Origin of the sequence: Iodidimonas gelatinilytica (assembly GCF_008579125.1) — a bacterium.
Taxonomy (GTDB): domain Bacteria; phylum Pseudomonadota; class Alphaproteobacteria; order Sphingomonadales; family Rhodothalassiaceae; genus Iodidimonas; species Iodidimonas muriae.
In genome coordinates, this window is sequence record NZ_BKCL01000008.1 from 1 (window position 1) to 57,671 (window position 57,671).

A 57,671-nucleotide genomic window follows, 5' to 3' on the forward strand; every position below is an offset into this window, starting at 1 on the left:
GCGTTTTCTTGCGCAGAATTTTGCAAAATCATTATTGCAATCGATTGCAAAATCTTTTACCGTCCTCGTGATCACTGGATGGGGTGCGCCATTTATGGCGGAAACACAGAGCATCCCGGTCCGAATTGGCAGCCATTAAAATCCACAGAGACGCTTTGGCCTGCCGCATCATTTTGGGGAGGAGAGTCCGATGAAACAAGCAACACGCTTTGGTTTAATGCTATCGGTGGCCACAGCAGCATTGGCCGCATCACCTGCTGTTTCGCAGGTTGAAAACGGGGATGCCGATGCAGCGTCCACCAATGTCGGCATGCTTGAGGAAATCGTCATCACCGCCGTGCCCATCAGCGGCACAAAAATGACCACCAGCGTTTCCACCAGTTCTCTAAGCGCAGACGAGATCCGTAATTTTGCACCGCGCTCCACCGCCGAAATTTTCCGCAATATTCCCGGCATCCGCTCTGAAAGCTCTGGCGGGGGCGGCAATGCCAATATCGCCGTGCGTGGCCTGCCCATTTCCACGGGTGGCGCGAAATTCCTTTCACTGCAAGAAGATGGCCTGCCGGTTTTGCAATTTGGCGACATCGCTTTTGGCAATGCGGATAATTTCCTGCGCGCCGATAGCACCATTTCGCAAATTCAAGCAGTGCGTGGCGGTTCGGCCTCCACATTCGCGCAAAATTCCCCCGGTGGCGTGATCAATATGATCAGCAAAACCGGCGCCCAGGAAGGTGGCAGCATCGGCATCACGCGGGGCATCGGTTTTGACCGCACCCAGCTTGATTTTGAATATGGCGGCCCCCTTGCCGACGATCTGAGCTTTCATGTGGGTGGATTTTATCGCACCGGCGAAGGCACCCGCGACACCGGCTTTAACGGCGATGATGGCGGGCAGATCAAAGCCAATATCACCAAGGATTTTGAAAATGGCTATGTGCGGCTTTATTTCAAACATCTGAATGATCGGGAAACCACCTTCCTGCCCATGCCGCTTTTGGCCACCGGCACCAATGAAAACCCGAAATTCCGCTCGGTGGAAGGGTTCGACGCCAAATCCGACACCCCCCATTCCCCCTTCTTGTTGTCGGGCGTTGGTCTGGACGGCGAAAACAACCGCCGTCGTTTCGATCTGGACGATGGGATCCGCGCCCTGAGCACCGCCATCGGCATCGAGTTCGAATTCGATCTGGCCGATGATTGGCGGATCAGCAATCGTGGTCGCTATTCCGAAAATTCCGGCGGTTTCGTTGCGCCCTTCCCGGCCAGCGTAGCCAGCGCATCGTCCTTGGCCGAGCAGATCGGCGGAGCGGGTGCCACCCTTGGCTATGCCAATGGCCCAAGCGGCGGTCAGGCCATCGCCGATCCCGCAGCGCTCAATGGCAATGGCTTGGCCATGTCCGTGGCGTTGTTCGATGTGGATGTGAATGATTTCGATAATTTCGCCAATGATCTGAAACTCGCCAAATCCTTTGAAATGGGCGATATGGGCGATGTGGATGTGACATTCGGCTATTACAAAGCTTCTCAAACCATCAATATGGACTGGGTGTGGAACTCGTTCCTGATGGAAGTGAAGGGCGAGGATGCCGCCCTTTTGGATGTGTTTGACGCCAATGGCCAAAAACAGACCCTGAACGGCCTGTTCCAGTTTGGTGATCCCTTTGGCGGCTGCTGTACCCGTAATTACAATGCCGATTATGATACCGATGCCCCTTATGCCTCTGTATCATGGATCACCGGCGATCTTAGCCTTGATGCCAGCCTGCGCTATACCTTCGGTGATGTTTCAGGCAGCTTTGCGGGCACCATTCAAGCCCCCTTTGATGTCACCGGCGATGGGGTGATCGAAGGACCGGAACAAAATGTCAATCTGGTGGATCTGGCCAATCCTTCGCCTGTTGATTACACCTATGATTATGCCTCTTACACCTTTGGGGCCAATTATCTGTTGACCGACGATCTGGCCGTTTTTGCCCGCTATAGCCGGGGTGGCAGCGCCAATGCAGACCGTTTGCTGTTTGGCCCAGCCATTGCCGCCGATGGTTCTTTGGTGGATGAAGACGCCGCTGTGGATATCGTCAAACAAACCGAAGCCGGTGTGAAACTGCGGACCGGCGAGCTTAATCTGTTCGGCACATTCTTCTATGCCAAAACCGAAGAGCAGAATTTCGAAATCACCAGCCTCACCTTTATCGACCGTAAGTACCGCGCCTATGGTTTCGAGCTTGAAGGGGCCTATTCCTATGGTCCGTTCGATATCACTGCCGGGCTGACATGGACCGATGCGGATATTGTGGAAGACAATCTGTCGCCGGATCTGGTGGGCAACACGCCACGCCGGCAAGCGGACCTGATTTATCAAGTGACGCCATCCTACACGGATTACGGCTTCACCATCGGGGCCAATATCATCGGCACCACCAGCTCCTTTGCCCAATTCAACAACGAGCTGAAACTGCCCGGCTATACGCAGGTGAATCTCTTTGCCAATTACGAGATTCTGCCCGATCTGGTGCTGTCGGCCAATGTGAACAATCTGTTCGATACGCTGGGCGTTACCGAAGCGGAAGAAGGCTCTATCCTGCCCAATTCCGATGCGGTGATCCGGGCGCGCGCCATCAATGGCCGGACGGCTTCTGTCACATTGCGCTATAGCTTCTGATCTTTAACGCAACCCCTTAACGCATCTGCTTGGGGCGGCTTTAAAAAGCCATCCCGGGCGGATGCGCCCAACGGTTCCGTGCGGCCATGTGGGCTGCCATTTGATGCAGGATCGGACTATGTCTCTTCAAAAAACGCCGGAGCGGGTGCAGGCGGCGGACCTTGATGACGCAGACAAAGCCCTCTTTTCCCTTAGAAAACAGATCTTTGGCCCCGATGCCGATACGGCCTTGAAAGCGCTTTACGGCCACCGGGCCGATTTTCAGGATTGGTTGGCGCGGTTTTACGACATTGCAGCCCAAGGCTTTGCCAATCGTTCGGCCGAGCTGCGGGAATTGGATGCCAAGCGGGTTTATACCCCTGACTGGTTTCAAAAGCCCCATATGCTGGGCTATTCCGCCTATGCGGACCGGTTTGGCGGCACCTTGGACGGGGTGCGCCAGCGCCTTTCCTATTTAAGCGACTTAGGCGTCACCTATCTTCATTTGATGCCTGTCACCTGCCCGCGGGAAGGGGAAAGCGACGGCGGCTATGCGGTGGCCGATTATGAACGCATTGATCCCCGCCTTGGCACCATGCAGGATCTTGAAGCGCTGGCCAGCGCCTGCCGCAAGCACGGCATCAGTCTTGTCAGCGATCTGGCGCTCAACCACACCGCCGATACCCATGAATGGGCACAGGCCGCCCGCGCGGGCGATCCGGTTTATCAAGGCTATTATCATTGCTTCTCCGACCGCCAGCACCCTGATCAGTATGAAGAAACGCTGGAGGAGGTGTTTCCCGCCAGTGCGCCGGGCAATTTCACCCATATCGCCGAGATGGATCAGTGGGTCTGGACCACATTCTATCCCTATCAATGGGATCTGAACTATGCCAATCCGGCGGTATTTGGCGAAATATTGCGCATCATGCTGGTTCTGGCCAATCGCGGGGTCGAGGTCTTGCGCCTTGATTCCGTGGCTTTCATGTGGAAGCGCCTGGGCACGGATTGCCGCAATCAGCCTCAGGTCCATCATTTATTGCGCGCCTTTCGCGCGCTGACCCGCATAGCCGCTCCGGCTTTGGCTTTAAAGGCGGAAGCCATTGTGGCGCCGGAACATCTCACCGCCTATCTGGGCGAAGGCAAATATGCGGGCGAAGAATGTCATTTGGGTTATCATAATACCTTGATGGTGCTGCTATGGTCGGCCTTGGCGGAAGGACGCGCCGAACGGCTGACAGAGATGCTGCGGCGGATGCCTGCCCCCCCCGCCAATACAAGCTGGATCACCTATATCCGGTGCCATGATGATATTGGCTGGCCGGTTCTGGATGTGGACCGCGAGGCCCAAGGCCCAAGCGACCATGTGCGGTTTTTATCGGATTTCTATGCGGGTCGGGTCGCAGGCGGCTTTGCGCGCGGGCAATCTTTTCAAACCGGCGAGGACCGTGCCGTTCATGGCAGTTCGGGGATGCTGGCCTCTTTGGCGGGGCTGGAAGCCGCCCTTCAAGAGGACGATGAAACCGCGATCGATCTGGCCTTGGCGCGTATTCGGCTTTTATACAGCATTATCTTCGCCTTTGGCGGCATCCCGCTTTTGTATATGGGCGACGAATTGGGGATGCTCAACGATTACAGCTATGAAACCGATCCTTTGAAGGCGACAGACAGCCGTTGGCTGCACCGCCCCGATATGGATTGGAAAACCGCCGAAATGCGCCATGACAGCGGCAGCATAGCGGGCCGGGTTTATGCCATGACACGCCATCTGATTGCCTGTCGGGCGGATTTTCCGGCCTTGCATGGGGATACACCATCGCGGCCTTTGTCTGGCGACAATCCCCATATATTCATGATGCGGCGATCCGGCGCGCGCGGGCGGCTTCTTTTGCTGGCCAATTTCGCGCCCAACCCACAATCTGCTACCATCAAGGCCATAAACGCCGCACGCTTTCGCTTTCCCTTGCAAGACCGCCTGACCGGGCAGACCTATGAGGGAAGCGGGGATCTTGTACTTGGCCCTTATAACACGGTCTGGCTTGAGGAGGTCTGACATGACACAGCCAGCGCTTTTGGGTGGCATAGAAGCAGGCGGCACAAAAACCATCTGCCTGATCGGTACAGGACCAGATGATATCCGCGCCCAAATACAAATGCCCACCCGCACAGCGGATGAAACCATCCCCGATATTGTGGCATTTTTCCGCGAACGCAGCGTAGAATTGGGGCCGGTCGCCCGCGTGGGGCTGGCCAGCTTTGGCCCCATTGACCGCGACCCCCTCTCTGCCACTTGGGGGCATGTGCTGACAACGCCCAAAACCGGATGGGCGGGCGCGGATTTTGCCGGTGCGGTGGCACGGGCGCTGGATGTGCCGGTAACATTCGATACCGATGTGAACGGGGCCGCGTTGGCGGAAGGGCTGTGGGGCGCAGCGCAAGATGTGGCCGATTATGCCTATCTGACCGTGGGCACCGGCATTGGCGGCGGCATTGTCGCCAATGGTCGGCTTGTGCATGGTGCCATGCATCCCGAACTTGGCCATATGGCGGTGCCCCGCGATCCAGAAACCGATCCTTTTGAAGGCCATTGCCCCTTTCACGGCGATTGTTTGGAAGGATTGGCATCCGGCCCGGCCATAGAGGCCCGCTGGGGCCATCCGGCCTATGACCTGTCGGCGGATCATCCGGCATGGGCGATGGAGCGCAGTATCTATCTGTGCTGGCGGCCAATTTGATCCTGATGCTTTCCACACGGCGCATCTTGTTTGGCGGTGGCGTGATGGCGCGCAACAGCCTGTTTGCCGCCTTGCGCGCCCAAACGAAAGAGCGGCTCAAGGGCTATCTGACGGTTTCGCCCTTTGATGGCGATTTGACGGATGTGATCATGCCGCCCGGCCTTGGCAAACGCGCCGGTCCTTTGGGCGCATTGGCGCTGGCGATGGAAGGAAACGCCTAACAACAAGCACGCCGGTTTTGGTGGGGGAGGCATGGACCATAAGCAGATATAGTCTGGCTTGGTTCCATCGTGAAAGGCACCCCCCATGGCCAACACGGCATCAGATGTGCAACATCCCTTGAACGCCGGCAGATTGGATCATATCCCCGGTGAAGATGGCTGGCCGGTCATCGGCAACAGCCTGGAAGACCTGCGCGATCCCCGGGCCTATACCCGCCGCATGCTGGATCGCTATGGCCCTGTTTATCGCCATAAACTTTTCTTCCATGAACAAGTGAGTCTGATCGGCCCCGAGGCCAACGAGTTCTTTTTGCTCGACCGTGAACAGGTCCTGTCTTCGGAGCAGGGCTGGATGCCGTTCTTGAAAGATCTGTTTCCGCGCGGCCTGATGTTGTTGGATTTCGACGAACATCGCGCCCATCGCAAGATCATGACCGTGGCCTTTAAAACACCGGCCATGAAGCATTATTGTGAACGGCTGAATCTGGGGGTGCCCACACGCATTGGCGCATGGGGACAGGCCGGGCGGTTCCGTTTTTATGATGCCATCAAGGCGCTGACACTGGATATGGCCACCGATGCCTTTCTTGGCATGAAGCCCGGCGGGCAATCGGCCAAGGTGAACACCGCCTTATCGGATATGGTGGCGGCATCGGTGGCCCTGTTCCGCTATCCTTTGCCCGGCACGCTTTATGGCCGGGGTGTTGCGGGGCGGCGGTTTATGATCGCCTTTCTGGGAGACTTGATCGCCAAGCGGCGGGGCGGTGCAGGCCGCGATACCTTTAGCCTGCTGTGCAATGCAAAAGATGAAGACGGCAATAGCTTCACCGATCAACAAATCATCGACCATATGAATTTCCTGTGGATGGCCGCCCATGACACCATCACCTCATCGGTGACCACCCTTGTTTATGAATTGGGCCGCAATCGGGATTGGCAGGAAAAACTGGCCGCTGAATGTGACACCATCGGGGGAGAGCATTTGGATTATGACGATCTCGGCCGGTTGGAGCTGGTGGATTATGCCTTCAAGGAAGCCATGCGGCTGAATGCTCCGGTGCCTGCCTTGCCGCGAATGACGGTGCGCGATACCAAATTTGGCGGCTATGCCTTACCCAAGGGAACATTGGTGGGAATTTCCCCCACCTTTGTCCATCGCATGCCTGAACTGTGGCCAGAGCCGGACCGCTTCGATCCCATGCGCTTTTCCCCGGAAGGCGGCGTGCGGGACCGTCATAAATATGCGTGGGTCCCCTTTGGCGGCGGGGCGCATATGTGTCTGGGGCTGCATTTTGCCACCATGCAGGCAAAAATCATTCTGTTTCATCTGCTGCGGCATTGGCGGATTGAATTGGACAGACCCGATTATGAAGCGCATTTCCAGATCATGCCATTGACCAAGCCAAAATGCGGCCTGCCCGTGCGGCTGGTGCGCCGATCATAGGGCTTGAGAACTTCAGAATAAACGGGGAAGGAGCGGAGATGGAGGCGTTTGATTTCATCATTGTGGGTGCGGGATCGGCGGGGTGCGTGCTGGCCAATCGGCTGAGCGAAAACCCGGACTACCGCGTTTTGCTGCTGGAGGCCGGGCCAAAAGACAGCAATCCCTTCATCCATATGCCTTTGGGCTATGCCATGACGCTAAAGTCCACCACCCTCAATTGGCAATTTCCCACGCTTCCAGATCCCCATACCCACAACCGCATCCATAAATGGCCACGTGGCAAGGCGCTGGGCGGTTCATCATCCATCAATGCCATGATCTATATTCGCGGCAATCCCGGTGATTATGATGGCTGGCAACAAATGGGCTGTACCGGCTGGGGGGCATCGGACGTGCTGCCCTATTTCATGCGGTCGGAAGATTATCAGCATGGCCAACAACCGGGACATGGCGTTGGCGGACCGTTACCGGTGCGGGAACCCGCCTATGTCCATCCCATGTCGAAGAAACTGATGGACGCCTGCGCCCAGTTCGGCCTGCCCAGGCGCCATGATCTCAATATCGGTGTGCAAGAAGGGGTGGGCCTGTGCCAGTTCACCATTGATCGCGGCGCGCGGATGTCTACAGCCCGGACATTTTTGCGCCAGGCAGCCCATCGCCCCAATCTGGACATTCGCACCGAAGCGCTGGCCCATAAAATACTGTTCGAAGGAAAACGCGCCTGCGGTATTCGCTATCAGAATGCCGGCAAAATCGTGGATGTTGCGGCCCGCCAAGAGGTGATTTTGTCCGGCGGCACGGTCAATTCCCCGCATCTGTTGGAACTTTCCGGCATTGGCGATGCGGCACGGTTGAACGCCATCGGCATCCGCCCCTTGGTGGATCTGCCGGCGTGGGCGAGAATTTGCAAGACCATTATAATGCGGCGCTAAGCTGGCAGTTTAAAGCGGGCACGCCTTCCATCAATGCCATGGCACGGGGCTTGCCGCTTTTGGGGTCGCTGATGCGCTATCTGTTGCGGCGTGACGGGATGATGTCGGTGGGGCCGGCCCATATCACCGCTTTTGCCCATACACGCCCCGGCCTGAAAAGCCCCGATATCCAGTTCCACGCCACCCCTGCCACCCTGGATGGGGACGCCTATGCGCAAAATAAGCTGGTTTTCCACAAGGAACCGGGGCTCACTTTGGGGGCCTGTGTGCTGCGTCCGGAAAGCCGCGGCTCCATCCATGCCAAAAGCGCCGATCCGCAGGCTTATCCCGATATCACCGCCAATTATCTGAAAACGCAAACGGACCAGGAAACCATGGTGGACGCCTTGAAACAAACGCGCGAAATCATGGCCCAACCCGCAATCGCACCCTTTGTGGAAAAAGAACGCGACCCCGGCGCAGCGGCACAAAATGATGCCGATTTGCTGGCCTTCGCCCGCGAAACGGGCACCACCATTTTTCATCCTGTGGGCACCTGTGCCATGGGCCCTGCCGATGACAAGCGCGCGGTTTTAACACCGGATCTGAAGGTCAAGGGCGTTCAGGGCCTGCGGGTGGCCGATGCCTCCATAATGCCGCGCCTTGTTTCGGGAAATACCAATGCACCGGCCATCATGATCGGCGAAAAAGCCGCAGATCTGATTTTGGGGAAAGCCCCACCGGCGGCAGTTGCATGGCCCTGCCATGGGGAGCAGCCCTCCGGTTGAGCAAGGCATCAACCGAAAAGGGGCTTTTTTTGCCACTTGCATTGACTTTTAAAGCCGAAACCCTGACGTTCAGGCGGTGAACTACGCAACTCTACACGCAAAAGAAGTCCTAGGAGAGAGATTTTGTCCACGGCAAGCACGGGTGACACCGTCAAGGTCCATTATACCGGTACGCTCGACAGCGGCCAACAATTCGACAGTTCGCGTGACCGCGAGCCCATTTCCTTTGAACTCGGCAAGCGGCAGGTGATTGTCGGTTTTGAAACCGCAATTGAGGGCATGGCTCCGGGCGAGACAAAACAGGTGAAAATTCCCGCCGACGAGGCCTATGGCCAGCGCCGTGATGATCTTGTTTTCGCCGTGCCGCCTGATCAGTTCCCTGCGGAAATGAAAGCCGAAGAAGGTATGCGCGTCACCGGCACAACACAGCAGGGCCAGCAAGTTGAAATGATGATCGTCAAAGTGACGGAAGAAACCATCACTTTGGATGCCAATCATCCGCTTGCCGGTCATGATCTGACATTCGATCTGGAACTCGTTGAAATTGTTGGATAAGTCCAAATTTTAACAACAAGAAAACCCGGCAGGTTCTGTTCCTGCCGGGTTTTTTATGGGCCAAGGGTCCGCCCCGTATCCAAAATGTTTTCACAAGATCCCGGCTTTGGTTTGAGGTCATAAGACATCAGAAAAGCTGGGGACGATGGATACCGGGGGAATCGGTTCCTTATCCCTGTTTTTTCAATTCTGCGTCCCCGCCTGTTCGGGCGCATCCGCTTGTGGGCGGAACTCCACATCCAGATTGGCGGTCAACCACGCAAACACCGCATAAGCAGCGATATTTTGCTGAATATCGGCAAGATCGATCTTGTCGAAGGTATCGTTTGCCGTGTGGTGCAGATCGAAATAATCGGTCCCATCCTGATAAAGCGCAGCCACCGGAACACCGGCCATACGCAACGGAATCACATCAGGGCCGCCCCCCGAATCATTGGCACCGCGCCCGATCCCCAAAGGCCGCAATTGGCGGTGAATGGCATTGGTGAAGGGCAGGTCTTCTTCACCCACACGGGTGCGGAAATCCCAAACCCGACCGGCCCCGAAATCGGATTCGGCGGCAATCACATGATCGGCCAATTCGTCCTTATGCGCTTCGGCATAGGCCCTTGCGCCCAAAAGGCCCACTTCTTCGGCCCCCCACAGCACAAGACGAATGGTGCGCTTGGGAGCAAAACCGCTGTCTTTGATAAGCTTTAAAGCGGCCATGGTGATGCCAACGCCGGCGCCATCATCCACAGCGCCGGTGCCCAGATCCCAGCTATCCAGATGGCCCCCGATCACAATGATTTTTTCCGGCTGCTCGGTGCCTTTGATCTCGGCAATCACATTGCCCGATTGCACCGGTCCAAGGGCTTTGGGGGTCAAGGTCATATGCACCTGTGCGGTGCCGCGCTCCAACAATCGGGCCAATTGATCCGCATCGGGATTGGACAAGGCGGCGGCAGGAATTTTCGCAATGCCGTCCTTATAGCGTGTGCCGCCGGTATGGGGAAAACGGTGGCTATCGGTGCCCACCGAACGGATCAGAACCCCCACGGCACCCTTTTGGGCCGCAACGGATGGTGAATTGCCGCGAATATAGTTGGTGTTGCCATAGCCCGAACCATCTTGCGAGCGATAAAGCTTCAGATCAACAAACGCGATCTTGCCATCAAGGCTACCCTCCGGGGCGGCTTCCAGTTCATAAAGATCGGTAAAGCGCACCACTTGCGCTGTGATGCCGTCTTCCGGTGTGGCCACAGACCCGCCCAGAGCGGTGATATGCAGGGGCTGGTCCGCCTCGCCCACAATCCTGGCCGTTTCCACGCCGCGCGCCCAGCCATCCATGGTGAACGGTTCAATGCGGGCCGTTTCAAAGCCCAGATCCTTCAGCGTCTTCAGCGCCCATTGGCGGGCTGCAGCTTCCCGGTCACTGCCCGCAAGGCGCGGTCCGATCTCTGTGGTCAGCCCCTCGATCAGCTTATATCCTTGCTGGTCTGAAAGCCCTTTGGCCCGCAGCTTTGCCGCTTGTTCAACGAGGGCCGGATCAAGCGTGGCAACGGATGACGTTTGCGCCCCCGTGGGGGTGGTCGCAATGGCGGTGGATAGCACAAGGCATGCGCCCAGGATCATGCGCTTCATCGCATGCGTCTCCTTTTTATTTCGATCAAAGGCCAGACGTTAACCGCCTTCCGGGTTATCTCCAAGCCTGCCGATTGCGTGAAACCGGCGAGTGCGGTATGGAGCGCGTGAAATTCTTGTCGTTTGAAAGGTTCGGTGTACGTCATGGTTCAGTATGTTTTCCACATGCAAGGCCTCAACAAGCAATATCCGGGGGGGCGCCATGTCCTGAAGGATATTCATCTCAATTTCCTTCCCGGTGTGAAAATTGCCGTGATCGGCGTCAATGGCTCGGGGAAATCCACCCTGATGCGGATCATGTCCGGTATCGACAAGGACTTCACCGGCGAGGCATGGGCCGCAGAGGGCATCCGTACCGGCTATCTAAGCCAGGAACCCTATCTTGACCCGGAAAAGGATGTTTTGGGCAATGTGCGGGACGGTGTGGCCGCGCAACAGGCCATCCTTGATCGCTATAACGAGATTTTGGCGGATTATTCCGACGAGGTGGCCGATGAAATGGCCCGCCTGCAAGACGAGATCGACGCCAATAATCTGTGGGAACTGGACAATCAGGTCGACATTGCCATGGACGCCCTGCGCTGTCCGGCCGGTGATGCCGATGTCACCACATTGTCCGGCGGAGAGCGTCGCCGGGTGGCTTTGTGCCGCCTGTTGCTGGAAAAACCCGATCTTTTGATGCTGGATGAACCGACCAACCATCTGGATGCCGAATCGGTGGCGTGGCTTGAGCGCTTCTTGCAAGAATATAAAGGCACCGTGGTTCTGGTGACCCATGATCGCTACTTCCTCGATAATGTGGTGGGCTGGGTTTTGGAACTGGATCGCGGCCACGGTATTCCCTTTGAGGGCAATTACTCGCAATGGCTGGAAGCCAAGCAAAAACGTCTTGCCCAGGAAGAGCGTAAGGAAGAGGCCAAGGAAAAGGCATTGGCGCGGGAACTGGAGTGGATCAGATCCAGCCCCAAGGCACGCCAGTCAAAATCCAAGGCGCGTATCCGGGCCTATGATGAAATGCTGCAAGAACAGCAGGAAAAGCTGTCAGGCACCGCGCAAATCAAAATGCAACCCCCCGGCCGTTTGGGCGGCAAGGTGATCGAGTTCGAAGGCGTCTCCAAAGCCTTTGGTGATCGCCTGCTTTATGAAAATCTCACATTTTCCCTGCCACCGGGCGGCATTGTCGGGGTCATCGGCCCCAATGGCGCCGGGAAAACCACCTTGTTCAAGCTGATCACCGGCGAAGAAACCCCCGATGCCGGCAGCATCACCATCGGGGAAACGGTGAAACTGGGCTATGTGGATCAAAGCCGCGACGCTTTGGACGACAACAAGACCGTCTGGGAAGAAGTGTCTGGCGGCGACGATGTGTTCTATTTCGGCAAGACCGAGATCGCCACACGCTCTTATGTGGGGGCCTTCAACTTCAAAGGCTCGGATCAGCAAAAGAAAGTGGGGCTGCTGTCAGGCGGTGAACGCAACCGCGTCCATCTGGCAAAGATGCTGCGCAAGGGCGGCAATGTGCTGCTTTTGGATGAACCCACCAACGATCTGGATGTGGAAACCCTGCGGGCTTTGGAAGAAGCCTTGGAAAACTTCGCCGGATGCGCCGTGGTGATCAGCCATGATCGCTTCTTCCTTGACCGATTGGCCACCCATATCCTCGCCTTTGAAGGCGACAGCCATGTGGAATGGTTCGAAGGCAATTTCCAGGCCTATGAAGCGGATCGCAAGCGCCGTCTTGGCGATGATGCCAACACACCGCACCGCTTGAAATTCAAGAAATTCAACCGCTCCTGAAGCGGCGCAAACACTGCGAAAACAAGAATGCCGGGTGCGTGTCGCCCGGCATTTTTACATGAAAAGAGAAAGCAGACGGGAGAGGGTGTCAAAAACACATCTATATTTTGTAAATATATAAAATGCGGCTATACTGCAACCGGGACAAAAAAATATCGGGCCACCATTTTTGAAGCTGCCGAAAAAGGGAAGACCGCAACACAAGCTGCATGCCTCGGAAACCCACGTCCATTAAGGCAGAACACATGGCCGCCACAGCGAGTCAGAAAACAGGAAACAAAGAGGCACAAGAGCCTCTTCCGCGCGGCAAACATGGCACGCGATCTGTCTTGAGCAATCTGCGCATCCTGATCTATTTGATGGCGCTTACCGGACTGACGGGCCTTTTTGGTGGATGGGAAATCCACAAAATCGGGACATTGCACAAGCTCAATTATCTTCATGTAAAATATAACCAGATGCTGGTGCATGATCTGGAGGTGTTCCGCAAAGGAGCGGAACCGATCGACCAGATGCGCCGTGACGTCCAATTGATCCGGGAACAACCTATAACCTGCCTCGAGATCATCGGCGTGGTTGAAAGGGTGGTGTTGTCGGCGTTCCAGATCTTGCGGGCCGTACAGGTTTGCCACGACGATTTAAGGCTGACGACAGAGGTTCTTTCCACCCTTGATGCTTATGAAGCCGGACGATTGTCGCGGCCTGCATTGATCAGTGTTTTAGATCAGGCGGTTGCTCAAATCACAAACCATTCCCTGCAATTCGAACCTCTTGTGGAAAATGCGGAAAATGCGGTTCTCAAAACAACAATAGCGCTGCTCATCCTGATGGCATTGGTCATTCCCATGGTGGGCATTTTTGTAAGCCGCGCCGTATCCAATGATTGTCAGGAACTGGTTAGAACCCAAAAACGGCTGATAAAAGCTCGCCAAGAAGCGGATGAAGCCAATCTCGCCAAGTCAAAATTCCTGGCACATATGAGCCATGAACTCAGAACGCCCCTAAATGCCATTATTGGCTTTTCCGATCTGATGGCCTTGGAAATTTACGGCAAGCTGGGCGATTCGCGCTATCGATCATACGCCACGCATATCCGCGAATCTGGCAAGCATTTATTGCATATTATCAATGATTTACTTGATCTAAGCAAGGTTGAGGCAGGCAAGATGGACCTGAGCCTGAAAAGGATAGAGATCAAGCCGCTCATAAAAGACGCGCTGGAGCTTGTGGCGCTGGAAACGAAACAGAACAGCCCCACCGTCCATATCGCTTTGCCAGCCCATCCGCCGCGCTTGCTGGTGGACGAACGGTTGGTGAAACAGGCTTTGGTCAATCTCATCAGCAATGCGGTGAAATTTACGCCAGATAGCGGTGAGATCCGCATCAAAGGCTCCCTGACCGAAGATGATCGCTTCCTTCTGGACATTTCAGATAATGGGGTGGGCATGACCGAAAGCGAATTGGCAATCTGCAAGCGGCCCTTTGGGCAAATTCACAATCTGGTCCGGGACGATCAGCACGGAACAGGCTTGGGATTGCCTTTGGTCAATCTGTTCATGCGGCTCCATGATGGGCAAATGGAAATTTCTTCACAAAAAGGCAAAGGCACCAAGGTGCGCCTGATTTTCCCTGCCTGTTGTGTGGTGCCTCCCCAAGCAAAAACGGCGCATACAATAACATCACCGACAATGAAGGCGCAAATTGACCGCCGCGCCATTTAAACCACCGTCCCCCGATGACTATCGTGCCTATACGTCCCCCACATCCTCTGGATGTTATCGGGGGTCTTGTCGTATAAACGGCGATCATCCTTGCCCCTCGCATAAAAAGAGCATGCCCGTGACCTTTGACCCGAATAGCTTTCTTGAAACCAATGACCACGAACAGGCCATTCCGGTGCTTGCCCTGTCTGTTGCGGCGCATGCGCAATGGCGCAAAACCGCGCCTGCCGATGTGCAGCATTGGGAAGATTTGCAAGGGTTCGAGGCCAAAAAGGGAGCGGTGATGTTTGTGCCGCCAACCGCCCAAAGCGGTGCGGCCATAGTGCTGGGATTAGGCGAGAATGGCGATGTCAATGCGCCGGACCCGTGGGGCTGGGCCGCTCTTGCCGACCGGCTGCCGCCCGGCATCTATCGTCTGCCCGAAGGCATGCCAGGGAAGGCACAGGAAATGGCCGCCTTGGGCTGGGCCTTGGCGCAATATCGTTTTCGCCGTTATCTGAAACACAGCGACCAAGAGGCACAAACACCGGATAAACCAAAACGCCTGCTCCTTTCCAATAAAGGGGCCAAGGAAAGGGCCGCACGGGAAGCCGCCGCGGTGGCACTGGTGCGCGATCTGGTGAACACCCCCGCCAATGACATGCTGCCCTCTGATCTGGAGCGGGAAAGCCGGACCTTGGCCGACCGTTTCTCCGCCACGGTGACAGTAACCACCGGCGATGCCCTGCTGGATGCCAATTTCCCCGCCATCCATGCGGTGGGGCGGGCATCTGCCGATGCGCCAAGGCTTATCGATCTGCGCTGGGGACGGGAAGACGCGCCAAAACTCACTTTGGTGGGCAAGGGAGTGTGTTTCGATTCAGGTGGACTGGACATCAAGCCCGCAAACGGCATGCGCCTGATGAAAAAGGACATGGGAGGAGCCGCCCATGTTTTGGGATTGGCGCACCGCATTATGAGCGACAAACTGGATGTGCGCCTGCGGGTGCTGATCCCGGCGGTAGAAAATGCCATTTCAGGCACGGCCTTTCGCCCCGGCGATATCATCAAAACCCGCAAGGGCCTGTCCGTAGAAATCGGCAATACCGATGCGGAAGGCCGCTTGGTCCTGGGCGATGCCCTGACACTCGCCTGCGAAGAAACACCGGATCTTTTACTAGACTTTGCCACGCTTACCGGCGCAGCGCGGGTGGCACTGGGGCCGGACCTTCCCGCCTTTTTCACCGCACATCACGATTTGGCCGACCACTTCGCCAAAGCCGCTGCAAACACCGGTGATCCTTTATGGCGGCTTCCTTTATGGGAAGCCTATCTGGACTATCTGGATAGCAGCGTGGCCGATATCGCCAATGCCGGAGACAGCCCGTTTGGCGGAGCCATCACGGCTGCGCTCTATTTATCGCGCTTTATCACCCCGGAGGTGACATGGGCGCATTTCGATGTTTATGCGTGGAATCAAAAGCCCCGCCCCGGTCGTCCGGCAGGCGGCGAGGCCATGGCCCTGCGAGCCGCTTTTTCTGTCATTCAGGATCGATTCGGTGCATCCTGACTTGTCTTTGACAAAAAAACCGATACGCTAGCGAAACGAGCCACGTATCGAAGGATACCGGATATGACGGATCGCACGCTGTCCGACCATTTGGGCCTATGGCACCGCGCACTTATTGGCAGTGTGCGCTCTGATGCACCAGATCTGACCACCAGGCAAATGGCTATTCTTCTTTCGATTTACACCACAAGCCCTCCGCATACCGTGCGGGGGCTGGCCGCCGAACTTGGGGTGGCCAAACCGGTGATCACCCGAGCTCTGGATACATTAAGCGTACTGGGATATGTGCGGCGCAAGCGCGATGAACAGGATCGGCGCAGCGTTTTTGTGCAGCGAACGGTGAAGGGCGCCGTTTTCTTGAGCGAATTTCGCGATATTCTGGCACAGGCGGACGACGCCTCGTCGCCCCGCTAACGCCATCTCATTAACCCCGTTCCATGAACTCATCCCCGAAAGCCTGATATGACATCCCCGAAAAGAGATCCTCGTATCACACCGGCTCGGCCGGATTTGGCCGCTCGCTTTCTGGAGGGCATGATCGAAGCAAGCCGATTCTCCGAAGGCCAACCCTATGTGGTGGTCTCAGGAACCACAGCCTTGCGGTCGCAAGCCAGTGGCACCGGAGCACAGGTCAGCGAACTTTTATTCGGTGAACGCTTCACCGTTTATGAAGATCGCGGAGGCTGGGTATGGGGGCAATCGGCGCGCGATGGGTATGTGGGCTATGCCGAACGCACAGCCGTTGCACCCGATCCGTCTTCGGGCCTGCCCACCCATATGGTCAGCGCCCTTTTTGCCCATTTGATCCCCACGCCAGACTTGAAAACCAGCGCCCTCGCCTTGCTGCCCATGTCGGCGCAACTGACCTTGGGCGAATTGAGCCCATGTGGCGGTTACCGGCGGGTACAGGAATATGATGGCTGGATCTGCGTGCGCCATATCCGGCAGATCGGCGAGCCCAATGGAGATTATGTGTCCATTGCCGAGCGCTTTTTTGGTGCGCCTTATTTATGGGGTGGGAAAACCGCAAGCGGCATTGATTGCAGTGGTTTGGTGCAAGTAGCCATGGCCGCGGCAGACATAAGCATGCCCCGCGACTCAGACCTTCAGCTGACAGCCTGTCGGCACCGGCAATGGACAGCCATAAAGCGCAATCAGGCCCGGCGGGGCGATCTGGCGTTTTTTCCCGGCCATGTGGGGATCATGATAGACCATGAAACGCTGCTGCACGCCAATGCCACTCATATGGCGGTAACGGTGGACCCATTGACCGATGTTATTGATTGGGTGGGCCGCAGCAAAGCGCATCCCTTTAGCGGGCTTTATCGCCAGCCCGAATAAGCACACACCAGCCCCTATATGACAAAAGAGCCGTGCCGGGAATTGTCAAGAATCCCCGGCCCCGCGATTTTGTTTTATTCCGACCCGGCTTCCTCTTCCACCGCAGGAAGGGGCAGCGGTTGATCGGATTGGGCACGCAAGAAGGCGATCATATTGGCACGATCGGTCGGTTTGCGCAGGCCAGCAAAGGCCATTTTGTTGCCCGGAATGGCTTCATTGGTGTTCAAAAGCCACGCATCAAGCTGTTCATAGGTCCATTCGCCACCATGGTTGGCCAAGGCATCGGAATAGCCAAATCCCGGTTTGGACGCGATAGCACTTCCCAAAACACCATAAAGATTAGGGCCGATCTTATTGGCCCCACCCTTTTCGTAGCTGTGACAGGCGGCACATTTGGCAAAGGCGCGCTGTCCCTTGTCGGCAGAGGCTTGCGACAAAAGCATGGCCAAAGACGGCCCTTCGGGCTCGGCCTCTTTTTCCGTGTCCGCACTCACATCCGGCAAGGCCACGGCATAGGCCGGCGTTTCAGGGGCTTCCACATGAAACCGTCCTTCGGTCAAAATAGCACTGCCTTTGACCAGCAAAAGCGCGATCAGAATGCCCGCAAGGGCTTTGTTCACCGTCATCGTATCCACGAACTATGCTCCTCCTGCCCTGGTCTTTTTGAACGACGCTTTGGGCGGCGCAGACCATAGACCGACAGCGGCCCCTATCGCAAGCCGCACCAACTTTGCGGTCTTCTTATCGTGCTGTCCGCTTTCATGCAATGCGACAGATGGTCATTTTATAAGAGAAAGGCCGGAAGGACACCCCTCCCGACCTGATTTCATTGAAATAAGCTATCAATCAGCGCGCGCTGAAATAGCTCGTCACTTGTTCAGCCTTGGCATCCACAAGAGCCGCGCAGAGCCGGATACGCTCCAATGTTTGCGCCAATTCCCGCGGGCCGCCTTCCAGATCGTCCACCTTATCGGCAAAGAAGGCGTTTACTTCCTCAGCCCGTTCTACGGAGCAAAAACCACCACCCATATTGGCAATAGCCCCTTTGCGCCATGTCGGGATACGGGGCAGCAAAACATCCAGATTGCCTTGCACCCATTCCCACATGGCTTCCCGCTGTTCCGAAACGCCCACCTGAGAAAAGGCAATCAGAATCGCTTCATTGTCACGCACCCGCTCGTCTCCGATCACCGAACGCATCAGGCTCGCCACATCATCGGCTGGCGACGAGGCCAAAGCGCCCAAGGCCCGTTGACGGAATGTTGCATCGCGTGAGGCAAGGGCACGATCCAGCAAGGTCTGGGCAAAGTTGAAATCTTCTTCCTCAACAGCCACAGCCAGCGCTGTTCCCACAATCCCCGCATCCAAGGCACTGTTATCGAGTTCTTCGCCATCGCCAAGATAGGCTTTGGCGCGCTTGACCAAGGTTGCACGCAAGGCTTCATCTTTCCCCAGATTCGCCATGGTGCTAACGAGAGAGCCACGCAACAAGTGGGTTTCACCGGTTTCGCCGGCCGCTGCCTCAAGGCCAAGGCTTTGCAAACGGTCGCCATAAAGATCCCGCACAAGGGCAGAAATACCGTCTTTGGCAGCCTCGCTTTGGGCCAAACGACCATACATCAAGCCCAGATCGGATACTGGCTGGGTTGCCACTTCGCGGTTATCCGCCTTTGCCAGAATACCGAAGGCATCCACCATCGTTGCGGTCGATGCATCATCCGAACGATATGCGGCGGACAAAGAACCCAAAAGCGCCTGTGCTTCCCGTTCGTTCAGCGCATCGAAATTGCTGAACAAAGCAGACCAGCCCTGCTCATCCAGCGCCATGCGGTAATAGCCCGAGCCATTGTCATTGGGCATCAACCAAGCCGGGCAGCTTTGTGACGGAAGCTCAATTGTGGCTTCTGCTTCGCTCAAGACCGTGCAAAAGCGATCGCGGCCTTCCGCTGTACCATAGGCCATGCACACCGGAATTTTCCATGTCTGGTCGCGGTCACCCTCTGATCCGACAGGGAAATAGCGCGATTGGTTTAACGTGACGCGAGGAATGGCATCGCCATCACAGGACAGTTCCGCCCGCACGATAGGCACACCGGGCTGGAACAGGAAGCTGCGGAAGGCATCCACAACATCAGGACGGTTTGCCCCATCAGCCAAGGATTGCATGAAGTCGTTCACATCCGCCACATCATTGGCAAAACGCTTCATGTGCAGCCGCACGCCTTCGCGGAAGGCGTCTTCACCCAAAAAGGCTTCAAACATGGCCAGAACGCCGCCACCTTTACGATAAGTAATCCCATCGAAGGCCGTGGCAATATCATGATTGGAGCGGATCGGTTCACGGATCTGGCGCGCAGTGGCAAGGCTATCGGACCCCATAACGCCCAGCGCTCCCCGGAAAGTAGCAGTGGCAAATCCTCGGCCCGGAAAGGCCATGTCTACGGACTTGTTCCCCATCCAGGTGGCAAAGGATTCATTCAGCCAGATATCGTCCCACCATTTGGGCGTCACCAGATTGCCGAACCACTGATGGGCCAGTTCATGGGAATGCACAGAGGCATAGGCCCGTTTTTGACCTTCCGACGCTTGCGATCCATCGCCCAACAGCAAAAGCTGTTCGCGGTAGGTAATGGCCCCGACATTTTCCATGGCCCCGGCCGCAAAATCGGGAACGGCGATGATGTCCAATTTGGGATAAGGGAAAGCCACATTGAAATAACGCTCTTGGGCTTCAATGATGGCTTGGGTGTTTTCCAACGCATAACCAAGCTGGTCGCCTTTGCCCATGGCGGCCACACCGCGCAATGGCAACGGACGATCGCGCACCTCATTGGGCGGCAAATCGCCAAAATCCACCACATCCAAAGGCCCGACTGCAAAAGCAATCAGATAGGTGGGCAAGGGAGGCGTGGTTTCATAATGACGGGTGACAAGACCATCGCCGGCCTCTGTTTGCGAGACTTCCGGCGTTGCAGTGATCACCGCATCGGTGGCTTTGGCGGTCACGGAAATATCGAATGGCGTTTTGAACGCCGGTTCATCAAAGCTGGGGAAGGCCAGCCGCGCCGACGTGGCTTCAAACTGGGTGAAGGCATAATCTTCCCCCCCTTCCGTTACTTTATAAAGCCCTTCCAGCGCGCCATTGAAGGGCGCGGTATATTGGAACGACAAAGTGGCCGGGCCTTTTGGCGGGGTGCTATCAAGGCTGATACGGGCAATCCCCGTCGGGTCCACTTGTTCATAACTGGCATCGATGCGCTGATCGCCTACTGTCAACCATACATCGCTCACATCCAGATCATTGCCATGCACCCAAAGAATGGACGACGGTTCATTGATGGCCACATCGATGGCCACCGCACCGGAGAAGCTGTCTTTGGTCGGCAGGATGGTCAGATCAAGCTGATAATGGGTAGGAACCACAGAATCTCCAAGCTGGCCATGGGGAATGGCATCCGCCGCCACCGTGGCCTGATCCTGTTCAGACGTGGATGTCTGCTGTGTTTGTGTGTCATCATCACATGCTGCAAGCGCAGAGAGTGCTGCAGCTCCTATCAGTAGTCGCCAAGCGCGCATCATATAGTCTCCCGATCCGATGATTGTTGTTTATATTGCAGCGAAGACTAACGGCATGGATCACCCCGCGTCCAGCCACCTTTTTATTAAATGATGGGCAAGGGCAAGACGCGGCGGCACCATAAGGGCTTCACTTTCCCCGTCCATGGCCCTTGCAACTTCCCGACGTGTGAACCAGCGCGCGTCTTCCAGCTCTGTCCGGTCCACCACGATCTCTTCGCTCAACGCCTGAGCGATAAAACCCAACATCAAATTTGATGGGAAGGGCCAGGGCTGACTGCTACATAAGAGACCCCGCCGATCACGATCCCGGCTTCTTCATGCACTTCACGGCGCACCGCAGCCTCCAGCGACTCGCCGGATTCCACAAAGCCCGCCAGCGCCGAATACATGCCCGGAGGAAAGGTCGGCTGACGGCCCAGAAGACAAAAATCACCGCGCACCGGCACCATGATCGCCACCGGATCGGTGCGCGGATAATGTTCGCTATTGCACGCCTCGCAATAGCGTTGATAGCCGCCGCGCCGGGCCACGGTAGTGCTTGAGCAACGGGCGCAAAAGCGATGCCGCGCGTGCCAGGATAAAATGGCCAGCGCTTGCGCCACGATGCCGGTAATGCCCTGATCATGGGCCGGAGAGCTGAACTGCATGGCCAGCGACCGCCCATCAAGAAACAAAAGCGGTCGGGATGCCTGTATTGCATCGGTTGGCAGCTCCCACTCTTTGGGGCAGCGCACGGCGAACAACGGCGTTTGGTCCTGTTGCACCCCCAAAAACACGCAATCGGCCTGCGCTTCGATCAGCGTGGCCATCTGCGCATATGTGCTATAGAACAATGTGGGCGGCATACCACCATGAACGGCGACCTTCCCGGAGCGCACCGCCAAAAAGCGCCCCTTTTGGCAGGCTTTAAGGAGCCAGTCTTCATCGCCGCGGCGGTTTTCCGCACGGTCGAGCGGATTGCCGCAATAGGCAATCATAAGATCAGAGTGAAACAGAGCTGCATCCATCATCGCCGTTTGATGCCATATATTCCGGTTAAAACCAATTCAGAACCAATCCCGCATGAATGACCCAAAGGTGCGCCATCCAGCGATTGGCAGAAAATGCTCACAAAAATGAACCCAAGAGTAACAATGACGCACCTTATTCCCGTAGCACGCAAAAACGCGCCAATTAAAAAAAGCGCCACGAACGGAAATAAAGAAAGGGCCTAGGGTGCAGAGCGACAAAGAGCGCTTGCTTGATGACTATCTGGTGACGGCGGCGCGCATTGGCGACCGACGGGCATTGGACCATCTGGTGACCCGCTGGTCACCCCGGTTTTTGCGCCATGCCTATAGGCTATTGGGCGATGAATCCATGGCGCAGGATATGGCGCAAGAGGCATGGGAGCAGATCCTGCGCGGTCTGGCGCGGTTGGAAGACGCGCGGGCCTTTCCCGCCTGGGCATATCGCATTGTGACGCGCCGGTGCGCCCGCGCCATCCGGCAATTGGAAAAGCATCGGAATGGCCAGAAAGCTCTGGCCGCGGACCCGACACCCCTCGCGTGCGAAGCCGCTGACAATGAACCGGCGGACAGCGCACGCCGCGCCGATATGGCCCTTGTTCTGGCGGCATTGAAAACCTTGCCGGGCCCACAGCGAGCTGCTTTGGCGCTGTTTTATATGGAGGACCTCAGCATATCGGAAATTGCAATCGTGCTGGAAATCCCTGTGGGAACCGTCAAAACCCGCCTGATGCATGGGCGTTTGAAAATTCGGGACATCGTGAAAGGAACTGGTGATGACCAAATTGGATGATTTGATCGAAGACGTACTGACGCATGAAAACCAAACATTGTCGGGACACAGTGTGGAACCGGGATATTTCGCGCAGGCCAAAGGGCTCTTCCGTGGCCCGCTTGGCTGGGTGATGTGGTTGGTGTATATTATGCAGATTCTCGCCTTTGCGGCGGCTGCTTTTTCTTTTTGGCAGATGCTCATCGTTCCGGAAAGCGTGATGGCGGTGCGCTGGGGCGTCGGGGCCGTTCTTTTGTTCTTGTTTACCATTTCGGGCAAAAGCTTCATGGGCAGTCATCTGGAAGCGAACCGCATATTGCGTGAAGTGAAGCGACTGGAATTGCGCCTGTCTATGATGGAAGCCGCAAAAGCCAGCGACTCAGTGGGAGAGCCAAAATGAGGATATGGTGTCTGCTTGCTTTTCTGGTGGTGCTGTTTTTGCAAAACACCCCCTGTTCTGGCTAAATCGCCAACACAAAGAACAGGGCGAAAGCCAGCCCGCCACAGGATCCGGACCTGCGCTTGGGCGGGAAACGCCTGCCAAACAAGACGGACGTGCCCTTCTTGCGCTTCCCTCTTGCATCATAAAGCGGAAACACGCATATAGCACATGGGAGCCGGTGCGGACGAACCTTTCGCCAATCCGGTCAGGTCCGGAAGGAAGCAGCCGTAACGAATTCGGTCCGGGTCGTGCCGGTTCCCACCTGATAAAATCATCAAAACAAGACAAGGTCCGTTTCAGCAAGGAAGCGGGCTTTTTTATGAGAAATCGGGGCCACGCACCTAAAAAACACGAAAATGCCATGGAAGACTTGCCTTGATCCGGCCACGCTATGGCATAGTGTGCGCCCATGAGTGAGTCGCAATTTTCGGATAAAATGAAGGTCACATCCGCATGACCGATGGTGCCACCCCGTACCGCGTTCTGGCGCGCAAATATCGCCCTCAAACCTTTGATGCCCTGATCGGTCAGGAAGCCATGGTCCGCACGCTTGGCAATGCCATTGCCGCAGGTCGGCTGGCCCATGCCTTTATTCTGACAGGGGTTCGAGGCGTTGGCAAAACCACCACGGCGCGGCTGATCGCCCGGGCGCTCAATTGCATCGGCCCCGATGGCACAGGAAGTCCTACCACCAATCCATGCGGACAATGCGATCCCTGCCGGGCCATTGCCGAATCGCGCCATGTGGATGTGATGGAGATGGATGCCGCCAGCCGTACTGGCGTTGATGATATTCGGGAGATCATCGACGGCGTGCAATATGCCCCGGTTTCCGCACGCTATAAAATCTACATCATCGATGAAGTGCATATGCTGTCGAAAAATGCCTTCAACGCCTTGCTCAAAACCCTTGAAGAGCCGCCAGAGCACGTCAAATTCCTGTTTGCCACCACGGAAATCCGCAAGCTCCCCGTGACCGTTCTGTCGCGTTGCCAGCGATTCGACCTGCGCCGTGTGGATGCCGATGCCTTGGTGGCGCATCTGATGGGCATTTGCGAAAAAGAAGAGGCAAAAGCGGATACGGAAGCGCTGGCCATGATCGCCCGCGCCTCCGAAGGCTCGGTGCGCGATGCCTTGTCCTTGCTGGACCAAGCCATTGCCCATGGGGCAGGCACGGTGGATGCGGCACAGGTGCGCGACATGCTGGGTCTGGCCGACCGGGCGCAGGTTCTGGACCTTACCCGCTCTGTGATGGCCGGAAAACTGCCCGAAGCATTGGCGATACTACGTGGCCAATATGATCTGGGCGCCGATCCGGCGGTGGTTTTGTCAGACATGCTGGATAGTATTCACTGGCTGACACGGCTCAAGATCGCCCCCGAAGCCGGTGAAACGGCCGCCCCGGAGGCGGAGCGCACATTGGGCGCGGAAATGGCGAAAACACTGTCCATGCCGCATCTGACGCGCGCATGGCAAATGCTGCTCAAGGGGCTGGATGAGGTGCGCATGGCCCCCACCCCCATCGCCGCAGCGGAAATGGTGTTGATCCGGCTGGCTTATGTGGCCGACCTGCCCAGTCCGGCAGAGCTGATCAAATCCCTCAACAAATCAGCGCCAAGCGGCCATATAACCGCCACATCCGGTGCCGCACCGGCAGGTGTCGGCCCCACCGCACAAGGCTCCCCGGACACACAGCCTACAAGCGCCTTGGCACACAATCAGTCCGCCCCCACCCTGTCCGGCGGCGCGCAAATTCTGGCCATGCGCCCAGATAGCGAAGACGAAACCGGCGCAGACACTCCCAAGCATCCGATGCCGACGGATTTTGTCGGGCTGGTCAGGCTGTTTCATCTGGAAAAAGAAGCGGTCCTTGCCACCATGTTGAAGGATCGGGTGCGACTGGTAAGCTACCGCCCCGGCTGCATCACGGTCAGTGTGGATGAAGATGCGCCCCCCGATCTGGCGCGCCGGGTGCAGGCTTGCCTGAAGCAATGGACCGGGCAGGATTGGCAGTTTGTCATCAGCCAGCAAGCGGGCGAAGCCTCGCTGCACGAGAAAGAACTTGCACATAAAGCACGGGTGCGCGAGGAAGCGCTGCGCGACCCGCTGGTCGTCGCCGTGATGGACGCATTTCCCGGCGCACGGCTGGCAGAGGTGCGCGAACCCTCGGATCTGGCGGCAATGGCCGCATCCGAAACCCTGGCGCTTTTAGAAACGGATGCCGAAGGCGAGGAGATCGACCAATGAAAAATCTGGGCCAAATGCTGAAACAGGCGCAGCAAATGCAGCAGAAAATGGCGGATATGCAGCAAGCGCTGGATGCCATTGAAGTCGAAGGCCGCTCTGGCGGTGGTCTGGTGGTGGTGCGCCTGTCGGCCAAAGGCGATCTGCGGGACGTAAAGATCGACCCGTCGCTTTTGAAGGCCGATGAAGGCGAGATTCTGGAAGACCTGATCAAAGCCGCCCATGCGGATGCCCGCGAAAAAGCCCAGGAACGCAGCCAGGAAGAAATGAAAAAAGTCACGGGCGGTTTGAACCTGCCCGAAGGCATGCAGCTTCCTTTCTAGGATCATGGCCATAAATCCTCTCCCCCCCGGCACGGCACGACCATCGGCATTGATGGCCTGATCGCTTTATTGGCCAAATTGCCCGGCCTTGGCCCGCGCTCGGCCCGCCGTGCCGTTTTGCAACTGATCAAAAAACGCGAAAGCCTGATGCAGCCATTGGCGCGGGCACTGGCAGATGTGGCCGACAGTATTCGCATCTGCGGCACCTGCGGGAATGTGGATGTGCAAGATCCCTGCGCCATTTGCTGTGATCCAAAACGCGATGCCGGTCTTATCTGTGTGGTGGAAGATGTATCCGATCTTTGGGCCTTGGATCGCGCAGGATTGTTTCGGGGCCGTTATCATGTTCTTGGCGGCACGCTTTCGGCCCTTGACGGGATAGGGCCAGACGATCTGAATATCGGGCCTTTGGTTGACCGGGTGCGCGAAGGCGACATACGCGAAGTGATTTTGGCGCTCAATGCCACAGTGGATGGCCAGACCACGGCGCATTATATAACGGACCGACTTGGGGCCTTGAACATTGATGTGACAGCCCTTGCCCATGGATTGCCGGTGGGCGGTGAACTGGATTATCTCGACGACGGCACCTTGGCCGCCGCCATGAAGGCGCGGCGCAAATTCTGATAGAAAGGCGTTTCCATGGACATGGAAGATCCGGTCAATGTGTTGGGCGGACAATTGGCAGACTGTGGCCGCGATCCAGTGACCGGCTTCTTCCGTGATGGCTGTTGCAACACCTCAGACGAGGATATGGGCAGCCACACGATCTGCGTGGTGATGACAGCAGACTTCCTCGCTTTTTCAAAGGCGCGCGGGAACGATCTGTCCACGCCCATGCCGCAATTCGGCTTTCCCGGCTTGAAGCCCGGCGACCGTCGGTGCCTGTGCGCCGCACGCTGGCAAGAAGCGTTTGAAGCCGGCATGGCCCCAAAAGTGCGGCTGGATGCCACCCATGAACGGGCCTTGGACATTGTCCGCCTTCCCGACCTGATCCGGCACGCCATCGACCTGCACTGACACAGCCTTTGGAACAAAAAACGGCGGGACCAAAAGGCCCCGCCGCAGACATTTGTTTCCAGATGAAGATGCCTAGAACTTCACATTCACCTGTGCGTACCCAAAGCGGCCCGGCACATCATAAAGCGTGGCATCAAAGCCATTGAGGGCACAGGACACGCATTCGGGCGGATCGGTCTGGAAGATATTGTTGATGCCGACAGTCAAGCCGATACGGTCATCAAACATTTCCGGACGCCATGTGGCCTGAAGATCGCCATAAATCTTCGAGCTGAGATTGTTGGTGGCATTGTCCGGATCGGAACACAGGCTGCTCAGATCCGAAATACCGCCCGCCGAAACGCCGAAGAGGGAATTGGGGCAGGTTTCGGTGATGCCATCGATATAGCGAGCCGTGAAATTCACCGTCACCGTGTTAAAGCTCCAATCCAGATTGGCTTGGATACGCCATTCCGGCCAGCCTTTTTCCGGATCGCCCTGTTCGGTCCCTACACGTTCGATCGTGGTGGTGCCGGTGGCTGTGGGAAAGCTTTCTTCGTAATTGTTCACCCACGTGGCCAGGATATTGGCATGGAACTGGCCAAAATCCGTATTGGGGGAATTATAATCCATGGAGAAATCCAGCCCATCGGTTTCAATGCCGCCGATATTCTGGAGCTGGATATTAAGCCCGTTGATCGCCCCGCCTGCCGTGCGCGAGATCCCCGAGCACAAAACGGGGTCAAGCGTTGCAACGCAACCATTGAGCTTCACCTCCGGATCGATGGCCTGAATGGCACCATCGATATCGATGTTCCAATAGGTCAGCTCGAACGTCATGCTTTCCACACCGGCAATATTTGCGGCCCATTGAGGGCTGTAAACACTGGAAATGCTCCAGCTATCCGATGTTTCCGGCTCCAACTCCAGATTGCCGCCTACAGTTGCGGAAATTTGCGAATTCAACTGTTCGAAACTGCCATCGGCTGGCACGCCAAGGGCAATACAATTGGCCTGAATCTCTGGCGGTGCGGCATTGCCGGTGGTGCCAAGGAAATCAGAGCACGGATCTTCCAAAGTAGCATCAAAACGGGCAGCGGCCCCGAACAGTTCACCGATGCCGGGGGCGCGCAAGCCCTCGGAATAACTACCGCGCAAAAGGAAGTCTTCGGTCATCCGCCAATTAAGGCCAGCCTTCACCGTGGTATTGCCGCCAAAAGTGGAATAATCGGAATAGCGCGCCGCGAACGAGGCTTCCAGATATTCAAACATTGGCGCGTCGGCCAGAATTGGCAAAACGATTTCGCCGTAAACCTCATCCACATTGAAGCCACCCTGCGTGGGGGTGGAGGGCACACCGGCACTTTCACCGGCAACTACAACCGCATCGGGCTGGAAGAAGCCTTCACGCTTTCTGTGTTCCACGCCCCCGGCAAACGCCACCCAGCCAGCGGGCAGTTTGAACAGATCGCCAGAAATATTAGCGGTGAAATCAAACAGTTCGGATTCGCTTTCATCCTTTTGTACGAAGGTCACGAAATCCAGCATTTCCTGAGTGATAGAACCGGTGCCGTCCGGCCCTTGTCCCCCGAAGAAATTGAACGGTACGCATCCATTGATACTGGTGCCATCAGAATTGAGGCATTGATCAATCGGCCCCAGAGCCTGTTTCAGCTTGGCGGAATTGAACGCGCCGAATTTGCGCTGGCTGCCCCGGCTTTCCGAGAAGGTGGCGTGCATATCCCAATAGAACTTGCGCTCTTCAAAGGTGAAGTCGCCCTTCAAGCCACCATTCAGATACCATGTATCCACATTCTGCTCAAAGATACGCGGACCGGCTTCAAGAGGCCGTCTACCGGCAAAGACAAAGCCGGTTTCAGCACTCAGCGTTTGGCCAAAGGGGTTGAACGGATTGGTGGCATCCACCGTGATGGTATCCATCAGATTGCCATTCCCCGCATCGGGGCCGATGAACAAGTTCGGGTGCCGCCTGGTTGGTGGATTCCCGGTTGTTGAACACCGCCTTCATCTCAAAGATGACATTGTCGGTCAGATCATGTTCGATATTGGAAAAGAAGCTGATCCGCTTATTGGGAGTGGCGACCAGATTGAACTGGGAGAAATTGAAGCGGTCGGCGGTGGCAAAATTATGAAAATCCAACGAGCCGGGATTGGCTGGATCGAAGCCCGCCAGATTGCCAAGCCCGTTCAACGCCCCATCATTAAGGGTAATATCGGCGGTGATGGGATTGCCATTGACGTCCAAAGCCCCGGTGCCAAAGATAAAGCGACCCTGCGGCGTGCCCGAAGAACAGCCCGGCGTACAGGCACCCACGCCGGGGGTGGGGAAGGTGGCGATGTCGCGGTCTGTGGCGCGCACCGCGCTGGCCTTGTTATAAGTCAGGTCAAAGAACATGCGGGTCCGCTCGCCCTGCGTCCCGAAGGACAGCGAATATTCCTGCGTTTCACCGTCTCCTTCATTCAAGAACATGCCGCCATAGGCAGAAGCTTCAAAACCGTCCAGATCACGCTTGGTGATGATATTAATGACGCCGGCAATGGCATCGGAGCCGTAAATCGCCGAGGCACCATCTTGCAACACTTCGATGCGTTCGATGGCATTGGTAGGCACAGTGCCCAGATCCACCGCGGAAGAGACGCCAGAGCCAGAGGTTTCATTCACCCAGCGCTGACCATCCACCAGAACCAGAACGCGCTTGGGGCCAAGGCCGCGCAGATCCGCTTGCGTCGATCCCGCGCCAATACCGCCACCATCAGGCGGAAAGCCGAAATTCCCCGAATTGTTGAACTTGCTGTTAAAGGTGCCGTTGGATTGCGGCAGCCTTTGTAGAAAATCTCCCACATTGGTCAGGCCGCTTTTGTCAATATCTTCGGAGCTGAGATTGACAATAGGCTGCGCTGAATTGAGCGGTGAGCGACGGATGCGCGAACCGGTGACGATCACTTCTTCAATCACCGTCTCATCGCTATCAGATTGCTGTTGGGCCATGGCCGGTGCGGTGGCCGCGATGGCCATGGCGGCCGAGCTGCCCATGAGCAGCAGATGATGCGCGTGCTTTTTCATTATAATCTCCCTGAACAGATTCAGCAGCCGCATTGGCTACGAAAAAAACTGTAACAAATTCAGCGAATCCGTGCGGGAAAATTTAGGTTAATCTTGGGTGTACTAAACATTAGGTATAGGAAGCTATCGGCCATTTAATGCCGTGCAATTCCTTTGCCTCTCTCGCTTTTTGAGAAGGAAAAACAGACAAGGCATGAAAAATGCGCATGGTCTTTGGTTTGCTATGCTGGACCCACCCTTGCGTTTTCTGCTTAGACTGTTGCCGCATAGACACAGCGTTTACAGGCCCCTCGCATCACGGAGGGAGGCAAATGAAAACCCCCGGCCACCTTATAGGAGCCGGAGGTTTATAAAGGCACTGCCCTGCAGTCAGGCGATCAGCCCTTTAAATTATTGCGGGAAATCACCGAAATCCTGTTCGAACAGATCTTCTTCTTCCTGCGATTGTTCGGTCTTACCATTGGAAATTTCATATTTGCGGCGTTGGCGGAAGGCTGAACGGGCAAAGGCATAAGGATCATCGGCTTTCATCAATTCCTTGATCACACCCCAATTGCGGTCGCGCGCTTCGATCACCCCACCGGCTGTCCAGCCGCGCTTCGCCCATTTCTTATCGGCAATATCAAGACCAAGGCCCACCGGCTCGGACAATGTATCGCCAATGAACCCCACAGTATCGCGCGGATTGGTGGGGCCGATAATGGGCAACACAAGATAGGGGCCATCGCCCACACCCCACACCGCCAGCGTTTGGCCGAAATCTTCATCCACATGATCGATGCCAAAGGCCGTGGCCGGATCGGCAATACCGCCAATTCCCAGAACCGTGTTGGCCAAGAACCGTTTGGTGGCAATGCCAGCGCGCCCCGGTTCGCCCTGCAACAAAGAATTAATGATCACCAGCGGCATTTTGGCATTGGTGTAGATATTGGTCACCGCCTGACGGAAAGGATCGGGAACGATGGTACGATAGACCCATGTGATGGGCTGCAAAATCACCGTATCCAGCGCGCTGTTCACCTTCCACATGGCACGGTTGAAAGGTTCATAAGGGTCGTTTGCCTCTTCATAAGCAGCCAATGCTTCTGGGTCACTTTCCGGCGGACGCGTGGCACAGGCAGCAACAGAAACAATGAGAAACAGCGCAAAGACGCCACGGAACAAAGAAGCAAGGATCGGTTTCATAAACAGAATGGCTCCCGGAAGGGCTGACATTTTGGGGGATGGACCCAAAGAATCAGGCCCCAAGCGCCTCAGACTTAGCAGAAAGAAAGCGCTTTGCTCAACTATGACAAAGGCTCGTCTCGTGAATTTGATGAGACGAACAAGCAATATTGCAGCGCAAAAAATCATTTACGAGACATAAAGATATGTTTATATAAGATCACCAGACGATCATTACCCAAGGACCAGACCCGCCATGGATGTTATTTTATCTGCTTTACGCGCTGCCGGAGAACCAACCCGCCTGCGCATCCTTGGGCTTTTGGGGCATGGGGAGCTGACAGTGACGGAATTGACGCAGATTCTGCGGCAAAGCCAGCCCCGTGTATCGCGGCATTTGCGGTTGTTATCGGAAGCCGGTTTGCTAGACCGGTTCCGTGAAGGAGCGTGGGTGTTTTACCGCATTGTGGAAAGCGGCCCGCAGGCCTATCTGGCCCGCACCATCGTCGATCTGCTGCCCGAAGACGATATGGAACATCAACGCGATCTGGAGCGGCTGGGCGATGTGCGAGAAGCCCGCGCCGAAGCGGCGGCGGCCTATTTCCGCGCCAACGCCCCCCATTGGGACAAGATTCGCTCGCTTTATGTACCGGAAGAACAGGTGGAAAAGCGGATCTTGTCGGTTCTCGATGATGTGCAGGTGAACGATCTTTTGGACATCGGCACCGGCACCGGCCGTATTTTGGAAGTGTTTTCCCGCCATATCAAACGCGGCTTGGGCATTGATCTGTCGCCGGAAATGTTGACGGTGGCCCGCGCCAGTCTCGCCGCCAAGGATCTGGCCCATTGTCAGGTTCGGCTGGGGGATATGTATGATATTCCCTTGGCCAATGAGAGCATGGATCTGGTGATCCTGCATCAGGTTTTGCATTTCGCGGAAGATGCGGCATTGGCGCTGAAAGAGGCCGCGCGGGTCTTGCGCCCCGACGGGGTTGCGCTGATTGTGGATTTCGCTCCCCATGACAATGAAGATCTGCGCGATGATCATCAGCACCGCCGGTTAGGCTTTGCCGATGAAGAAGTGTCGCTATGGGCGCGGGCCGCAGGGCTTGGCACCACCGCCATCGAGCATCTGGACGGCGGTGAACTGACCGTTACCCTGTGGCGCTTGCGCAAAACCGCAGCCGGCCAACAGCCCAAAAGTCTGGAACTGGTCTCATGAGTCAGCTTCGCAGCCTTTCCCCGTCCTTGTTTGCCGATCGCCTTGCGGATACGGACGTATCGTTCGAGTTTTTCCCGCCCAAATCCGAGGCCATGGAAACCCGCCTGTGGGCGGCGATCAAAACCCTTGAACCCTTGGCACCGCGCTTTGTCTCGGTCACCTATGGTGCGGGCGGTTCCACCCGCGAGCGCACCCATAACACCGTGCGGCGGCTGATCCGTGAAACCACACTTGCGCCGGCGGCGCATCTCACCTGCGTTGATGCCAGCCGCGAGGAAATCGACACCATTGTGCGCGATTATCGTGACAGCGGCGTGCGCCATATCGTTGCTCTGCGCGGCGATGCGCCTGACCCCAGTAAAGGCTATCAACCAACGCCGGGGGGCTATGCCAATGCCGCCGAACTGGTTGCAGGCATCCGCGCCATTGGCGATTTTGAAATTTCCGTGGCCGCCTATCCCGAATGCCATCCGGAATCCGCCTCGCTGGTGGCGGATCTGGATAATCTCAAACGCAAGGTGGATGCGGGCGCCACCCGTGCCATCACCCAGTTCTTTTTCGAGGCGGACCAGTATTTCCGGTATCTGGATCATGTCCGTTCTTATGGCATCGATGTGGAGATCACCCCCGGTATTCTGCCTGTGACCAATGTGAAGCAATTGAAGCGCTTTGCCGATGGATGCGGGGCCAGTGTGCCGCGCTGGATGGCGGATTTGTTCGAAGGGCTGGACGACCTGCCGCAAACCCGCGCCCTTGTGGCGGCAACGGTGGCGGCGGAAATGTGTCGGCGCTTGCAGGCGGGCGGCGTCAACAGCTTTCATTTCTACACATTGAACCGCGATGAACTGACCTATGCCATCTGCCATATGTTGGGCATCCGGTCTTCCACCCATGGCACATCCCAGGAAAAGGCCGGATAATGAATGCTGTTTCAAAAACACCGCCCGTGCAGGATGCGGCACAAGCTGCGGGATGTGGCGCAAAAGCGTATTCTGGTGCTGGATGGCGCCACCGGCACCATGATTCAATCTTATAAGCTGGAAGAAGCCGATTATCGCGGCAGCCTGTTCGCCGCATCTATGCGCGATCAAAAAGGCAATAACGACCTTTTGTGCCTTACCAAGCCCGATATCGTGCGCGACATCCATGAAGGGTTTTTAAGGGCCGGGGCCGATATCATCGAAACCAACAGCTTTAATGGCACCCGCATTTCCCAAGCCGATTACGGCATGGAAGATCAGGTGGAAGCGATCAATCTGGCCGCCGCCCGTCTGGCCCGCGAAGCCGCCGATGCGTGGACGGCGAAAACACCCCATAAGCCGCGATTTGTGGCCGGTGCCATTGGCCCCACCAACAAAACCCTTTCGGTATCGCCGCGCGTCTCCGAACCGGGCTACCGCGATGTGGGCTTCGATGAAATGAAGGATGTTTATAAACAACAAGCCCAAGCCCTTCTGGAAGGCGGGGTCGATCTTTTATTGATCGAAACCATTTTCGATACGCTGAATGCCAAGGCGGCATTGGTGGCGGTAGACGAATTAAACGAAGAACGGGGCTGCAAAATTCCGGTGATTCTGGCCGTCACCATCACCGATCTGTCGGGACGCAATCTATCGGGCCAGACGGTGGAAGCCTTCTGGCATTCGGTGCGCCACGCCCGGCCCTTGGCTGTGGGCATGAATTGTTCTTTCGGGGCCGATCAATTGCGCCCCCATGTGCAGGCACTGGCCGCCAATGCCGACACATTGATCTGCGTTTATCCCAATGCGGGCCTGCCAAACGATATGGGCGATTATGATGAATGTCCCGACCATACAGCAGGCTCTTTGGAAGCTTCGCCAAGGATGGTCTGGTGAATATCGTTGGTGGCTGTTGCGGCACCACACCCGAACATATCGCCGCCATCGCCAAGGCTGTGTCCGATAAAGCACCGCGCCAAGTGCCCAAAGGAGAGGCCCGCCTGCGCCTATCGGGATTGGAACCCATGACAGTCTGATCGCCTGAAGTCCTGTCAAAAAGCCCCTTTCCACCACTCTCGACCCATTTCACAGCCGGAAATTTCATGCCCCCGCCAATCGCACAATTCATCAATATCGGCGAACGCACCAATGTTACCGGATCGGCGCGCTTTAAAAAGCTGATCATGGCCGGAGATTATGAGGCCGCCTTGGATGTGGCCCGCAGTCAGGTGGAAAATGGGGCGCAGATCATCGATGTGAATATGGACGAGGCCATGCTGGACAGCGCCGAGGCCATGACCATCTTCCTCAATCTGATCGCCACCGAGCCCGATATCGCCCGGGTGCCCATCATGATCGACAGTTCCAAATGGTCGGTGATTGAAGCAGGTTTGAAATGCGTGCCCGGCAAGGCCATCGTCAATTCCATTTCCCTGAAGGAAGGCGAAGCCCCCTTTCTGGAGCAGGCCCGCATCATCCGTCGCTTTGGCGCGGCCGCCGTGGTGATGGCTTTCGATACGGACGGACAGGCCGATACGGTGGCGCGTAAGGTGGCCATTTGCGAACGGTCCTACCGCTTGTTGACCGAAGCCGGATTCCCTGCCGAAGACATCATTTTCGACCCCAATATCTTCGCCGTGGCCACCGGAATCGAAGAGCATAACCCTTATGCGCAATATTTCATCGAGGCCACCCGCCAGATCAAAAATCTCTGCCCCCATGCCAAAATCTCCGGCGGTGTCTCCAATGTGTCCTTTTCCTTTCGCGGCAATGATCAGGTGCGCGAAGCCATGCATTCGGTGTTTTTATATCATGCCATCAAGGCGGGCATGGATATGGGCATCGTCAATGCCGGACAATTGGCGGTTTATGACGATATCGATGCCGAACTGCGCCAACGGGTAGAGGATGTGATCCTCAATCGCCGGGAGGACGCCACCGACCGCTTATTGGAGATCGCCGAACGCTATAAAGGCGGTGGGAAGCAACGCATCGAGGATGTGAGCTGGCGCGAGGCAGAGGTGGAAAAACGCCTTGAACATGCGCTGGTGAAAGGCATCGACAAATGGATTGTCGAGGACACCGAAGAAGCCCGGCAAAAGGCCGAACGCCCCATCCAGGTGATCGAAGGGCCGTTGATGGACGGCATGAATGTGGTGGGCGACCTGTTTGGCTCGGGCAAAATGTTCTTGCCGCAGGTGGTAAAATCGGCGCGGGTGATGAAAAAAGCCGTCAGCCATTTATTGCCCTATATCGAGGCAGAAAAAACCCAGGGCAAAGGCGGCCCCAAAGGCCGCATCCTGATGGCCACGGTGAAAGGCGATGTGCATGATATCGGTAAAAACATCGTTGGGGTGGTGCTTCAGTGCAATAATTTCGAGGTGATCGATCTGGGCGTGATGGTGCCTTGGCAAGATATTCTCGATCGGGCACGCCAGGAAAAGGTGGATATGATTGGTCTGTCAGGCCTTATCACCCCGTCTCTGGATGAAATGGTAACCGTGGCCGAAGAAATGGAACGGGCCGGCCTTGATCTACCTTTGTTGATCGGCGGGGCCACCACCTCGCGCATGCATACGGCGGTAAAAATCGCACCCGCCTATTCCGGGCCGGTGGTGCATGTGCTGGATGCCTCGCGTTCGGTGGGGGTGGCGGGCACGCTGGTATCTGACACGATGCGCGATGCTTATGTTGCGCAAACCCGCACCGATTATGACGACATCCGCGAAAAGCGTCTGGCACGGCCCAAGGCCGACCGGCTGATTTCATTGGATACCGCGCGGAACAATAGAGCAGTGATCGACTGGGAAGGCTATCAGCCACCCCGCCCCAAATCTTTAGGGCGTGTGGTATTTGACGATTTTCCCCTGTCTGATCTGGTGGAGCGCATTGACTGGACGCCCTTTTTCCGCACATGGGAACTGGCAGGCACCTATCCCGGCATTTTGAAAGATCCGGTGGTGGGTGAAGCGGCGCGGTCCTTATTTCAGGATGCCCAAGACATGCTGGCGCGCATTGTAAAAGAGCGCTGGTTGAAAGCCCGTGGCGTCTGCGCCTTCTGGCCTGCCAATGCAGATGGTGACGATGTGGTCCTATGGACCGATGACAGCCGCACCCAAGAATTGAAGCGCGTGCATTTCCTGCGCCAGCAACAGCAAAAACGGGGTGATCGGGCCAATGATTGTCTGGCGGATTTCATCGCACCAAAACACACAGGTCTGGCCGATTATATGGGCGGCTTTGCCGTCACAGCGGGCTTGGGGATTGAAAACAAACTGGCCCGGTTCAAAGCGGCCCATGACGATTATTCGGCGATCTTGCTAAAAGCGCTGGCGGACCGGCTGGCAGAAGCCTTTGCCGAACGGCTGCATGAACGGGTGCGGCTGGATCTTTGGGGCTATGCCGCCGATGAAACACTGAGCAATGAAGACATCATCAAGGAACGCTATCGTGGTATCCGCCCGGCACCGGGCTATCCCGCCTGCCCCGATCATTCGGAAAAACCGGCGCTGTTTGATCTTTTGGATACATCGGAAGCCACAGGCATCCATCTGACCGGAAACTTCGCCATGATGCCCGCCGCCAGCGTATCAGGTTATTATTTGGCTCATCCCGACAGCCATTATTTCGGCATCGGCAAGCTGGGCCGCGATCAGGTGGAAGACTATGCGGCGCGGCGCGGTGTCTCTATGGAACAGGCGGAAAAATGGCTGTCCCCCAATCTGGGCTATGAACGGACGCGCACAGTTCGCACATAAATGAACGGGCAACACCGCGCCCGCCCATGCCAATCCATGAAGCCAATCCGCGATGGCGGACTGGTGGAAAGGGTGCTTATAAAATCTCCAACACCTGCTCGGGCGGGCGGCCCAAAGCGGCCTTGCCTTGATGGAACACCACCGGACGCTCGATCAGCTTGGGATGAGCCATCATCGCCGCCACCAGATCGGCATGGCTTAAAGCCGGGTCGTCCAGCCCCAAATCTTTATAAAGGGCTTCACCGCGCCGCATCAGATCGCGCGGGGCTTTTCCCAATAATGTCAGGGCCTGTTCAATATCCTGTGCCGTCGGGGCGTTTTCCAGATAGAGCTGGATTTCGGGATTGATGCCTTGCTCTTCCAAAAGCGCCAAAGTCTGACGGGATTTTGAACAGCGGGGATTGTGCCAGATTTTGGTGGTCATAAGCGCACTCCTTCAAGGTTGAATATGCCCTTTCTAACGGCATTCTCCAAAAGCGTGCAAGGCTTGGCAGAAAGAGGCTTTGGCGGCTAGGCTATGGGCCTGGGGATATAAATCAAAGGGGCCGCCCATATGTACCGAACCATCACCACCATCGTCGCTTTGCTGTTTGTTTTTACCGGGCTTACAACCCATGCAGAACCCATCGGCTATTTCACACCCGATGATGTCACCTATGATCCGGCCATCCCAACGCCAGAGGCTTTCTTACGCCATGAATTGGGCGCGCAGCCGGTACGCCATGACCGGATGGTCGATTATCTGCGCACTGTGGCGGGTTTGTCTGACCGGATCAGCATTGAAACCATCGGCTATAGCCATGAAGGCCGCCCCATCGAGTTTCTGGTGGTCACAAATCCTGAAAACCATAGCCGGCTTGAAGACATCCGCACCCGGCATGTGGCGCTCAGCAATCCCGATAGCGGCATACAGCCCAATGACAGCATGCCGGTGGTCACATGGCTCAATTACGGGGTGCATGGGGCGGAATCGTCTGGCATGGATGCGGTGATACCAGTGGTTTACCATCTGGCAGCGGCCAAGGGCGAGGCCATTGAGAACACCTTGTCCCAAAGTGTGATCCTGATCACCGCCATCTTCAATCCCGATGGCCATTCGCGGCGCATCAACCATGTCCTGAAATTCATGTCCGATGTGCCGGTGACAGATCCAGCGCATGCGGCCCATGATTTATGGATCGATGCCCGCACCAATCACTATTGGTTCGATCTCAACCGTCAATGGCTGTTGCAAACCCAGCCCGAAGCACAGGCATGGCTCTCCAAATGGCATCAGTGGAAACCCAATGTGACGGTGGATTATCATGAGATGGGGTCCAATTCGACTTACTATTTCCACCCCGGGGTGCCCAATCGCAAAAACCCCCTGATCCCCGACCGCTCCCGCCAATTGCTGAAAGATATGGCGCACTTCCATGCCAAAACGCTGGACCGCGACGGCACGCTTTATTTCACCGAAGAAGGCTTTGATAATTATTATATCGGCAAGGGCTCCACATATCCCCATATCAACGGCTCGGTAGGGATTTTGTTTGAAGCCGGCGCGGCGCGCGGCGGGGCCATCGAAACCCCCAATGGGGTGCGTCATTATGCGGCCAATATCCGCAAGCATTTCCGCACCTCTTTGTCCTCCATAGAAGGGGCGCGCAGCCTGGCCCCGCGGCTTTTGGACAATCAATACAGCTTTTTCCAGGAAGCCAGAGAACAGGGCCAGAAAGATGATATCCGCGGCTGGGTGTTTACCTCCCCGGACAAAGCCCGGCTGGCGCATTTCCTTGATCTTCTGGAGCGCCATCAGGTGCAAGCCTATGCCCTTGCCCGCGATGTCACGGTGGACGATCACAGCTTTCAAGCCGGGGATGCCTATCTGGTGCCCGTGGCACAAGCGCAATATCATATGATCAAAGGCCTGTTTGATCGGGTCCGCAGCTTCAAGGAAGCGATTTTCTATGATGTCTCCGGCTGGACGCTGCCTTTGGCCTATGATCTGGATTATGCGGCCCTGAATAAAAAGGCGTGGCGCACTGACCTTTTAGGCGATGAAGCGCAGGCGCAAATGGCATGGCCCCGCGCCGAAGCGCCGGATCGCGCCTCTTATGGCTATGTGTTTTCCTGGGAAGATTATTATGCACCAAAGGCACTGAACCGGCTATTGGCCGCAGGGGTTCATGTGCGCGGCGCCATGGAGCCTTTTTCCGTCCTGACCAGCAAAGGCGAACGCCACTTCCCGCGCGGCGCCTTGTTCGTGCCTTTGGCCGGTCAGGATGATGTGGATGCGGACAGCCTTTATGAGCATGTGACATCTGTGACCCGGATCGAGGGCATCCCTGTTCATGCCGTCACATCGGGCCTTACCCCGACCGAAGGTGCCGATCTGGGCGGGCGCAGTTCGTTCCAATCGCTCAGCACCCCCCATGTGGTGCTGGTTTTTGATGATGGCCTGTCGAAATATGAAGCGGGAGAGGCATGGCATCTTTTGGACAAGCGCATGCAGATCCCCGTCACCTTGCGCGCCAAAAGCGATCTGATGGGTCTCGATTGGTCACGCTATAGCCATATGGTGCTGCCCGGCGGGCGGGCGGCTTTGAACAGCCGCAGCACCAAACGACTGGAGCAATGGATCAAGGAAGAGGGCGGCACGCTGATCGCCCTGCGCCAAGGGGCCACATGGGCACAACAGGCCCTGCTGAACAGCGGTGGAAACGCCAAGGGCAAAGACAAGGCGCAAGCACCCAAAACATCACAGCGGACGGATTATGCCGATTATGATGTAGAAGAAGCCAAAGACGTGATCGGCGGGGCAATTTTTGCCAGCGATCTTGATATCACGCATCCTTTGGGCTTTGGCTATCAGGATCGGTTGCTCCCCAGCCATCGCAACACCACACTTGTATTGGCCACTCCCCAAAATCCCTATGCCACCATTGCCCGTTACCTGGAAACATCGCCCATTCTTTCCGGCTATGCTTCCGACAAGCGTCTGGCGGAAATTGCCGGATCACCCATGATGGTGGCCGAACGGCTGGGCCGCGGCACCGTGATCCTGTTTGCCGACGATCCCAATTTCCGCGCCACTTTTCTGGGCACCAACAAGCTCTTTTTGAACAGCCTGTTCTGGTCGAAGGCCTTTCGCGCACCAAGAAGCAATGGCGACGAGGAAGAAAACGCCCTCGCCCATTAAGAACGGGCATAAGCCTTTCAAAACAAAGCACAAGGGCGGTGCCATGATAAGCGCCGCCCTTGTTCATGAAAAGCAGGTGTCAGGCGGCTTTGGCCAGCCGGTCGCGCCGCCAGCGCACAAAATGCCAACTGGCACCGGCGGCCAGATTGGCGAAGCGGCCATTGGGATTGAAATCGGCGGCGCGCAGGATCATGCGGGCGGCATTTTCGATATGCGGGCGTTGATAAAGGCTCATCGCCCCGCGCCAATAGGCCTTTGCATTGTCGCCGGTGTTATAAACGGCATCGGGATTTTTGGGCAGCACATTGGCGGCGAACCACGCATAGGACAGCTCATCATCTTCGGCTTCTTGCACCCGGCCGATGGCCACCTTCAACCGCTCCCACAGGCTGAGCTTGTCGCCGGATTTATAGCGCTGCAGATGCTTTTGGAACAATTGATAGTGGAAAAATTCATCAATGGCGATGCGGCGGCAAACCTCTTTCAACACCGGTTCTTCGCTGGCATCGCGGATGGCGGAATAAAAAGAGGACGTACCCGATTCCACCACACAGCGGGCGATCAATTCCCCGGCATGGCTGCCGCGCACCGATTGTTCCGCCCCCAAAGGCAGGGAATAGCCTTTGCGGAACAGCGCAAGGCTTTCCTCGAAGGAAAAGGACGGATCGGCGATTTCCGCCCAGCGACCAAGGGCAGCCCCATGCTGCGCTTCTTCCACGCCCCATTGACGCGCCGCATCTTTAAAGGCCTCGTCATGGGAAAAAACATTGCACAAATAGGTCACATAATCGGCGGAATTGGCCTCCACCAGCGCCGCCGCCTTCACCACGGCCAGCAAGGTTGGCGACAATTTCGTCGCATCGAACTGATCCCAGTCAATCGACTCCAATGTCCATTTTTGCGCCATTGTTTCTGTCTCGATCCTTTTTAAAAGCTGCCCGCATAAAGACGGCTGCTCAGCACAGTTGTTCCAAAAACAAAAAAGCCGCGCCAAGGCACGACTTTACTGCCCAATCGGGCCAAAGGTCAAAAGGAACACATTACGCGAAGCAAAGCCGCTTTTTTGACCGCTCAAGCCTGACGGATAATTTCCCGCAAGGGGCCCATCCATGCCAATTTGGCTTCAGCCGCTGAAGCGCCAGCGCGTCTTTCGCCAGCTCCAGATCTTCGGTGGCATTCTTGATGTCTTGATCAAGCTGTGCCGCATCCACGGTATCAAGGTCGATGCTGTCTTCCGCCAGAACCACGATCCCTTTGGCATTCACCTCCACAAAACCGCCTTTCAAGAACAGTTTTTTGGGGGGCTGACTTTCGTCTTCAAAAACGGAAATCATACCGGGACGCAAAGTGGACATGAAAGGAGCATGGCCGGGCAGCACACCGAATTCCCCTTCCGAACCGGGCACGATCACATGCGCGGCTTCCACGTCCATCAACAAACGCTCAGGGCTTACCAATTCGAAATGTATTTGTTCCGCCATAGCGGCCACCTCCTCGATGTGCCTTTCTTCGCACAGGGCGAAGAAAGGCGATCGTCACATCATGTCTCCCGAATGGCGCCCGAAAACTTGCGGACGCCACCGGTCATTAAGCTGCTTCAGCGGCCAGCTTACGGGCTTTCGCCTTGGCATCTTCCAGCGTTCCAACCATGTAGAACGCGGATTCAGGCATATCATCGCATTCACCATCCACGATGGCCTTGAAGCCCTTGATGGTGTCTTCAAGCTGCACGAACACGCCCGGGAAGCCGGTGAAGATTTCTGCCACATGGAAAGGCTGCGACAAGAACCGCTGGATTTTACGGGCGCGGGCCACGGTGAGTTTGTCTTCTTCCGACAATTCATCCATGCCCAGAATGGCAATGATATCCTGCAAGGATTTATAGCTTTGCAGAACGCGCTGCACATCGCGGGTCACTTGATAATGCTCTTCACCGATAATGCGCGGGTCAAGCATACGCGACGAGGAATCCAGCGGATCCACCGCCGGATAGATGCCCAGTTCGGCAATGGCGCGGTTAAGCACCGTGGTGGCATCCAAATGGGCGAAAGATGCAGCAGGGGCCGGATCGGTCAAATCATCGGCGGGCACATAAATGGCCTGCACCGAGGTGATCGATCCCTTGTTGGTGGAGGTGATGCGCTCTTGCAGAGCTCCCATATCCGTGGCCAATGTCGGCTGATAGCCCACAGCGGAAGGAATACGGCCCAAAAGCGCCGACACTTCCGAACCCGCCTGCGTGAAGCGGAAAATATTATCGACGAAGAACAAAACGTCCTGACCTTCCTGGTCGCGGAAATATTCCGCCATGGTAAGGCCGGACAGCGCCACGCGGGCACGGGCTCCCGGCGGTTCGTTCATCTGGCCAAAGACCAGCGCCACTTTCGATCCTTCCGAGGTGGGATTGCCGTCTGCGTCTTTGGCAATAACCCCGGCGTCGAGGAATTCATGATACAGATCGTTGCCTTCACGGGTCCGCTCACCCACGCCGGCAAACACCGAGGTGCCGCCATGGCCCTTGGCGATATTGTTGATCAATTCCTGAATCAGCACGGTCTTGCCCACGCCGGCACCGCCGAACAGACCAACCTTGCCGCCCTTGGAATAAGGAGCCAGCAAATCCACGACCTTAATGCCAGTGACCAGAATTTCCGTATCCGTGGATTGATCCACAAATTCAGGGGCAGGGGCATGGATGGGAGCCGTGGCCTTGGCATTCACCGGGCCGCGCTCATCCACAGGCTCACCCACCACATTCATGATGCGGCCCAATGTTTCCGGACCAACCGGCACGGAAATCGGACGACCGGAGCTGGTCACTTCCTGACCGCGCACCAACCCGTCGGTGCTGTCCATGGCAATGGTCCGCAGGATATTTTCCCCCAGATGTTGCGCCACTTCCAACACAAGCCGTGTGCCATGATTGTCTGCTTCAAGGGCGGTCAGGATTTCGGGCAGGTCGCCATCGAACTGCACGTCCACCACGGGGCCGATGACCGATACAATACGGCCCGTATTCTTGGTGCTCTTTGCCATCTCTTCTCTCTCCTCGCGTTCCCGCAACGGATTGCCTGTGCTTGTCTCAGAGCGCCTCTGCGCCCGAAATGATTTCGATCAGTTCCTTGGTGATCACAGCCTGACGGGTCCGGTTATACTGGATGGTCAGACGGTCGATCAGATCTCCGGCATTGCGGGTCGCCGCATCCATTGCCGTCATCCGCGCGCCCTGTTCAGACGCTGCATTCTCAAGAAGGGCCCGATAAACCTGCACGCTCACATTGCGTGGCAACAGATCGTCGAGAATTGCTTCTTCATTGGGCTCATATTCGTAAATCGCATCACCGCCCGCATCCAACAGACCATCTGCCTGATCCGCATCGGGCAATGGCACGGGGATGAGCTGCTGTTCGGTGGCGATCTGGGTCAGTGCCGACTGGAAGCGGGCATAGAACAACACCGCCACATCGAACACACCCTCATCGAACATCACCCGCACCCGCTCGGCAATGCGCGCTGCATCGGAAAAGCCCACATAACGGGTGCCGCCCATATCCACAGTATCAAGGATACGGTTTCCGTAAAAACGCTGTAGCTGTGCCCGTCCCTTACGACCAACGCACAGGATTTTCACATCCTTGCCTTCGGCCAGAAGGGCATCGATGCGCCGTTTGGCGGCACGTACGATATTGGTGTTGAAACCACCGCACAAACCACGCTCGGAGGTGGCGACCACCACCAGATAGGTCTGGTTCTGGCCATTCCCCACAAGCAAGGGTGAGGCGCCGGGCAGATTGGCCACCGATTGGCCAAGCGCACCCATAACTTTATCCATGCGCTCGGCATAGGGCCGTGCGGATTCTGCGGCTTCCTGCGCTCGTTTGAGCTTGGAGGCCGCGACCATCTTCATCGCCTTCGTGATCTTCTGCGTCGACTTGACGCTGGCGATGCGATTTCTGAGATCCTTGAGGCTGGCCATTGCTGTCCCCTATCGGACGTCGATTAAGCGAAATTGCCCGAGAAGCTGACGAGAATCGATTTCAGTTCGCTTTCGATCGCATCGGTCAACTTCTGCTCAGTACGGATTTTCTCAAGCAGATCGGCATGTTTGGAGCGCATCTGGGTGAGAAATTCAGTCTCGAAACGGGTCACTTGATTGGCAGCAACCTTATCCAGATAACCGCGCGTCCCTGCATAGATGGACACCACCTGCTCTTCCACCGGCATCGGTGAATATTGCTTCTGCTTCAAAAGCTCGGTCAGGCGCTGGCCACGATTCAGCAATTGCTGGGTGGATTTATCCAGATCCGAGCCAAACTGCGCAAAGGCTTCCATTTCACGATACTGCGCCAGTTCCAGCTTCATGGATCCCGACACCTGCTTCATGGCCTTGATCTGGGCAGCAGACCCCACACGACTCACCGACAGGCCCACATTAATGGCCGGGCGAATGCCGCGATAGAACAGGTTCGTTTCCAGGAAAATCTGGCCATCGGTGATGGAAATCACATTGGTCGGAATATAGGCGGACACGTCACCGGCCTGCGTTTCAACGATGGGCAGCGCGGTCAATGACCCGGCTCCATGATCTTCGTTGAGCTTGGCGGCGCGCTCCAGAAGGCGGCTGTGAAGATAGAACACATCCCCCGGATAGGCTTCACGTCCCGGAGGACGACGCAGCAACAACGACATCTGGCGATAGGCCACGGCCTGCTTGGACAGATCGTCATAAACGATCACGCATGCATGCCATTGTCGCGGAAGAACTCACCCATGGCGCAGCCGGTATAAGGCGCAAGGAACTGCAAAGGAGCAGGCTCGGACGCCGTGGCGGCAACAACGATGGAATAGTCCATCGCGCCATTTTCTTCGAGAGTTTTCACGATCTGGGCGACGGTGGAACGCTTTTGCCCAACGGCCACATAGACGCAATAAAGCTTTTTGGATTCATCATCACCGGCATTTACCTGCCGCTGATTGAGGAAGGTATCGATGGCAACGGCGGTTTTACCGGTCTGACGGTCACCGATGATCAGCTCGCGCTGACCACGGCCCACAGGCACCAACGCATCAACGGCCTTAAGACCGGATTGCATCGGTTCATGCACCGATTTACGCGGAATGATGCCCGGCGCTTTCACTTCCACGCGCTTTCTTTCGGCATCCACGATCGGGCCTTTGCCGTCGATGGGATTACCAAGGGCATCCACCACGCGGCCAAGCAACCCACGGCCCACCGGCACGTCCACAATGGTGCCCGTCCGCTTGACGGTATCGCCTTCCCGGATGTGCTGATCGGATCCGAAAATCACGATCCCCACATTGTCGGCTTCCAGATTGAGGGCCATGCCCTGCACACCACCCGGAAATTCAACCATTTCCCCGGCCTGAACATTGTCCAGCCCGTGGACACGGGCGATGCCGTCCCCCACCGAGAGAACCTGACCAACTTCTGAAACTTCGGCTTCAACACCGAAGCCTGCGATCTGGTCTTTGAGGACCTGCGAAATTTCCGCAGCACGGATGTCCATGGTCAAACCCCTTTCATGGCGCGTTCGAGACTGTCGAGCTTGGTGGCGATTGATCCGTCGATCATGCGGGAGCCGAGTTTGATGACAAGTCCGCCGATCAGCGACGGGTCCACATCCGCATTGATCGCCACATCACGCCCGGCAATCGACTTCAATTTGGCCTCCAAGGCCGTCATTTGTGTTTTGGTAAGCGCCCTGGCCGAACGGATATCGGCGGTCACTTCCCCTTTATGGGCAGCCTGCAGCGCCGCAAAATCGCGAATCGCAGGTGCAAGAGTGTTCAGGCGACGGTTTTGCGCCAGAACACCGAGAAATTTCATGGTCAAGGGCGACAGGCCCAAAGGCTTGGCAAGGCTCGCCACCATCGCACCTTGTTGGGTGCGGGTGAGAACAGGCGATGCCACCATTGCGGCAATATCGGCGCCATCAGCCATCAGCGCCTTCAATTTGCTCAGGTCGCTCTCAACGGTATCCAACGCGTCTTGTGCTTGGGCAAGCTCGAAGAGCGCCGTCGCGTAACGGCCGGACAGTCCGGAAACGATCGCTTTCTCTGCGGGCAAGGTCTTGATCCTTGTTGGGAAATCAGGGTCGTTCGGTTGTGGAAGCGATCTTTAGCGGGGTCCGTTTCCGGTCCGACCAATGGTCTTGCCGCCAAGCCGCTCCATAACCAAGCGCGCACCCCTTAGCACAGGGGTTTTAGAGGTGCAAGCAAGCGGCGGGCAATTCTTTCACAGATCTGCCTTGCCGGCCTGTTTTTAGAAGCAAAAGCACCGCCATCTGCACCGACCTGAAGAATAGCATCAAAGCACCCCGTGGCAGTGCTTATATTTTTTGCCAGAACCGCACGGACAAGGCGCATTGCGGGCAACCCGGCCCCAAGTCGCGGGATTATTGGGATCTACATCACTTGCCGCCTGACGCGCTTCCACCGTGCCACCCACATTCACCACCTGGGCAGATGCCCCCAAAGGTGCTTTCCCGGCGATCTGGTTCTGACCGGTATGGGGGTCAGGATGTTGGACGCTCATTTGTTTGGGCGGCTCCGGTTCGGCCGGGGCTTCGGGGCGTTGCAGTTCCACATGACTCAACATCTGGGTCACCGATTCGCGCACATGGCCAAGCATCGCTTCAAACATGGCGAAGGCTTCCGTTTTATATTCATTAAGCGGATTGCGCTGGGCCAAGGCGCGCAAATTCACCGCTTGCCGCAGATAATCGAGATTGGCCAGATGGTCTTTCCATTCCTGATCGATGATCTGCAATAGCAGGCTTTTTTCCACCTGCCGCCAAACATCCGGCCCATAGCGCGTGGCTTTTTCCGCCATAGCCCGCTCGCTGGCCATATCCAGCCGCTCGATCATTTTGGCCTGATCGATGCCTTCTTCCGCCGCCCAGTCGGCCAGTGGCAAAGTCAAAGAGAAAACCCGCTTCACCTCGACATCAAGACCTTCCACATCCCATTGTTCGGGATAGGCCTTGGGCGGGCAATGGGCGCCCACCAGCGCATGGACGCTTTCCTCGCGCATGGCCTTCACCGTATCGGCCACGTCCTCCACATCCATGATCTCGCGGCGCTGTTCAAAGATCACCTTGCGCTGATCGTTCATCACATCGTCGAACTTCAGCACATGCTTGCGCATTTCGAAATTGCGCGCTTCAACCTTTTCCTGCGCCTTTTCGATGGCCCGGTTGAGCCAGGGATGGACGATGGCTTCGCCTTCCTGAATGCCCAGCTTCACCAGCATGGCGTCCATGCGTTCAGGGCCGAAAATACGCATCATGTCATCTTGCAAAGACAGATAGAATTTCGAGGTCCCCGGATCGCCCTGACGGCCGGAACGGCCGCGAAGCTGATTGTCGATACGCCGCGATTCGTGCCGTTCGGTGCCCATCACATAAAGGCCGCCGGCTTCCAGCACCTTTTGCTTTTCTTCTTCCACCTCTTTGGTGATTCGGGCGATGGCTTCCTGGCGTTTTGCTTCATCGGTGATGTCGGCGGTTTCATCAGCAATGCGCATTTCCAGATTGCCGCCAAGCTGAATATCGGTGCCGCGGCCGGCCATATTGGTGGCAATGGTCACCGCGCCCAAGCGGCCAGCCTGCGCAACAATGCTGGCTTCCTGCTCGTGATAGCGGGCGTTGAGCACATTGTGCTTGACCTTGCTCTTTTTCAAAAGCGTGGAGAGAAGCTCCGATTTTTCAATGGAAACCGTGCCCACAAGCACCGGCTGGCCGCGCTCCCGACAGGCGCGGATTTCTTCCACAATGGCCTGATTCTTTTCATCGGCGGTGCGATAAAATTCATCATGCTCATCTTTGCGCTGTACCGGCCTGTTGGTGGGAATGGCCACAACATCAAGGCCATAGATTTCGGCAAATTCCGCCGCTTCTGTGGCCGCGGTGCCAGTCATCCCCGCAAGCTTGGGATACATGCGGAAATAATTCTGGAAAGTGATGGATGCCAGCGTTTGATTTTCCGACTGGATTTCCACCCCTTCGCGGGCTTCCACCGCCTGATGCAAACCGCCGGACCACCGACGACCGGCCATCATACGTCCGGTAAATTCATCAATGATGACCACCTTGCCATCCTTGACGATATAATCCGTATCGCGCTCGAACATTTTCTGGGCGCGCAAGGCCTGATCCACATGATGAACGATGGCGGTGTTTTCGTAATCGTAGAGATTCTCGCCCTTCAACAAATCATGCTCACGCAGAATCTCTTCAATACGCTCGGCCCCTTCTTCGGTGAGGGCAATGGTCTTGTTCTTTTCGTCTTTTTCATAATGCGTGTCATCAAGACGACGCACCAGACGATCGACCTTCAAATAAAGATCGGATTTATCTTCTGTGGGGCCGGAAATGATCAACGGCGTGCGCGCTTCATCGATCAGGATCGAATCCACTTCATCGACAATGGCGTAATTGAAGGGCCGCTGCACCATCTGGTCCAGCCGGTATTTCATATTGTCGCGCAGATAATCGAAGCCGAATTCATTATTGGTACCATAGGTGATATCGGCGGCATAGGCAGCGCGGCGCTGATCGTCGTCCAGATCATGCACAATCACCCCGACGCTGAGGCCAAGGCGATCATAAACCTTGCGCATCCAATCCGCATCGCGGCTGGCCAGATAATCATTCACCGTAACGATGTGGACGCCCTTGCCTTCAATGGCATTGAGATAAGCGGCCAGCGTGGACACCAGCGTCTTGCCTTCACCGGTTTTCATTTCCGAGATATCGCCATTATGCAGCACCATACCGCCGACCATCTGGACGTCGAAATGGCGCAGGCCCAACCCACGTTTTGCCGCTTCACGCACGGTGGCAAAAGCCTCGGCCTGAATATCGTCCAGCGTTTCTCCGGCTTTCAAACGCTCCCGGAACTGATCGGTGCAGGCACGCAAGGCCTCGTCGGACAATTTTTCAAAATCAGGTTCGAGCGCGTTGATGGCTGCAACTTTAGCCATCAGGCTTTTCACGATCCGGTCATTGCGTGACCCAAAGATCTTTTTGGCGACTGCGCCCAAACCTAACATGTGTAACCCCTTGAAAGACGGTGAGCCCATATGCCTCACAGCCATGCTGTTCTTTTGTGGGCACGATGTTTTAGATACACATCGCGCTACTTTGCTTGTGGAGATAAGCGGGCCATTTGAGCCTGTCAACCAAACCGACCCGGACAAAGGCTCTTGCATGGTGATCTGCCTCCCATCAAAGTGCGCTGTTTTTGGCTTTCTGCTGCCCCTTTTCCGGGCTGCAGGGGCTGTGTCGAGCACTTGCTTTTAAAGGAACGCCCATGGTTGCGCTAAAACGTTCGCCGCTTGCCCCCAAGCGCTTTCCCAATATGCTGCCGGTACCGGGGATCGACCTTGCCACGGCGGCCACCGGATTACGCTATAAGGGGCGACCGGACTTTTTGGTGATGCGCGCGAAAAAAGCGGTGGCAACCGCGGGCGTCTTTACCCGGTCCCTCACACCATCCGCCCCGGTGGATTGGTGCAAGGCACATTTGCATGATGGATATGGGTTGGCACAGGCCATTGTCGTCAATGCCGGAAACGCCAATGCCTTCACCGGCAAGATGGGGGCAAATGCCGCCGAATCCGTGGCCGAAGCGGCAGCGGCCCGGCTTGGTTGTGCGCCCGGACAGGTGCTTCTCGCCTCCACCGGAGTCATCGGTGAACCGCTCGACAGCCGCCCGTTGATCACGGCGCTGGATGACCTGTCCTTTCACGGATCACATTGGAAAAGCGCCGCAACCGCCATTTCCACCACCGATACCTTTCCGAAAGGGGCCTGTGCCGTCGCACAGATTGAAGGCCAGAAAGTGGTGCTGGCAGGCATCGCCAAAGGATCGGGCATGATCCAACCGGACATGGCCACCATGCTGGGCTTTTTGTACACCAATGCAGCCCTTGCACCTCCTGTTTTAAAGGCGCTGTTGCGCGATGCCGTCGATCATAGCTTCAACCGAATCACCGTGGATTCCGACACCTCCACCAGTGATACGGTTTTGATGATGGCCACAGGAGAAGGGGCACACTACGCCCCGATCACCGAAGCGGACGATCCGCGCCTTGAGGATTTCCGGGCGAAATTGCGTATCCTGACACTGGATTTGGCGCATCAGATTGTGCGCGATGGCGAAGGCGCCAGCAAATTTGTCACCGTGCGTGTTTCAGGGGCCGAAACCGTTGATGCCGCCACGCATGTAGGCTTTGCCATTGCCAATTCGCCGCTGATCAAAACCGCTTTGGCCGGAGAAGACCCCAATTGGGGACGCATCGTGATGGCGGTGGGAAAATCCGGTGAACGGGCGGACCGCGACCAACTGAAGATCTGGATCGGCGACCAGCTTGTGGCGGAAAATGGCATGCGCCATCCCGCCTATGATGAAGCAACCGCCGCCGCCCATATGAAAGGCGCAGATATCCGCCTGCATGTGGACTTAGGGGTGGGAAAAGCCGAAGCCACCGTTTGGACCTGCGATCTGACCCATGGCTATATATCCATCAATGCCGATTATCGCAGCTAAGGATATGGCTTTCTGAGATAGGCAAAGCATAAACGGCATATGAGGCAGGACCTGCCGGGTATCGGGGGAAGATTCTGCCCCCTGCCCGCATCTGTTCTGGAGAATCCTCAGAAGAAAATTAAAAAATACAATTAAAACAGATAATTACACATCTGTTTGGACTCTGGCACGGCTCTTGAAAAGACATCCGCAGAAAGCCAACCGCTTGAAGGAGATCTGATCATGTCCAGCCCGTCCGATGCCTATCTCACCTTGCTGCAACAGGTAGAAAATGCGCTTGAAGAGGCTTTGCATGGAGGCAAAGTGCCGCCCGGCCACAGCCAGCGCGATGAGCTGGAAAGCATGCGCCGCGAAGTATCGGCAGTGCGCCGGGCCATGCTCGAACGCGACATCCCCCAAGAACAGCCGATGACCGCCGCCATGGGCATGCGTTGACAGACACAGAATCCCCCCGTTTGGTGAAGGGTTGGCCCAAACGGGACGATATAAGCAGGCGAAGATCTTTGGTCTTCGTTGCAGATCAATCCGTTTGGAAATTCATTGGGGAGTATCGCTCATGGTGCTTTCTGCATTTTCCATATTGCTTGATAGCGCATTGAAACTATCGATGGCCTCTGCCCCGAACAGAGAGGCCACAGCAATGATAACCACGGACATGATCGCAATGATCAGGCCATATTCCATCATGGTCGCGCCGGATTTGTCGCGCAGAAACCTGCCGATCTGTAAATGGCTATACATGGCCTCTCCCCTGATTCCCCATAAGCCTGCCGGAAAATCCTTGCACAGACGTTAAAGTGTCAATTGTCTGAAAATGCGCTTCATGCTAGGCGCATGGCATGACAGAAAACGCCCATCAATCCGCCCCGTGCCCGCCCCGCCCCATCAATGTGAGCGGCAATCTGCCCATTATCCATGTTGTGGCCGCCGCCCTTGTGGATAGCGATGGCCGGGTTTTGATCGCCCAACGGCCCGAAGGCAAAGCCATGGCGGGCTTGTGGGAATTCCCCGGCGGCAAGGTGGAAGCCGGCGAAATCCCCGAAATGGCCCTGCGCCGCGAGCTTTATGAAGAACTGGGCATCGATGTCTGTGTGTCTTGCATGCAGCCCTTCAGCTTTGCCAGCCATTCCTATGACCGGTTTCATCTGGTGATGCCGCTATTTGTGATACGCAATTGGGACGGCCTTGTGCGCCCCTTGGAGGCGGCCGCGCTGAAATGGGTGCGTCCTATGCGGTTAGGGGACTATCCCATGCCCGCAGCCGATCTGCCCCTTGTGAGCATGTTGCAAGATTTGCTTTAAGAGCTTCCCGCTCGGCCATGCAGGCGGGCTTTTTGCCACTCCAAATAGGGTTTGATGGCATGGAATGTGCCGATCGGATCAGGATTTCTTTTCCGCATAAGGGCCGCGAGAAATCAGGCTATCTTCAGAAACGCCAAGCCCCAAAATCGTGCGGTTTACATAAGAAAAATAAGACACAACCTGATTGATTTCCAAAATCTCACCATCATCAAAGCCGGCATGGCGCAGGGCATCGATATCCATTTTCCCAACAGCGCGGGGGCTGCGGGCCAGCTTTTCCGCATAATGGGCGGCGGCGACATATTTTTCGGCAAGCGCGGTTTGCGGCAAACCGGCTTCCAAAGCGGTGCGGATTTGCGCCGCACGGTCATCATCATCGAGCTGTTCCCGAAGCGCGGCATAGCAATATTCCACACAATAGGGGCAACCATTGACCAGACTTGTATAAACGCCCACCACATCCAGAATCCACGAAGGCAGTTTGTTTCCCGGATGATGAAAAATGGATCTGTAAAGCGCCATATGCCCGGCAAGCGTGTGAGGCCGCAGGGCGTGCGCCATCAAAAGGCCATCAACAATGCCATCTTCCGCCTCGGCATCCTCATAGAGAGATTTGAGTTCCCCGCTGGCTTCGTCGGGCTTGATCGTCGTGATCCAAGTCATTTTTGACCCCCCAAGTGCCGGTTATGACACGGGATATAGAATACGTTAAGATGATTATTAACGCCCCGATATGGTTTGGGAAATAGGATTATGCTTGGGAAAAAAACTGGATTGCTCATCTTGTGGTTCGTAGCATCACAAACAGCGCTTGCACAATCACAGGATCACCCGCCCCCATCCAGGCCAGAAAAGCTGGCACAAGATGCCAGTGCGCCCCCCTTATGCACGGCACAGCAAGAAGGCCTGTTGAGCTGTCAGGCCAACCGGATTTGCGAATGTATTCATGCCAATGCGGTTCCGGCGCAAGGGCTTCCAGCCCGTTGGCGTTGGGATTGCTCCATCAAGCGGCCACAATGCGAACAGCCACCAGCGGATCTGGGCCAGAATCCGGGCCAGAATCTGGACCTGAGCGACTGGCCTGTGATCATCGACTATGAGCACGAGCATGGCCATAAAAACAAGGCTGACCGGCCCCGATAAAGCATGGCAATACGGGACCGGACCGGCCTTGGGAAGAAAGAGCGAAGAGGCTAAATCAAACCACTTCAAACAATCCGGCAGCCCCCTGGCCACCGCCCACGCACATGGTGATAACAACGAATTTCACACCGCGTCGCTTGCCTTCGATCAGCGCATGGCCGGTCAGACGCGCCCCCGACATGCCATAAGGATGGCCGATGGAAATGGCGCCACCATCCACATTGAATTTTTCAGGATCGATGCCCAGCTTGTCGCGGCAATAAAGCGTTTGGACGGCGAAGGCTTCGTTCAGTTCCCAAAGACCGATATCATCCACCGTCAAACCATGAAGTTTCAACAATTTGGGAATGGCAAACACCGGACCGATCCCCATTTCATCCGGGTCGGTGCCCGCAACGGCCATCCCGCGATAAATCCCCAAAGGCGCGATACCGCGGCGCTCGGCTTCGCGGCTGTCCATGACCACCACAGCGGACGCGCCATCTGAAAGCTGGCTGGCATTGCCTGCGGTGACACATTTTCCCGGACCCCGCACCGGCTTCAAGGACTGCAATCCTTCCAAAGTGGTGCCGGGCCGATTGCCTTCGTCTTTTTCGATATGCACATCCCGACTGGAAATCTCACCGGTTTCCTTGTCTTTCACCAGCATTGTGGTGTCGAAGGGAACAATCTCCGCATCGAAACGGCCCGCATCCTGGGCCGCGGCGGTGCGTTGCTGCGAGCTGAGCGCATAGGCATCTTGCTCTTCGCGGCTGATACCATAGCGCTGGGCAACAACTTCGGCTGTATCGATCATCGGCATATAAGTGGCTGGGCGCATCGCCACCAAAGACGGGTCCGGCTCCACCCGGAATTTCTCGTTCTGGACCATAGAGATGGAATCAACGCCACCGCCGACGGCAATTTTCTGACCGTCAAACAAGACCTGCTTGGCCGCCGTGGCAATGGCCATCAGGCCAGAGGCGCATTGGCGATCCACCGACATACCGGGAACATGGGTCGGCAAGCCGGCCCGCAAAGCCGCCAAGCGGCCGATATTGGGGGCCTGCACCCCTTGTTGCAACGCCGCACCAAGGATCACATCTTCCACTTCCCCCGGATCAATACCCGCCCGTTCTACCGCTTTGGCGATCACATGTCCGGCCAAAGTGGGGGACGGCGTGTTATTGAACGCCCCGCGAAAAGCTTTCCCGATGGCAGTCCGGGCGGTGGAAACGATAACGGCATCATGCATGGGTTTTATCCTTTAGAGACATCGGCTCGTGAAAGAGACATTTTCGTTACGGAACCAAAACGACTGGCGTTTCCGCGATGTGGGCAACGGAATTGGCCACAGAGCCAAGAACCAGATCCGCAAAGCTGGAATGGCCGCGTCTACCGACGATGATCATTTCCGCCTGCCGCTCTTTCGCCAGCTTTTTCAGCTCGCGGGCGGGATTGCCCCAGCTATAATAACTGTCCACATCCGTAACGCCCAAGGATTTGGCAAGCTCGACAAGCGGAGCCAGAACCGTTTCCTTGGCAATTCTTTCTTCTTCTTTTTTATCGACGGGACGGCGCATGGCTTCTTCCACCGAAAGCGGAGTGAAGCCCGACCAATGGACGATATTGGCCAATAGAATTTGTCCACCGCTATGGGCCGCATGCCTGGCGGAAAATTCAACGGCCCGACGGCTGCACTCGCTTCCATCCACGCCAACGATATAAAGATAGGTCTTGGACATTTGGCTCTCCCCTTCAATCCATCTGGCTTTCCTGATGACATATCAAAAAAGCCGAAGGACTAATTCTGACAGAGCCTTGCGCCGATTGCCCGCAGGATCAAGGGCTCTTTTTCCGCTGTGTGCCCGATTGCCGGATTCGGCGGATTTGTGTCACCCACCCGAACAGGCTTGTCAGCACGATCAGGGCGACAAAGCTCATGATCACCACATCCCGCGGCTTTTGCCCCATCCAGTCGAGGAAGCTCCATTTATGGATGGTATTGAAAAATTTTCCTTCCCGCACATCCGCCTTGCTGACGGTGGCTGCCACAACCGCATCAGCGGCATCAACGAACAAAAGCGGCGTTTCGGGATCGTCAAAGGCCACACGCCAAACCGGCAAGCGCTTGTTCAAAAACCCGTATTCCGGGGTAAAGCCATGCACCTGATCCATAGAGACGATCCGGTTTTCGCCGAGTCCGATTGCCTTTGTTGCCAGCGCCCGCGCAATATCTTGCGCGGCATTTTCCATCAATGCTCCGCTGTCGCCTTTGATCCACAAGGCTGTGGGCAATGCCTTGGCAGCAGACATTACCTGATCCGGCATCGCCCCATGATGGGCATGGGCAAGCGCGCTATGACCGGCGCTTTGCTGCGGGGCCGCCAACGCCACCCGCCACACAAGATCACCCGCTTCCGAGCGTGCAGCCGAAAGGCCTGTTACCGCCTGTGTTGCAGCGTGGGTTTGTGCCATAGCCGCCATATCATCGCCCTTTAGCCCTAAAAGCTCGGACGCTGAAAAGCGGGTTTGCGGCACAACCGAAGGGGCAGCACTCAAAAGCGTACTGGCATGCAGCAAATGATACAGGCCGGAACTTGAAAACATCAAAGCCGGAATCACGGCCGCATGGGCAAGAATCCGATGCCATTTGCGGTCCATCGTGGCTTTTCTTCTGGCCCGCAAAAGAATCAGCAAACCAAGCCCCAGCACCGCCGCTGCAAACAAGCTGCCAATCAATAAACCGATCAGCATCACACGCGCCCATTCCGCACCTGCGGGTAAAAAAGACATGGTGTGCACATTGGTGAACACCGTAAGGATCGCATCCCGTTTTCGATTGCCGATCGTTGCCAATCGCCCGCTGCCGGTATCCACATAAACGGTGATACGGTCCGATCGGTCAAACACCACACGCCAGACGGGCAAAAGCGGATTATTGGCCGGATAATCCGCCGTATGCTGCGTGAGATAATCAGCCGATTTGATGGGGCTGCTTTGATCGCCACTATAATATCGGGCCAAGGCCTCGGCCCGCATTCGGTCCCCATCGGGCTGTTCAGCGCCGGTTTGCGGATTGAAATAACGGCGCGGACCATCCGCCCCTTCCCGGATCAGATAATAATCATTGGCGGTCTTGGCGGCCTCCGGTCCGGTGCGAACGGCCCGCACTTCAACGGCGGATGAAATACCGGCCCCTTCCATGATCGCGCCGGGGGCCTGTGCGCCCCCTAGTTCAAGCGGCCAGACGGGCGTGGAAAAACTGGCGGGACGCGGCGACAGCCACACCATGATCGGATGTGAAAGACCTGACAGCCCCCAAAGGAGGGCTGCCACGCCTGCAATCCATGCGGCTCGATGATGCCATTTGAATACTGATTGCTTCATGATCAAAAGCTGGCCTTGATCCCGGCAAAAACACCAATACCGTCACCGGGCGTAAACACATTGAGCGCCGTTCCGTCAACGGAGGCATCAATCACGTTCGAAAAGGTGGAGATGTACCGCTTATTGGTGATGTTTTGCACATTGGCATAAAATTCCAGTCCATCGGCGATGGTTGCCCCGGCCTTCAGGCCGAACACCGCATAATCGGTGGCTCTCAATGTATTGGCAAAGTCCACCCATGGTGCCTTCGGCGCCCATTCCAGAGTCATGGCAATATGGAAACGATCCGGCTCTTCCAACCGCACTTCCGCATTCAGCAAATGCCGCACGGTCACCGCAAGCTGATTGTTGCCGAACTGTTCATCATTCTGGAAGAAGAAATCGCTCAGCGTATAGGCTCCTTCGATGATCAAACGGGTATCATCCCGCCCGAACAGGCCCTCGGCGGCGGTCAGATGCAGACCCGCTTCCAACCCTTGATGGATGGTATCATCGGCATTGAAGCTATTGGCCGGGATATTGCCATCAATGGCAAAGCGCAGGAATTCCCCTTCGATCCATGCCCGGTATAAGGTGACATCCCAAGCCAGCGGGCCCATGGCCCCCCGCGTTCCCACTTCAGCGGTCCAGCTTGTCTGCTTTTCAAGTTCGACAAATTGCAAGATCGGCCGCTGCACCAGTTCCGAGAAAGCCGGCGGCTCGGCGCTTTTGGTGATGTTGGTCCAGATCTGCGTGCGGGGAGCCACATCCCAAAGCAGACCGAATTTGGGATTGAGAGCTGAATAATTCACCACATCATCATTGATGGGATCGAAATTGTCCGTGTAATCACGCTTCGTCGCAAAGGCTTGCAGGCCCAGATCCAGCGCAAATGTATCGGTCAGATAGATCTGGTCCGTTGCATAGCCTTGAATAATGGACGCATCCTGCTGCGTGGACTGGATATGAAACCCGCGCCGACCGCCTTCATTGACAAACCAGTCATCATCAATCGTGCTGCGCCGCGCGGTCATGCCTAGGGTGATGTCATGGCGCAATCCGGCAAGGCTCAGACTGTCTGTATAGCGCCCGAACAAGCCATAATCCCGCACTTCATCGTCAATAAACACAAAGATGGGATGGTCAAGATCGCGGATGGTGCCATAAGCGCCGAAATCCAGTTGCCCGCTGGCCCCCATTTGCACACTGGTTTTGTTGATCAGCCGCAAGGACCGGATATTACGCG

45 protein-coding genes, 1 other RNA gene and 3 pseudogenes (1 of these 49 running past the window's edge) are annotated in these 57,671 nt (G+C 56.4%); 27 read left to right on the forward strand and 22 right to left on the reverse strand.

Annotated features, from left to right (window positions below; translation table 11 throughout):
* Positions 1–190 precede the first annotated feature (190 nt).
* From JCM17844_RS10515 to JCM17844_RS10540, 7 genes and pseudogenes are all read left to right on the forward strand, one after another.
* Positions 191–2,662 carry a TonB-dependent receptor domain-containing protein gene (locus tag JCM17844_RS10515; protein WP_210431812.1) on the forward strand — a complete coding sequence of 824 codons (2,472 nt, stop codon included), beginning with the start codon at positions 191–193 and terminating at the stop codon, positions 2,660–2,662.
* A 118-nt stretch (positions 2,663–2,780) separates the two neighbouring features.
* Positions 2,781–4,694 (forward strand): alpha-amylase family protein, encoded by a 1,914-nt coding sequence (locus JCM17844_RS10520; RefSeq protein WP_150000921.1) that lies wholly within the window; start codon positions 2,781–2,783, stop codon positions 4,692–4,694.
* Position 4,695: 1 nt separating this feature from the next.
* Complete coding sequence (locus tag JCM17844_RS10525) at positions 4,696–5,376, forward strand: ROK family protein (RefSeq protein ID WP_210431813.1); 681 nt, start codon at positions 4,696–4,698, stop codon at positions 5,374–5,376.
* On the forward strand, positions 5,331–5,597 hold the full coding sequence (locus tag JCM17844_RS16665; protein WP_210431814.1) for an ROK family protein: 267 nt from the start codon (positions 5,331–5,333) through the stop codon (positions 5,595–5,597). The genes JCM17844_RS10525 and JCM17844_RS16665 overlap by 46 nt, the downstream gene beginning before the upstream one ends.
* 85 nt (positions 5,598–5,682) lie before the next feature.
* Positions 5,683–7,041, forward strand: coding sequence for a cytochrome P450 (locus JCM17844_RS10530; protein ID WP_150000922.1), 1,359 nt, complete (start codon positions 5,683–5,685; stop codon positions 7,039–7,041).
* 38 nt (positions 7,042–7,079) lie between these two features.
* Positions 7,080–8,740, forward strand: a pseudogene (locus JCM17844_RS17475) (GMC family oxidoreductase).
* A 123-nt stretch (positions 8,741–8,863) separates the two neighbouring features.
* Positions 8,864–9,295, forward strand: a complete 432-nt coding sequence (locus tag JCM17844_RS10540; protein ID WP_150000923.1) for an FKBP-type peptidyl-prolyl cis-trans isomerase — start codon at positions 8,864–8,866, stop codon at positions 9,293–9,295.
* A 183-nt stretch (positions 9,296–9,478) separates the two neighbouring features.
* Here the strand turns inward: JCM17844_RS10540 and JCM17844_RS10545 are convergent, their stop codons facing one another.
* Positions 9,479–10,918, reverse strand: coding sequence for a M20/M25/M40 family metallo-hydrolase (locus JCM17844_RS10545; protein ID WP_150000924.1), 1,440 nt, complete (start codon positions 10,916–10,918; stop codon positions 9,479–9,481).
* 144 nt (positions 10,919–11,062) lie between these two features.
* On the opposite strand from JCM17844_RS10545, the gene ettA reads away from it, so the two are divergent.
* The 5 genes from ettA to JCM17844_RS10570 all read left to right on the forward strand — a co-directional run bounded on the left by ettA (position 11,063) and on the right by JCM17844_RS10570 (position 17,326).
* Positions 11,063–12,715, forward strand: a complete 1,653-nt coding sequence (gene ettA / locus JCM17844_RS10550) for an energy-dependent translational throttle protein EttA (RefSeq protein WP_150000925.1) — start codon at positions 11,063–11,065, stop codon at positions 12,713–12,715.
* A 245-nt stretch (positions 12,716–12,960) separates the two neighbouring features.
* The gene (locus JCM17844_RS10555; RefSeq protein WP_210431817.1) at positions 12,961–14,436 is read left to right on the forward strand and encodes a sensor histidine kinase; all 1,476 of its coding nucleotides are present in this window, start codon (positions 12,961–12,963) and stop codon (positions 14,434–14,436) included.
* Positions 14,437–14,548: 112 nt separating this feature from the next.
* Positions 14,549–15,985: a leucyl aminopeptidase family protein gene (locus JCM17844_RS10560; RefSeq protein ID WP_150000927.1), complete on the forward strand. Its 1,437-nt coding sequence runs from the start codon at positions 14,549–14,551 to the stop codon at positions 15,983–15,985.
* Between the two features lie 63 nt (positions 15,986–16,048).
* On the forward strand, positions 16,049–16,399 hold the full coding sequence (locus JCM17844_RS10565) for a MarR family transcriptional regulator (RefSeq protein ID WP_150000928.1): 351 nt from the start codon (positions 16,049–16,051) through the stop codon (positions 16,397–16,399).
* Between the two features lie 120 nt (positions 16,400–16,519).
* Complete coding sequence (locus tag JCM17844_RS10570; protein WP_210431819.1) at positions 16,520–17,326, forward strand: C40 family peptidase; 807 nt, start codon at positions 16,520–16,522, stop codon at positions 17,324–17,326.
* 74 nt (positions 17,327–17,400) lie between these two features.
* On the opposite strand, the gene JCM17844_RS10575 is transcribed toward JCM17844_RS10570, so the two are convergent.
* From JCM17844_RS10575 to JCM17844_RS10590, 4 genes are all read right to left on the reverse strand, one after another.
* On the reverse strand, positions 17,401–17,952 hold the full coding sequence (locus tag JCM17844_RS10575) for a c-type cytochrome (protein WP_235898978.1): 552 nt from the start codon (positions 17,950–17,952) through the stop codon (positions 17,401–17,403).
* Positions 17,953–18,172: 220 nt separating this feature from the next.
* Positions 18,173–20,905, reverse strand: coding sequence for a M1 family metallopeptidase (locus JCM17844_RS10580; protein ID WP_150000931.1), 2,733 nt, complete (start codon positions 20,903–20,905; stop codon positions 18,173–18,175).
* A 57-nt stretch (positions 20,906–20,962) separates the two neighbouring features.
* The gene (locus tag JCM17844_RS10585) at positions 20,963–21,151 is read right to left on the reverse strand and encodes an NAD(+) diphosphatase (RefSeq protein WP_150000932.1); all 189 of its coding nucleotides are present in this window, start codon (positions 21,149–21,151) and stop codon (positions 20,963–20,965) included.
* Positions 21,151–21,915, reverse strand: coding sequence for an NAD(+) diphosphatase (locus tag JCM17844_RS10590; RefSeq protein ID WP_150000933.1), 765 nt, complete (start codon positions 21,913–21,915; stop codon positions 21,151–21,153). The genes JCM17844_RS10585 and JCM17844_RS10590 overlap by 1 nt, the downstream gene beginning before the upstream one ends.
* A 205-nt stretch (positions 21,916–22,120) precedes the next feature.
* On the opposite strand from JCM17844_RS10590, the gene JCM17844_RS10595 reads away from it, so the two are divergent.
* The 7 genes from JCM17844_RS10595 to JCM17844_RS10625 all read left to right on the forward strand — a co-directional run bounded on the left by JCM17844_RS10595 (position 22,121) and on the right by JCM17844_RS10625 (position 26,713).
* Positions 22,121–22,705: an RNA polymerase sigma factor gene (locus JCM17844_RS10595; protein ID WP_210431820.1), complete on the forward strand. Its 585-nt coding sequence runs from the start codon at positions 22,121–22,123 to the stop codon at positions 22,703–22,705.
* Complete coding sequence (locus JCM17844_RS10600) at positions 22,689–23,084, forward strand: DUF6768 family protein (RefSeq protein WP_150000935.1); 396 nt, start codon at positions 22,689–22,691, stop codon at positions 23,082–23,084. The genes JCM17844_RS10595 and JCM17844_RS10600 overlap by 17 nt, the downstream gene beginning before the upstream one ends.
* A gap of 211 nt (positions 23,085–23,295) precedes the next feature.
* Positions 23,296–23,390, forward strand: an RNA gene (gene ffs, locus JCM17844_RS10605) — signal recognition particle sRNA small type.
* A 189-nt stretch (positions 23,391–23,579) separates the two neighbouring features.
* The gene (locus JCM17844_RS10610) at positions 23,580–25,373 is read left to right on the forward strand and encodes a DNA polymerase III subunit gamma/tau (RefSeq protein ID WP_150000936.1); all 1,794 of its coding nucleotides are present in this window, start codon (positions 23,580–23,582) and stop codon (positions 25,371–25,373) included.
* Positions 25,370–25,693, forward strand: coding sequence for a YbaB/EbfC family nucleoid-associated protein (locus JCM17844_RS10615; protein ID WP_150000937.1), 324 nt, complete (start codon positions 25,370–25,372; stop codon positions 25,691–25,693). Before JCM17844_RS10610 ends, JCM17844_RS10615 begins: the two co-directional genes overlap by 4 nt.
* A 42-nt stretch (positions 25,694–25,735) precedes the next feature.
* Complete coding sequence (gene recR, locus JCM17844_RS10620) at positions 25,736–26,320, forward strand: recombination mediator RecR (RefSeq protein WP_150000938.1); 585 nt, start codon at positions 25,736–25,738, stop codon at positions 26,318–26,320.
* Between the two features lie 15 nt (positions 26,321–26,335).
* The gene (locus JCM17844_RS10625) at positions 26,336–26,713 is read left to right on the forward strand and encodes a DUF2237 family protein (RefSeq protein ID WP_150000939.1); all 378 of its coding nucleotides are present in this window, start codon (positions 26,336–26,338) and stop codon (positions 26,711–26,713) included.
* A gap of 72 nt (positions 26,714–26,785) precedes the next feature.
* On the opposite strand, the gene JCM17844_RS10630 is transcribed toward JCM17844_RS10625, so the two are convergent.
* From JCM17844_RS10630 to JCM17844_RS10640, 3 genes are all read right to left on the reverse strand, one after another.
* A complete protein-coding gene (locus tag JCM17844_RS10630) occupies positions 26,786–28,669 on the reverse strand; it encodes a TonB-dependent receptor domain-containing protein (RefSeq protein ID WP_210431822.1) in 1,884 nt (627 codons plus the stop codon).
* Complete coding sequence (locus tag JCM17844_RS10635) at positions 28,569–29,777, reverse strand: TonB-dependent receptor plug domain-containing protein (protein ID WP_210431823.1); 1,209 nt, start codon at positions 29,775–29,777, stop codon at positions 28,569–28,571. Before JCM17844_RS10635 ends, JCM17844_RS10630 begins: the two co-directional genes overlap by 101 nt.
* A gap of 390 nt (positions 29,778–30,167) precedes the next feature.
* On the reverse strand, positions 30,168–30,962 hold the full coding sequence (locus JCM17844_RS10640) for an MlaA family lipoprotein (protein WP_150002227.1): 795 nt from the start codon (positions 30,960–30,962) through the stop codon (positions 30,168–30,170).
* A 235-nt stretch (positions 30,963–31,197) separates the two neighbouring features.
* Here JCM17844_RS10640 and JCM17844_RS10645 point away from each other — a divergent pair, with 235 nt between their 5' ends.
* The 3 genes and pseudogenes from JCM17844_RS10645 to metH all read left to right on the forward strand — a co-directional run bounded on the left by JCM17844_RS10645 (position 31,198) and on the right by metH (position 36,880).
* Entirely contained in the window at positions 31,198–32,163 is a 966-nt protein-coding gene (locus JCM17844_RS10645) for an ArsR/SmtB family transcription factor (RefSeq protein ID WP_150000943.1), read from the forward strand.
* Positions 32,160–33,083 (forward strand): methylenetetrahydrofolate reductase [NAD(P)H], encoded by a 924-nt coding sequence (gene metF, locus JCM17844_RS10650; protein ID WP_150000944.1) that lies wholly within the window; start codon positions 32,160–32,162, stop codon positions 33,081–33,083. The genes JCM17844_RS10645 and metF overlap by 4 nt, the downstream gene beginning before the upstream one ends.
* 33 nt (positions 33,084–33,116) lie before the next feature.
* A pseudogene (metH, locus tag JCM17844_RS10660) lies at positions 33,117–36,880 on the forward strand (methionine synthase).
* Positions 36,881–36,956: 76 nt separating this feature from the next.
* On the opposite strand, the gene arsC reads toward metH, so the two are convergent.
* Positions 36,957–37,304, reverse strand: a complete 348-nt coding sequence (gene arsC / locus JCM17844_RS10665; protein WP_150000946.1) for an arsenate reductase (glutaredoxin) — start codon at positions 37,302–37,304, stop codon at positions 36,957–36,959.
* A 129-nt stretch (positions 37,305–37,433) separates the two neighbouring features.
* Here arsC and JCM17844_RS10670 point away from each other — a divergent pair, with 129 nt between their 5' ends.
* Positions 37,434–40,061: a M14 family zinc carboxypeptidase gene (locus JCM17844_RS10670; protein ID WP_150000947.1), complete on the forward strand. Its 2,628-nt coding sequence runs from the start codon at positions 37,434–37,436 to the stop codon at positions 40,059–40,061.
* A 79-nt stretch (positions 40,062–40,140) separates the two neighbouring features.
* On the opposite strand, the gene JCM17844_RS10675 is transcribed toward JCM17844_RS10670, so the two are convergent.
* From JCM17844_RS10675 to secA, 7 genes and pseudogenes are all read right to left on the reverse strand, one after another.
* Positions 40,141–40,968 (reverse strand): ferritin-like domain-containing protein, encoded by an 828-nt coding sequence (locus JCM17844_RS10675; RefSeq protein ID WP_150000948.1) that lies wholly within the window; start codon positions 40,966–40,968, stop codon positions 40,141–40,143.
* Between the two features lie 133 nt (positions 40,969–41,101).
* The gene (atpC, locus tag JCM17844_RS10680; RefSeq protein WP_150000949.1) at positions 41,102–41,542 is read right to left on the reverse strand and encodes an ATP synthase F1 subunit epsilon; all 441 of its coding nucleotides are present in this window, start codon (positions 41,540–41,542) and stop codon (positions 41,102–41,104) included.
* Between the two features lie 106 nt (positions 41,543–41,648).
* Entirely contained in the window at positions 41,649–43,097 is a 1,449-nt protein-coding gene (atpD, locus tag JCM17844_RS10685) for a F0F1 ATP synthase subunit beta (RefSeq protein ID WP_150000950.1), read from the reverse strand.
* Between the two features lie 46 nt (positions 43,098–43,143).
* Positions 43,144–44,037 (reverse strand): F0F1 ATP synthase subunit gamma, encoded by an 894-nt coding sequence (locus JCM17844_RS10690; protein ID WP_150000951.1) that lies wholly within the window; start codon positions 44,035–44,037, stop codon positions 43,144–43,146.
* A 23-nt stretch (positions 44,038–44,060) separates the two neighbouring features.
* Positions 44,061–45,589, reverse strand: a pseudogene (atpA, locus tag JCM17844_RS10695) (F0F1 ATP synthase subunit alpha).
* A 2-nt stretch (positions 45,590–45,591) separates the two neighbouring features.
* Positions 45,592–46,149, reverse strand: coding sequence for a F0F1 ATP synthase subunit delta (locus JCM17844_RS10700; protein WP_150000952.1), 558 nt, complete (start codon positions 46,147–46,149; stop codon positions 45,592–45,594).
* Between the two features lie 240 nt (positions 46,150–46,389).
* Positions 46,390–49,134, reverse strand: coding sequence for a preprotein translocase subunit SecA (gene secA, locus JCM17844_RS10705; protein WP_150000953.1), 2,745 nt, complete (start codon positions 49,132–49,134; stop codon positions 46,390–46,392).
* A gap of 260 nt (positions 49,135–49,394) precedes the next feature.
* On the opposite strand from secA, the gene argJ reads away from it, so the two are divergent.
* Positions 49,395–50,633 carry a bifunctional glutamate N-acetyltransferase/amino-acid acetyltransferase ArgJ gene (gene argJ / locus JCM17844_RS10710; RefSeq protein ID WP_150000954.1) on the forward strand — a complete coding sequence of 413 codons (1,239 nt, stop codon included), beginning with the start codon at positions 49,395–49,397 and terminating at the stop codon, positions 50,631–50,633.
* Between the two features lie 222 nt (positions 50,634–50,855).
* Complete coding sequence (locus JCM17844_RS10715; RefSeq protein WP_150000955.1) at positions 50,856–51,068, forward strand: hypothetical protein; 213 nt, start codon at positions 50,856–50,858, stop codon at positions 51,066–51,068.
* Positions 51,069–51,170: 102 nt separating this feature from the next.
* Here JCM17844_RS10715 and JCM17844_RS10720 read toward each other — a convergent pair whose 3' ends face one another.
* Positions 51,171–51,374 (reverse strand): Flp family type IVb pilin, encoded by a 204-nt coding sequence (locus tag JCM17844_RS10720; RefSeq protein ID WP_150000956.1) that lies wholly within the window; start codon positions 51,372–51,374, stop codon positions 51,171–51,173.
* Positions 51,375–51,472: 98 nt separating this feature from the next.
* Between JCM17844_RS10720 and JCM17844_RS10725 the strand changes: the two genes are divergently transcribed.
* Positions 51,473–51,934 carry a (deoxy)nucleoside triphosphate pyrophosphohydrolase gene (locus JCM17844_RS10725; protein ID WP_150000957.1) on the forward strand — a complete coding sequence of 154 codons (462 nt, stop codon included), beginning with the start codon at positions 51,473–51,475 and terminating at the stop codon, positions 51,932–51,934.
* 78 nt (positions 51,935–52,012) lie between these two features.
* Here the strand turns inward: JCM17844_RS10725 and JCM17844_RS10730 are convergent, their stop codons facing one another.
* Positions 52,013–52,597, reverse strand: coding sequence for a carboxymuconolactone decarboxylase family protein (locus tag JCM17844_RS10730; RefSeq protein ID WP_150000958.1), 585 nt, complete (start codon positions 52,595–52,597; stop codon positions 52,013–52,015).
* Between the two features lie 90 nt (positions 52,598–52,687).
* Here JCM17844_RS10730 and JCM17844_RS10735 point away from each other — a divergent pair, with 90 nt between their 5' ends.
* Entirely contained in the window at positions 52,688–53,077 is a 390-nt protein-coding gene (locus JCM17844_RS10735; RefSeq protein WP_150000959.1) for a hypothetical protein, read from the forward strand.
* Positions 53,078–53,132: 55 nt separating this feature from the next.
* On the opposite strand, the gene JCM17844_RS10740 is transcribed toward JCM17844_RS10735, so the two are convergent.
* From JCM17844_RS10740 to JCM17844_RS10755, 4 genes are all read right to left on the reverse strand, one after another.
* Entirely contained in the window at positions 53,133–54,311 is a 1,179-nt protein-coding gene (locus JCM17844_RS10740) for an acetyl-CoA C-acyltransferase (protein ID WP_150000960.1), read from the reverse strand.
* Positions 54,312–54,357: 46 nt separating this feature from the next.
* Positions 54,358–54,801: a universal stress protein gene (locus tag JCM17844_RS10745; RefSeq protein ID WP_150000961.1), complete on the reverse strand. Its 444-nt coding sequence runs from the start codon at positions 54,799–54,801 to the stop codon at positions 54,358–54,360.
* A gap of 97 nt (positions 54,802–54,898) precedes the next feature.
* Positions 54,899–56,446 carry a PepSY domain-containing protein gene (locus JCM17844_RS10750; RefSeq protein WP_150000962.1) on the reverse strand — a complete coding sequence of 516 codons (1,548 nt, stop codon included), beginning with the start codon at positions 56,444–56,446 and terminating at the stop codon, positions 54,899–54,901.
* Positions 56,447–56,448: 2 nt separating this feature from the next.
* A protein-coding gene (locus tag JCM17844_RS10755) for a TonB-dependent receptor family protein (protein ID WP_150000963.1) crosses the window boundary here: on the reverse strand, positions 56,449–57,671 show its 3' portion. The gene runs 928 nt beyond the window's last position; 1,223 of the gene's 2,151 nt are visible here — the last part of the coding sequence; its start codon lies off the right edge, out of view; the stop codon is at positions 56,449–56,451.

Coding starts and splice junctions, on each gene's coding strand:
- JCM17844_RS10515 (WP_210431812.1), top strand. CDS start 191: ATGAAACAAGCAACACGCTTTGGTTTAATGCTATCGGTGGCCACAGCA.
- JCM17844_RS10520 (WP_150000921.1), top strand. CDS start 2,781: ATGTCTCTTCAAAAAACGCCGGAGCGGGTGCAGGCGGCGGACCTTGAT.
- JCM17844_RS10525 (WP_210431813.1), top strand. CDS start 4,696: ATGACACAGCCAGCGCTTTTGGGTGGCATAGAAGCAGGCGGCACAAAA.
- JCM17844_RS16665 (WP_210431814.1), top strand. CDS start 5,331: ATGGGCGATGGAGCGCAGTATCTATCTGTGCTGGCGGCCAATTTGATC.
- JCM17844_RS10530 (WP_150000922.1), top strand. CDS start 5,683: ATGGCCAACACGGCATCAGATGTGCAACATCCCTTGAACGCCGGCAGA.
- JCM17844_RS10545 (WP_150000924.1), bottom strand. CDS start 10,918: ATGAAGCGCATGATCCTGGGCGCATGCCTTGTGCTATCCACCGCCATT.
- ettA (WP_150000925.1), top strand. CDS start 11,063: ATGGTTCAGTATGTTTTCCACATGCAAGGCCTCAACAAGCAATATCCG.
- JCM17844_RS10555 (WP_210431817.1), top strand. CDS start 12,961: ATGGCCGCCACAGCGAGTCAGAAAACAGGAAACAAAGAGGCACAAGAG.
- JCM17844_RS10560 (WP_150000927.1), top strand. CDS start 14,549: ATGCCCGTGACCTTTGACCCGAATAGCTTTCTTGAAACCAATGACCAC.
- JCM17844_RS10565 (WP_150000928.1), top strand. CDS start 16,049: ATGACGGATCGCACGCTGTCCGACCATTTGGGCCTATGGCACCGCGCA.
- JCM17844_RS10570 (WP_210431819.1), top strand. CDS start 16,520: ATGATCGAAGCAAGCCGATTCTCCGAAGGCCAACCCTATGTGGTGGTC.
- JCM17844_RS10575 (WP_235898978.1), bottom strand. CDS start 17,952: ATGACGGTGAACAAAGCCCTTGCGGGCATTCTGATCGCGCTTTTGCTG.
- JCM17844_RS10580 (WP_150000931.1), bottom strand. CDS start 20,905: ATGATGCGCGCTTGGCGACTACTGATAGGAGCTGCAGCACTCTCTGCG.
- JCM17844_RS10585 (WP_150000932.1), bottom strand. CDS start 21,151: ATGTTGGGTTTTATCGCTCAGGCGTTGAGCGAAGAGATCGTGGTGGAC.
- JCM17844_RS10590 (WP_150000933.1), bottom strand. CDS start 21,915: ATGATGGATGCAGCTCTGTTTCACTCTGATCTTATGATTGCCTATTGC.
- JCM17844_RS10600 (WP_150000935.1), top strand. CDS start 22,689: ATGACCAAATTGGATGATTTGATCGAAGACGTACTGACGCATGAAAAC.
- JCM17844_RS10610 (WP_150000936.1), top strand. CDS start 23,580: ATGACCGATGGTGCCACCCCGTACCGCGTTCTGGCGCGCAAATATCGC.
- JCM17844_RS10615 (WP_150000937.1), top strand. CDS start 25,370: ATGAAAAATCTGGGCCAAATGCTGAAACAGGCGCAGCAAATGCAGCAG.
- JCM17844_RS10625 (WP_150000939.1), top strand. CDS start 26,336: ATGGACATGGAAGATCCGGTCAATGTGTTGGGCGGACAATTGGCAGAC.
- JCM17844_RS10635 (WP_210431823.1), bottom strand. CDS start 29,777: ATGAAAAAGCACGCGCATCATCTGCTGCTCATGGGCAGCTCGGCCGCC.
- JCM17844_RS10640 (WP_150002227.1), bottom strand. CDS start 30,962: ATGAAACCGATCCTTGCTTCTTTGTTCCGTGGCGTCTTTGCGCTGTTT.
- JCM17844_RS10645 (WP_150000943.1), top strand. CDS start 31,198: ATGGATGTTATTTTATCTGCTTTACGCGCTGCCGGAGAACCAACCCGC.
- metF (WP_150000944.1), top strand. CDS start 32,160: ATGAGTCAGCTTCGCAGCCTTTCCCCGTCCTTGTTTGCCGATCGCCTT.
- arsC (WP_150000946.1), bottom strand. CDS start 37,304: ATGACCACCAAAATCTGGCACAATCCCCGCTGTTCAAAATCCCGTCAG.
- JCM17844_RS10670 (WP_150000947.1), top strand. CDS start 37,434: ATGTACCGAACCATCACCACCATCGTCGCTTTGCTGTTTGTTTTTACC.
- JCM17844_RS10675 (WP_150000948.1), bottom strand. CDS start 40,968: ATGGCGCAAAAATGGACATTGGAGTCGATTGACTGGGATCAGTTCGAT.
- atpC (WP_150000949.1), bottom strand. CDS start 41,542: ATGGCGGAACAAATACATTTCGAATTGGTAAGCCCTGAGCGTTTGTTG.
- atpD (WP_150000950.1), bottom strand. CDS start 43,097: ATGGCAAAGAGCACCAAGAATACGGGCCGTATTGTATCGGTCATCGGC.
- JCM17844_RS10690 (WP_150000951.1), bottom strand. CDS start 44,037: ATGGCCAGCCTCAAGGATCTCAGAAATCGCATCGCCAGCGTCAAGTCG.
- secA (WP_150000953.1), bottom strand. CDS start 49,134: ATGTTAGGTTTGGGCGCAGTCGCCAAAAAGATCTTTGGGTCACGCAAT.
- argJ (WP_150000954.1), top strand. CDS start 49,395: ATGGTTGCGCTAAAACGTTCGCCGCTTGCCCCCAAGCGCTTTCCCAAT.
- JCM17844_RS10715 (WP_150000955.1), top strand. CDS start 50,856: ATGTCCAGCCCGTCCGATGCCTATCTCACCTTGCTGCAACAGGTAGAA.
- JCM17844_RS10720 (WP_150000956.1), bottom strand. CDS start 51,374: ATGTATAGCCATTTACAGATCGGCAGGTTTCTGCGCGACAAATCCGGC.
- JCM17844_RS10725 (WP_150000957.1), top strand. CDS start 51,473: ATGACAGAAAACGCCCATCAATCCGCCCCGTGCCCGCCCCGCCCCATC.
- JCM17844_RS10730 (WP_150000958.1), bottom strand. CDS start 52,597: ATGACTTGGATCACGACGATCAAGCCCGACGAAGCCAGCGGGGAACTC.
- JCM17844_RS10735 (WP_150000959.1), top strand. CDS start 52,688: ATGCTTGGGAAAAAAACTGGATTGCTCATCTTGTGGTTCGTAGCATCA.
- JCM17844_RS10740 (WP_150000960.1), bottom strand. CDS start 54,311: ATGCATGATGCCGTTATCGTTTCCACCGCCCGGACTGCCATCGGGAAA.
- JCM17844_RS10745 (WP_150000961.1), bottom strand. CDS start 54,801: ATGTCCAAGACCTATCTTTATATCGTTGGCGTGGATGGAAGCGAGTGC.
- JCM17844_RS10750 (WP_150000962.1), bottom strand. CDS start 56,446: ATGAAGCAATCAGTATTCAAATGGCATCATCGAGCCGCATGGATTGCA.